The 57,198-nt window shown below is 62.0% G+C and carries 52 protein-coding genes, 1 tRNA gene and 2 pseudogenes (1 of these 55 only partly in view); 23 read left to right on the forward strand and 32 right to left on the reverse strand.

From position 1 onward, the window contains the following. Nucleotides 1-640 precede the first annotated feature (640 nt). The 9 genes from EG885_RS08310 to EG885_RS08350 all read right to left on the reverse strand — a co-directional run bounded on the left by EG885_RS08310 (nt 641) and on the right by EG885_RS08350 (nt 9,894). The gene (locus EG885_RS08310) at nt 641-1,762 is read right to left on the reverse strand and encodes a hypothetical protein (RefSeq protein ID WP_131574021.1); all 1,122 of its coding nucleotides are present in this window, start codon (nt 1,760-1,762) and stop codon (nt 641-643) included. A gap of 524 nt (nt 1,763-2,286) precedes the next feature. Further along, entirely contained in the window at nt 2,287-4,083 is a 1,797-nt protein-coding gene (locus EG885_RS08315) for a TniQ family protein (RefSeq protein WP_131574022.1), read from the reverse strand. Continuing rightward, nucleotides 4,083-5,033, reverse strand: coding sequence for an ATP-binding protein (locus EG885_RS08320; RefSeq protein WP_165571076.1), 951 nt, complete (start codon nt 5,031-5,033; stop codon nt 4,083-4,085). The genes EG885_RS08315 and EG885_RS08320 overlap by 1 nt, the downstream gene beginning before the upstream one ends. Further along, nucleotides 5,023-7,158: a DDE-type integrase/transposase/recombinase gene (locus EG885_RS08325; protein ID WP_131574024.1), complete on the reverse strand. Its 2,136-nt coding sequence runs from the start codon at nt 7,156-7,158 to the stop codon at nt 5,023-5,025. Before EG885_RS08325 ends, EG885_RS08320 begins: the two co-directional genes overlap by 11 nt. Further along, nucleotides 7,155-7,562: a hypothetical protein gene (locus EG885_RS08330; protein ID WP_242679567.1), complete on the reverse strand. Its 408-nt coding sequence runs from the start codon at nt 7,560-7,562 to the stop codon at nt 7,155-7,157. The genes EG885_RS08325 and EG885_RS08330 overlap by 4 nt, the downstream gene beginning before the upstream one ends. 312 nt (nt 7,563-7,874) lie before the next feature. Continuing rightward, nucleotides 7,875-8,108 (reverse strand): helix-turn-helix domain-containing protein, encoded by a 234-nt coding sequence (locus tag EG885_RS23560; RefSeq protein WP_131574025.1) that lies wholly within the window; start codon nt 8,106-8,108, stop codon nt 7,875-7,877. Between the two features lie 259 nt (nt 8,109-8,367). Then, nucleotides 8,368-8,967 carry a tyrosine-type recombinase/integrase gene (locus tag EG885_RS08340; RefSeq protein WP_131574026.1) on the reverse strand — a complete coding sequence of 200 codons (600 nt, stop codon included), beginning with the start codon at nt 8,965-8,967 and terminating at the stop codon, nt 8,368-8,370. A 77-nt stretch (nt 8,968-9,044) separates the two neighbouring features. Beyond that, nucleotides 9,045-9,239, reverse strand: coding sequence for a hypothetical protein (locus EG885_RS08345; protein WP_131574027.1), 195 nt, complete (start codon nt 9,237-9,239; stop codon nt 9,045-9,047). A 40-nt stretch (nt 9,240-9,279) separates the two neighbouring features. Further along, entirely contained in the window at nt 9,280-9,894 is a 615-nt protein-coding gene (locus EG885_RS08350) for a plasmid pRiA4b ORF-3 family protein (RefSeq protein ID WP_131574028.1), read from the reverse strand. 379 nt (nt 9,895-10,273) lie between these two features. Between EG885_RS08350 and EG885_RS08355 the strand changes: the two genes are divergently transcribed. From EG885_RS08355 to EG885_RS08365, 3 genes are read left to right on the forward strand one after another with little or no spacing between them, the layout of a single operon-like run. Next, the gene (locus tag EG885_RS08355) at nt 10,274-11,428 is read left to right on the forward strand and encodes an ABC-three component system protein (protein ID WP_207392229.1); all 1,155 of its coding nucleotides are present in this window, start codon (nt 10,274-10,276) and stop codon (nt 11,426-11,428) included. Next, complete coding sequence (locus EG885_RS08360) at nt 11,421-11,939, forward strand: ABC-three component system middle component 2 (protein ID WP_207392230.1); 519 nt, start codon at nt 11,421-11,423, stop codon at nt 11,937-11,939. The genes EG885_RS08355 and EG885_RS08360 overlap by 8 nt, the downstream gene beginning before the upstream one ends. Then, a complete protein-coding gene (locus EG885_RS08365) occupies nt 11,939-13,888 on the forward strand; it encodes a coiled-coil domain-containing protein (RefSeq protein WP_131574029.1) in 1,950 nt (649 codons plus the stop codon). Before EG885_RS08360 ends, EG885_RS08365 begins: the two co-directional genes overlap by 1 nt. Nucleotides 13,889-14,287: 399 nt before the next feature. On the opposite strand, the gene EG885_RS08370 is transcribed toward EG885_RS08365, so the two are convergent. The 6 genes from EG885_RS08370 to EG885_RS08395 form a co-directional block, all read right to left on the reverse strand. Beyond that, nucleotides 14,288-15,451: an alpha/beta hydrolase family protein gene (locus tag EG885_RS08370; protein ID WP_165571077.1), complete on the reverse strand. Its 1,164-nt coding sequence runs from the start codon at nt 15,449-15,451 to the stop codon at nt 14,288-14,290. Then, complete coding sequence (locus EG885_RS08375; RefSeq protein WP_242679568.1) at nt 15,448-16,194, reverse strand: SDR family oxidoreductase; 747 nt, start codon at nt 16,192-16,194, stop codon at nt 15,448-15,450. Before EG885_RS08375 ends, EG885_RS08370 begins: the two co-directional genes overlap by 4 nt. Before the next feature lie 73 nt (nt 16,195-16,267). Beyond that, the gene (locus EG885_RS08380) at nt 16,268-16,678 is read right to left on the reverse strand and encodes a cyclophilin-like fold protein (RefSeq protein WP_207392231.1); all 411 of its coding nucleotides are present in this window, start codon (nt 16,676-16,678) and stop codon (nt 16,268-16,270) included. A gap of 24 nt (nt 16,679-16,702) precedes the next feature. Then, nucleotides 16,703-17,899 (reverse strand): (R)-mandelonitrile lyase, encoded by a 1,197-nt coding sequence (locus tag EG885_RS23515; RefSeq protein WP_131574032.1) that lies wholly within the window; start codon nt 17,897-17,899, stop codon nt 16,703-16,705. A gap of 95 nt (nt 17,900-17,994) precedes the next feature. Beyond that, complete coding sequence (locus EG885_RS08390; RefSeq protein WP_131574033.1) at nt 17,995-19,053, reverse strand: alpha/beta hydrolase; 1,059 nt, start codon at nt 19,051-19,053, stop codon at nt 17,995-17,997. Nucleotides 19,054-19,131: 78 nt separating this feature from the next. Beyond that, nucleotides 19,132-20,316, reverse strand: coding sequence for an MFS transporter (locus EG885_RS08395; RefSeq protein WP_131574034.1), 1,185 nt, complete (start codon nt 20,314-20,316; stop codon nt 19,132-19,134). Between the two features lie 130 nt (nt 20,317-20,446). Between EG885_RS08395 and EG885_RS08400 the strand changes: the two genes are divergently transcribed. From EG885_RS08400 to EG885_RS08410, 3 genes are all read left to right on the forward strand, one after another. Beyond that, the gene (locus tag EG885_RS08400) at nt 20,447-21,340 is read left to right on the forward strand and encodes a LysR family transcriptional regulator (protein WP_131574035.1); all 894 of its coding nucleotides are present in this window, start codon (nt 20,447-20,449) and stop codon (nt 21,338-21,340) included. Nucleotides 21,341-22,045: 705 nt separating this feature from the next. Beyond that, complete coding sequence (locus EG885_RS08405) at nt 22,046-22,750, forward strand: helix-turn-helix domain-containing protein (protein ID WP_131574036.1); 705 nt, start codon at nt 22,046-22,048, stop codon at nt 22,748-22,750. 195 nt (nt 22,751-22,945) lie between these two features. After that, the gene (locus EG885_RS08410) at nt 22,946-23,845 is read left to right on the forward strand and encodes an HNH endonuclease (protein ID WP_131574037.1); all 900 of its coding nucleotides are present in this window, start codon (nt 22,946-22,948) and stop codon (nt 23,843-23,845) included. Between the two features lie 49 nt (nt 23,846-23,894). On the opposite strand, the gene EG885_RS08415 is transcribed toward EG885_RS08410, so the two are convergent. The 3 genes from EG885_RS08415 to EG885_RS22690 form a co-directional block, all read right to left on the reverse strand. Then, nucleotides 23,895-24,494, reverse strand: coding sequence for a tyrosine-type recombinase/integrase (locus EG885_RS08415; RefSeq protein ID WP_131574038.1), 600 nt, complete (start codon nt 24,492-24,494; stop codon nt 23,895-23,897). A gap of 77 nt (nt 24,495-24,571) precedes the next feature. Continuing rightward, nucleotides 24,572-25,609 (reverse strand): DUF429 domain-containing protein, encoded by a 1,038-nt coding sequence (locus EG885_RS08420; RefSeq protein WP_131574039.1) that lies wholly within the window; start codon nt 25,607-25,609, stop codon nt 24,572-24,574. 702 nt (nt 25,610-26,311) lie between these two features. Then, nucleotides 26,312-26,464: a hypothetical protein gene (locus tag EG885_RS22690; protein ID WP_165571078.1), complete on the reverse strand. Its 153-nt coding sequence runs from the start codon at nt 26,462-26,464 to the stop codon at nt 26,312-26,314. Between the two features lie 713 nt (nt 26,465-27,177). Here EG885_RS22690 and argC point away from each other — a divergent pair. Next, nucleotides 27,178-28,155: an N-acetyl-gamma-glutamyl-phosphate reductase gene (gene argC / locus EG885_RS08430; protein ID WP_131574041.1), complete on the forward strand. Its 978-nt coding sequence runs from the start codon at nt 27,178-27,180 to the stop codon at nt 28,153-28,155. Between the two features lie 600 nt (nt 28,156-28,755). Here argC and EG885_RS23565 read toward each other — a convergent pair. The 3 genes and pseudogenes from EG885_RS23565 to EG885_RS08445 form a co-directional block, all read right to left on the reverse strand. Further along, a pseudogene (locus EG885_RS23565) lies at nt 28,756-29,019 on the reverse strand (transposase); the annotation flags it as partial. A 57-nt stretch (nt 29,020-29,076) separates the two neighbouring features. Then, nucleotides 29,077-29,943, reverse strand: a complete 867-nt coding sequence (locus EG885_RS08440) for a hypothetical protein (protein ID WP_131574043.1) — start codon at nt 29,941-29,943, stop codon at nt 29,077-29,079. A 281-nt stretch (nt 29,944-30,224) separates the two neighbouring features. Then, nucleotides 30,225-30,812 (reverse strand): hypothetical protein, encoded by a 588-nt coding sequence (locus EG885_RS08445; protein ID WP_131574044.1) that lies wholly within the window; start codon nt 30,810-30,812, stop codon nt 30,225-30,227. Between the two features lie 207 nt (nt 30,813-31,019). On the opposite strand from EG885_RS08445, the gene EG885_RS08450 reads away from it, so the two are divergent. Together EG885_RS08450 and EG885_RS08455 are read left to right on the forward strand one after the other, a co-directional pair. Further along, on the forward strand, nt 31,020-32,054 hold the full coding sequence (locus EG885_RS08450; protein ID WP_131574045.1) for a hypothetical protein: 1,035 nt from the start codon (nt 31,020-31,022) through the stop codon (nt 32,052-32,054). Between the two features lie 88 nt (nt 32,055-32,142). Next, nucleotides 32,143-32,301, forward strand: coding sequence for an integrase core domain-containing protein (locus EG885_RS08455; protein WP_423227214.1), 159 nt, complete (start codon nt 32,143-32,145; stop codon nt 32,299-32,301). 169 nt (nt 32,302-32,470) lie between these two features. Here EG885_RS08455 and EG885_RS08460 read toward each other — a convergent pair whose 3' ends face one another. From EG885_RS08460 to leuB, 6 genes and pseudogenes are all read right to left on the reverse strand, one after another. Next, the gene (locus tag EG885_RS08460; RefSeq protein WP_165571079.1) at nt 32,471-33,793 is read right to left on the reverse strand and encodes an SNIPE associated domain-containing protein; all 1,323 of its coding nucleotides are present in this window, start codon (nt 33,791-33,793) and stop codon (nt 32,471-32,473) included. Beyond that, nucleotides 33,790-34,986 carry a hypothetical protein gene (locus EG885_RS08465; RefSeq protein ID WP_131574046.1) on the reverse strand — a complete coding sequence of 399 codons (1,197 nt, stop codon included), beginning with the start codon at nt 34,984-34,986 and terminating at the stop codon, nt 33,790-33,792. The genes EG885_RS08460 and EG885_RS08465 overlap by 4 nt, the downstream gene beginning before the upstream one ends. A gap of 343 nt (nt 34,987-35,329) precedes the next feature. Continuing rightward, nucleotides 35,330-36,769 (reverse strand): annotated as a pseudogene (locus tag EG885_RS08470) (IS1182 family transposase). 178 nt (nt 36,770-36,947) lie between these two features. Beyond that, a tRNA-Pro gene (locus EG885_RS08475) sits at nt 36,948-37,024 on the reverse strand. A 47-nt stretch (nt 37,025-37,071) separates the two neighbouring features. Beyond that, entirely contained in the window at nt 37,072-38,034 is a 963-nt protein-coding gene (locus EG885_RS08480) for a DMT family transporter (protein ID WP_341352755.1), read from the reverse strand. Beyond that, nucleotides 38,035-39,156: a 3-isopropylmalate dehydrogenase gene (gene leuB / locus EG885_RS08485; protein ID WP_131574047.1), complete on the reverse strand. Its 1,122-nt coding sequence runs from the start codon at nt 39,154-39,156 to the stop codon at nt 38,035-38,037. 192 nt (nt 39,157-39,348) lie between these two features. Between leuB and EG885_RS08490 the strand changes: the two genes are divergently transcribed. From EG885_RS08490 to EG885_RS08515, 6 genes are all read left to right on the forward strand, one after another. Then, complete coding sequence (locus tag EG885_RS08490; protein WP_207392232.1) at nt 39,349-39,891, forward strand: hypothetical protein; 543 nt, start codon at nt 39,349-39,351, stop codon at nt 39,889-39,891. 67 nt (nt 39,892-39,958) lie between these two features. After that, entirely contained in the window at nt 39,959-41,161 is a 1,203-nt protein-coding gene (locus EG885_RS08495; RefSeq protein ID WP_131574048.1) for an MFS transporter, read from the forward strand. Continuing rightward, the gene (locus EG885_RS08500) at nt 41,158-42,198 is read left to right on the forward strand and encodes a glycosyltransferase family 4 protein (protein WP_131574049.1); all 1,041 of its coding nucleotides are present in this window, start codon (nt 41,158-41,160) and stop codon (nt 42,196-42,198) included. The genes EG885_RS08495 and EG885_RS08500 overlap by 4 nt, the downstream gene beginning before the upstream one ends. Further along, nucleotides 42,195-42,833 (forward strand): glycosyltransferase family 29 protein, encoded by a 639-nt coding sequence (locus EG885_RS08505; RefSeq protein WP_131574050.1) that lies wholly within the window; start codon nt 42,195-42,197, stop codon nt 42,831-42,833. Before EG885_RS08500 ends, EG885_RS08505 begins: the two co-directional genes overlap by 4 nt. Nucleotides 42,834-42,940: 107 nt before the next feature. Then, the gene (locus EG885_RS08510) at nt 42,941-43,963 is read left to right on the forward strand and encodes an aspartate-semialdehyde dehydrogenase (RefSeq protein WP_131574051.1); all 1,023 of its coding nucleotides are present in this window, start codon (nt 42,941-42,943) and stop codon (nt 43,961-43,963) included. A 3-nt stretch (nt 43,964-43,966) separates the two neighbouring features. After that, nucleotides 43,967-44,572 (forward strand): DedA family protein, encoded by a 606-nt coding sequence (locus tag EG885_RS08515; protein WP_131574052.1) that lies wholly within the window; start codon nt 43,967-43,969, stop codon nt 44,570-44,572. A 16-nt stretch (nt 44,573-44,588) separates the two neighbouring features. On the opposite strand, the gene EG885_RS08520 is transcribed toward EG885_RS08515, so the two are convergent. Next, complete coding sequence (locus EG885_RS08520) at nt 44,589-45,236, reverse strand: carbonic anhydrase (protein WP_131574053.1); 648 nt, start codon at nt 45,234-45,236, stop codon at nt 44,589-44,591. Between the two features lie 139 nt (nt 45,237-45,375). On the opposite strand from EG885_RS08520, the gene EG885_RS08525 reads away from it, so the two are divergent. The 3 genes from EG885_RS08525 to EG885_RS08535 all read left to right on the forward strand — a co-directional run bounded on the left by EG885_RS08525 (nt 45,376) and on the right by EG885_RS08535 (nt 48,079). Beyond that, nucleotides 45,376-45,753 (forward strand): hypothetical protein, encoded by a 378-nt coding sequence (locus tag EG885_RS08525; RefSeq protein WP_131574054.1) that lies wholly within the window; start codon nt 45,376-45,378, stop codon nt 45,751-45,753. 146 nt (nt 45,754-45,899) lie between these two features. Continuing rightward, entirely contained in the window at nt 45,900-47,264 is a 1,365-nt protein-coding gene (locus tag EG885_RS08530; RefSeq protein ID WP_131574055.1) for a leucyl aminopeptidase family protein, read from the forward strand. Between the two features lie 2 nt (nt 47,265-47,266). Further along, nucleotides 47,267-48,079, forward strand: a complete 813-nt coding sequence (locus EG885_RS08535; RefSeq protein ID WP_131574056.1) for a C40 family peptidase — start codon at nt 47,267-47,269, stop codon at nt 48,077-48,079. Nucleotides 48,080-48,154: 75 nt separating this feature from the next. Here EG885_RS08535 and truB read toward each other — a convergent pair whose 3' ends face one another. Genes truB through rbfA form a run of 3 tightly spaced genes read right to left on the reverse strand, consistent with a single transcriptional unit; the run spans nt 48,155 to nt 50,291 of the window. Beyond that, entirely contained in the window at nt 48,155-49,048 is an 894-nt protein-coding gene (gene truB, locus EG885_RS08540; protein WP_131574057.1) for a tRNA pseudouridine(55) synthase TruB, read from the reverse strand. A gap of 54 nt (nt 49,049-49,102) precedes the next feature. Next, the gene (locus EG885_RS08545) at nt 49,103-49,861 is read right to left on the reverse strand and encodes a phosphodiester glycosidase family protein (protein ID WP_131574058.1); all 759 of its coding nucleotides are present in this window, start codon (nt 49,859-49,861) and stop codon (nt 49,103-49,105) included. After that, nucleotides 49,851-50,291, reverse strand: a complete 441-nt coding sequence (rbfA, locus tag EG885_RS08550; protein ID WP_131574059.1) for a 30S ribosome-binding factor RbfA — start codon at nt 50,289-50,291, stop codon at nt 49,851-49,853. The genes EG885_RS08545 and rbfA overlap by 11 nt, the downstream gene beginning before the upstream one ends. 81 nt (nt 50,292-50,372) lie before the next feature. Between rbfA and dapB the strand changes: the two genes are divergently transcribed. Next, nucleotides 50,373-51,206 carry a 4-hydroxy-tetrahydrodipicolinate reductase gene (gene dapB / locus EG885_RS08555; protein WP_131574060.1) on the forward strand — a complete coding sequence of 278 codons (834 nt, stop codon included), beginning with the start codon at nt 50,373-50,375 and terminating at the stop codon, nt 51,204-51,206. A 7-nt stretch (nt 51,207-51,213) separates the two neighbouring features. Here the strand turns inward: dapB and EG885_RS08560 are convergent, their stop codons facing one another. Continuing rightward, nucleotides 51,214-51,819, reverse strand: coding sequence for a COG3650 family protein (locus EG885_RS08560; RefSeq protein ID WP_165571081.1), 606 nt, complete (start codon nt 51,817-51,819; stop codon nt 51,214-51,216). Between the two features lie 108 nt (nt 51,820-51,927). Here EG885_RS08560 and tsaE point away from each other — a divergent pair, with 108 nt between their 5' ends. The 4 genes in view from tsaE to addA are tightly spaced (each overlapping or abutting the next) and all read left to right on the forward strand, a layout consistent with a single transcriptional unit that may run on beyond the window. Then, nucleotides 51,928-53,322: a tRNA (adenosine(37)-N6)-threonylcarbamoyltransferase complex ATPase subunit type 1 TsaE gene (tsaE, locus tag EG885_RS08565; protein WP_131574062.1), complete on the forward strand. Its 1,395-nt coding sequence runs from the start codon at nt 51,928-51,930 to the stop codon at nt 53,320-53,322. Next, nucleotides 53,310-53,984 carry a nucleotidyltransferase family protein gene (locus tag EG885_RS08570; RefSeq protein ID WP_131574063.1) on the forward strand — a complete coding sequence of 225 codons (675 nt, stop codon included), beginning with the start codon at nt 53,310-53,312 and terminating at the stop codon, nt 53,982-53,984. Before tsaE ends, EG885_RS08570 begins: the two co-directional genes overlap by 13 nt. Beyond that, entirely contained in the window at nt 53,977-56,919 is a 2,943-nt protein-coding gene (addB, locus tag EG885_RS08575; protein WP_131574064.1) for a double-strand break repair protein AddB, read from the forward strand. Before EG885_RS08570 ends, addB begins: the two co-directional genes overlap by 8 nt. Beyond that, nucleotides 56,912-57,198: the beginning of a double-strand break repair helicase AddA gene (gene addA, locus EG885_RS08580; RefSeq protein ID WP_131574065.1), read on the forward strand. It continues 3,157 nt past the right edge of the window; only the first 287 of its 3,444 coding nucleotides appear in the window; the start codon lies at nt 56,912-56,914; the stop codon falls past the right edge of the window. The genes addB and addA overlap by 8 nt, the downstream gene beginning before the upstream one ends.

The following is a 57,198-nucleotide window of genomic DNA, read 5'->3' on the forward strand; positions in this document are numbered from 1 at the left end:
AAAAAAGGGGGCCATGCGTGCCATCTGCGCGGCAGTCAGCCAGAAAAGGTCGCTCATGTCACCGCTCCGTTTCTGGGCCGTGAATCACGCCGCGAAACGGAAATCAATGCATCCTGACCCTAGCAAGCCTGAGAGGCAGACCGTCTGACAGAAGAGGCAAATCTATTTGCCGCAGAACACTGCCCATGGACAAACTTCGTGCTGGTGAGGGACAAAGTAAGGCCGCGTAGGACAAAGTCCCTGCAGCGCTACAGTAAACAATTCCTGGCAGGGATCAGATAGTCCTGCCTTTTGCGATTGAAAAGATTACGTGAAAACAGTGGGGCTTACTCCGGCTGCGAAGGCGGGCCTGCCTTTTCTGTCAGAAAGGTTTGCCTCTGATGGGCCGCAGCCCAATCTCTGCCCCGTGTTCTGATCCGATCCGACATGTCGTGGTGCTCCTTCCGGCGATTTGAATGTACCTGACCGTCGGTATTCCCTAATCCGAGCGGCGCGACAACGGCGTACTTGGTTAGCATTGTTCGATCACACTGCAAGTGCAGCGAGATGTATCCTGCCTATTGCGTCAGGATTTTTCCTCTCCAGTCGAAAAGGGCCGACGCATTGCCGACCCTCACGCTGCACTTCGAGCCCATGGATGTCAGTTGTCGCGCGTCGTTTCTGCAACTCTCCATCTTCTCCCCTTGAGGAAATCTTTGGCTTGGCTTTCTTCCAGCTTAACTTCCATCTGCAACGCAGAAGCCACAATACTAGAGATATCCAGTTCGCCGAAAACCTTTGCTATCCTCGCATTGAGTACACGCTCTTGAAGGTTGAGGCTATCGCGCCAGTATCGTGTGCGTGTGATGTCTGCGTGCGTGTCGACGTATCGAGCAAGTGGTCCACCGCTGCTTGAGACCAAAAATCCGGGGCAGGCGCTACAAAACTCGAACAGTTTTTCGTCGCTGGTTGCGATCCAAACGTCCATATTTACCGTTCCAAATGAAAAAATTTCCCGCGAGTTATCGATCATGTCTGCTGATGATATCAACTTCAAATCGTTCGCCCCGTTCAATGCGATTCTTTTGATGCGCTCGAATTCTTGAAGCCCCTTACCGGCGCCCTTCTTCAGCTTTAGGAAATTACTTCTTATCGCCGAAACCCTTTTCCTAGCGTCATCGGTGATGCCATCCTGCGGAGCGAATGCATAACGAGCTATCGAAAGCTCTTTTAAACTGACGAGGTCCAGAACATCGGCACAATAATCGATGTACAACTCGAACTTCTCGTCCGCGGTGAGATCTTCGCAAGTGTCAATAGTATTCAGCGCCAACAGTGAGGCATAGGAGATGGCTATCACCATCTGCCTTTCAAAAGAAATATCCTTGAATTTTTCATGAACCGCTTCTCCGTCCGGGAAGGGAACTTTTGTGGAATTCGGATCATCCGAAAACTTAGGAAGATAGTCTTTAGTGAACCTCTCGAAGGCGGCCTCAACGCTTTTCCGCCGAAATGGTGGTAGTTCTTGATATGCTGGCCCAGGGGATAGAAAAACCCCCGCTTTTCGGCTCGAACCAATTGCTTTAACAAAATCCAACAGTCCAGCACCCTTCAGGGCTCTATGTCTGTAGCTCGTGCGGTAAGCGCTCTCAATTGATATCATGATATTAGTGTCAATCACAATATTCGTTTGGCGCCCCGCTACATTGTTGGCTGCGATCGCATCCGCATTTAGCTCAACCAAAGTTGGCGAACCCGATGAAGACTTAAACACACGGATCAAATGAACGCTCCTCTAATATTTTTGCGTCTTAGGCAAACGTGACATATTTTAAAGACAAAACTTGCAGGAAAAAAGATAGCGAATCCCCGTTTCCTACGTTAAGAACACGCATGTCCACGAGGACAGAAGGCGGCTACGCCGCTCGATACAGAAGCTTCTCTTCTCGGAGATTGTCAACTGTATGGCCTTGCTTCCATAGAATTTGACCCAGCCATGTTGGCAGTTTGCGCCAAGCAGTAGCTACTTATTTCTTTAGTTCTTTCCGACGAAATACGGTGTTGCATCGTGCATCGAGAGCAGCTGGCTGCATACCACTATCCGTCTGTACAATGGCCTTGACGCCAAGCATGCGGCCAGATCGTGCAGCCAAATCGACAACAGTGATGTATCCATTGGCGAACTCCTTAATCGAGACGTAGCGCCGCACGCTTGCGCTGTGCTGTTCACAGAGAAACGGGGGCCAGTTCAGCCTAAAACGAGCAACTTTGAGCAGCACAAATATGCAAGTACCAGTTTGAAGTTGTTCAGAGTTCTAGGTCATGTCGTCGAAAGATAGTCGTACACCAATAATCCAAGGGAAGTGGCATGACTTGCCCACCATTGCGTGTGACACATGTCGAACCTTGAAGATGACCGACTTGAGCAGCCAATTCGGCAGACGTGATGTGATCTACCTGGAACTGTTGAAGCGAGTCAAAACAGACATAGCGCCGCAGCTGACATGTTGCAGGATCTATAACAGTCTTGGAATTTAACAGCCCCTGCTTCAACAGGATACGTACTGTACGACGGTTGACCTGCAGGATTTCGGCGGCAACGTCAAATTTGACAGCTCCGTCATGTTCACTGGCGAGTGCGTCTCGAAGGTGCCGCAGGGAGACTTCGAAATCTCGGAAACTGGCTGCTTCCGGACTTCTTGTCCTTAAAGGCACCCGCAATCGCAAGATGAGTTCTGTCACCCTTTCCATGGGGACACTGATGCGGCGCGCGGCAGTGGGTATATCTACATCGTCGGTTGAGGCTGTGGCCCGCACTGCCAATGCACGCAGCCTGTCCATGAGCCTGCACAACTCGTCGGGGTGGTAGAGGGGCGAGGAACTTACACCCTCATAATATCGAGCAATCAGACCTTGTTTCGTCATCATCGCGATGGATATGCGGTCAATGCCAAGTTGTCTTCCAGCGTCTGTGGCGTTGAGAAGAGCATTGATTTCTGTGACAATGTTTTGGACGATCTGGGCAGGAATATACTTGTCTAAGGTGTAGACTTGCCCTGAAGTGCTGCGCCTTGCGAGGCCGATTGTTTCCAGGCGTCTTCCGAGCTGCCAGCTCGAAATGCCATAGATCCTTCTCGCGGTAGCCATGGAATGTACCATCTGCTCCGGGCAAGGATGACCCAGCACTATCTGCCCTTCCGCTATCGGGAAATTCTCGAATACGAATTTTCTGACAATGTCGCGGATGACGTCGAAATCAGGATCGTCGTCGCGGTACCGCAGCCATTCAAAGAACACACGAAGCCGCGCACGGTACGAGCCGTTCTCCATTGGCTGCGCCGACTGAACGTCTTTAAGCTTGGCCGAGAAGGCGTCGGGGCCGCCCTGAAGGACCGTTAAACCCGCAGCACCGGCGGCCGCCCATTCGCCCGTAGTTATACCCTTGCGCTGTGCGTCAGGACCCACCGTGAGGAGCAGCCCAAACATTTCACATGTCTGGCTTGCGACATGAAAAGGCAACTGATCAACCCAGCTGCTTCCCCTGCCCCGCAGAACACGGTCACGCAGGTACTGCGTCAACGTCTCCACGCCCGCCGCCACCTCGACCGGCGCAGTAGCAGCATAGCCACCAATTAAGGCCGCAAAGTCGAACGTATCGTTGACCGTGCTTGGCTTTGGCAGGGCAGCAAGTAAGCACCCATGTATTGCGCAGGTTCTGATGGAGGTAAGCTGCCAAAGCCCAGGCTGCGCGACGTCGCCAGAATTTTGCGCTTCTGAAAGGCAAGCCGGGCAGCATCGAAGTGTTGTTCTGCTAAACGCGGTGAATTTGATTCGCTCGTTGGCTAACTGAAACCAGCCGGGTTCAAGAAGCTGCGGCGTCCCTTGCTGCAATAGTGCACTGTCGACCCCTCCCAAAGCCGCTAACCGCTCGACCTCAATCGCGTCTCCGTTGACCAGCGCGAAGTAGTTAATACCAAGGTCAGAGCAGAACGTAATCAGCCGCGGGACGCCGTTTCGCCGTGCGAGGCGAGATGCATATGATGTGGCGCACTCGCCTGACACCAAGTTGACCGTCAGAGGGAGGCTCCTTAGGCTCATGAACATCACCGTCTTTCCCTCGCAAAAACCTGCCGCGCATCAATGCGGTGGAAATCCGGAATGACGAAAGGATTGAACATGTCTGTGCAGGACGTGCGCAGGTGATAGGCCTGGGAGAAATGGCTACGGGTCAATCGCGATACATCAGCAAGGTAAGCTTGTTCGATGGCGGCAAGGGTTAGCTCGATGACCAACCCGAACTGATTTGCAGCCCCGTGGATCAACCGCTCCCCATGCGCAAGTTCGAGAATGTCCGGGCCAGGCTCCAGCTTAGCCTTGCTGCAGTAGTTTTCGATCAGGTCAAGGACATCATTGCCATGCGCCACCGGTGACAAGCTTTCAAAGTGGACTGTGTCCATACGACGGGCAAGCTGAGGATCATGGTTCAGAATGTCTTCCAACTCAGGCGTGCCCGAGAGAATGATGCCGACAGGCCATTCCGGGTCTGTCATGAGCGTCTTGAGCATGGAGGCAACGGAATTCAGTTCATGCCGCGTTCCGCGGGACGCCAGATCCTGAGCTTCGTCCAGATGGACGAACAGAACCTTGCGCTCCTTTAAATGGTGCCGGACGAGATCCCAGATGTACCACGCCTGGCGTTCTGAACTGATCTGGTAGCCCAACGCCCGTAACAGGGTCTGCCCGACGAACTTCAGCGTCGCCGGTGACGGTACCCGGATGCTGAAGTTTGAGAAACTCTGATGGCCAGAGCGATCAAGCCGCTGACGGCCCCGCATCATGAGCTGATCCATTGCCGACGTCTTGCCGGTGCCAGACAGGCCTGAAAGTGCCAGACCATGAGCCTCGCTTGTCCGACCCGCCTCGCAATCAGCCAGTCGTTTTTCGATCAGGAGGGAAAAACGGTTTTCTAGTGGTTCGAAGCGGTCATGGTGGATGAAGTGGTCGCGCAGGAGCGCGATCTTCTGGGCGGTCTGTTTGATCCTGTTACTGGTCATCGTCAAACCTCCAACGGTTCCGACGCACGCGACCCTGCGCCTGTTGCTCAGGCTCATCTTTGGGCATGTATGGCGGCATGGGCGTGGATGGCGTGATCTGCATGCCGTCCGCCAAGGGGTCCGCAGACGCGGCCCTGTTCCCGAGGCGCTCCGCATCGGATCGAACCGGGTAGTGCAGGGCAGCTTGGTTGCGCTCCACATCCACATCCTTCGTATGGAACGGGGTCAGTTCCTGAAGCTCGAACGCCTGACGAGTGGTGTCCGAGATGCGCTCGATACCCCTGCGAACCTTCGGTGCATCCAACTCGGCTTCCCGACGATTCTTGATGCGCAGCGTTCGGGTCGCTTCCTGCATCAGATCGTAGCTGACGCCGTCGAAGCCGCCCTGGTTTGCTAGAGCAGGGTGCCAGGTGGCACCGACCTTCACAGCAATCCAGCCGATGTCCCGCAGGTCCGCCCGGATTTCCACGCTCCGTTGCGGGGAATGCAGAAACGCCTCGCGAAGGGCCCCGCAATTATAGCTTAAACCCGAGAACAGAACGCCGTCACCGCGAAGCGTGCGTTGAAGGGGCCTGCCGAATGCACGGCGCAGGGTTAAGCCATCCGGAACTGGAGGCGTTCCATGCTTGGCGACCAACCGCGCCCAAGCCTGATTGGGGCTTTCCCCGCCTAGCGAGCCATGACCCTCATTATGGTAGATGTCGACGACATAGGTCAGCAGGATGGTGATCAGATCGGCGTCGCAAAGGCAGGCCAATTTCTCCGAGGGGTAGTCGCCCCGCTGGATCATGTCGAAGAAAGTTCTGCCGACCAGAAGTGGCATCAACTTGTGTCCGAACGTCCGGAAAAATGTTTCGATGTGCGCCCGAAGCCAAGGCTTCCCCGCGGGCGGCAGGAGGGCAGTGATGCCAAGCGACAGGACAGTCCCTTGGAAATCATCGGAAGTGAATGCTGTCCCCTGATCGGTGACAATAGCCTGCACTCCGCCGTGGTGGTGCCAAGTACTTTCGCACCCGGCCGCACGCGCCATTGGCGTTTTATCGATGAAGATCTCCCGCAGCGCCCTGACCGCATCACCAGCGTTCGGTGTCTCAGCCAAGCGCATGGACAGTATACATCTCGTGGCGCAGTCGATGGCGACATAGAGCCAGCGACGCCCGGACTCGAACCGTTCCTGCCTTTCCGGAGGAAGGTGATCCCAGATGCCACTGAGCGTCAGGAGCGAGATCACATCGAGGCGGTTCTCATCCATCTCGACCCGCTCGAGAGGCTGCTGAACATCCACGCCATTTTCATACAGCGTGAATCTGGCGTTCGCGGCTGCGGTGCCATGCCGCTTGGCATAAACATAATACGGGTCTGCCAGGCTCAGGCGCCGGTCGATACTGGAAGCTGAGGGCACGACCAGCTGTGCGGCTCCAGCTGCCAATCTCCGTTCGTTCTCGCGGAAGAACAGGCGCCGCGTCCCCGCAACAGCCAGTGCTTTGGTAGGACGCTGAGTGTCCGCATAAATCTCGATGACCTGGTTCATCAAGGCTTCGGTATGATACGACCATCGCAACGAGCGATTACCGCAGCGATGCGTTTCCGGTATCAGCGCGACGACGGAGTACCCCGCCCGCTCATATTCGCGCATCCACTCAAACGCGGTGCGGCTGCCTGGAAGCTGGCGTGTGACGACGTCCGCGCCAGGTCGGGGGAGTTTCCCCGCAGACATACCTTCGCCTACACGTCGCTCCACCTCAGCGGCCAATTGCGCGCTGCCCCTAAGATAGCCCTCATGGGTCCGGTTGATTTTCTCAGATGCCTCGAGGGAGAGAAAGGCGTCACAGACCGCCTTTCGCCAGATCACAAGGCGCCGGATCGGATCGGCAAGGATGTTGATGACATCAGACGGTTTCCGGCCGCGGAGATCTTGCACAGCGCGATCGAAATAGCCCGCCACATAGGACGTATCCGGCCGACTGAGCAGGTTCGATAGCTCCTCATGCGACAGCCTCTCGGTAATGCCGGGTTGGCCTAAGCGCTCAAACAGCCCGCCCTTGTCGTCGATTTCCAGTGGGCGCATGGCGACGCCGGCCGCGGTGATCAGGTCAGATTTCGAGAAACGGATGTTGGTGTTCATGCCGCCACCTCCGTGAGAGCAGGACGCGACCGAGCCAGCTGACGTGCAGCCTCGGCAGCAGCACGACGATCAAGATGCCGATCCGTGATCAGCATGACCCGGTCCGCAAAATGCTTCGGCGTTGCCGCGGCCACCCGCTCCAACTCAGAGACGAAATTCCGCCCGATCACACGCTCCATCGGCTTGATGGCCACCGCGATGCGCTCTCCGCATGCCTTCGTCACGAGGAAGTCGAATACATGCGACACCGGCTGCCCGCCGGCATCGATGTACGGCACGGCCGTCGGCTGCTCCCAGATGTGATGCACATCCTCGCGCACCAACATCAGGCACAAAAATGCGTACTCGAGAGCACTCTCGAACTGGATGATGCGCGGGCGCTCAAAACCTGGCAGCATCGCCATGAGCGCGCCACGCAGGCTGGCCTTTGATCGGCGCGAGATCATACGCGTCGCGTGACTCGCTTCCGGGCCACGGTAGATTAGGTTTGTTTTCATGATGTCTGGAGGGCACCACCAGCGCACCGAAGGTTCGGAGTTACGGGCGGGGCCAACTCCCCCTTGTTCTAAATGTGTTGAACGGCCCCGCCGGATTAGGATCCGGCGGGTTGACTTTTCGTTCGACTCGGGGGATGAAATAAGGGTCGGTAGCAAACGACGTCTTATTTCAAAGGCCTTCCTGTTAGCGCAGGAGGGCCTTTTCCGTTGTCGAGAGGATCAGTGCGAAATGCCCTCCCTTTCTGCATAACGTTCAGGAAAAATGTCAGCTGGCGTCGTCTGAAGCTCGGTCGCAATCGCCTCTTGTATCCGATGCGACCGCCGGTAGCCTTGACTGACAACGGTCACGCTGGACTGAAGCACGCTAAGACTTTTGGCGATCTGCGCAAACGAGCTTCCCTTCGACCGAAGCCGAAGTTTCAACAGTTGGTGGCGCTGCAGATCAACAGACATTTACGTCCCGCAAAATAGTGGTCCAACGTACTTCCTATAGACTCTGGGTGATTCGATCCGTCAATTGGATATTGGAAGATCAATGGTTTTTTTCACTTCACGTAAAACGCCCGGACAACAATAAATATATCATTCAAACAATTCATTTATGTTCACAATTGTTGAGGAATGAAATCTTTCATTTATATTATAAAAAAAGGGGTGTCGTTTCTGAGGATAATGGCTTGGCGCCTGGCTTCTTTGCCTACCCCTCTTGATGTTACCAAAGTCCTTCGAACCGCGTTGCTGCCGTTCTCGTATAGCGTGCCGTATGCCGGGGATCGCGATGGCCGAGATAATCCTGGATCAGGCGCAGGTCGCGCCCGGCATGGGCCAAGGCATGTCCGCAGGAATGTCGCAGCATGTGCGGATGGACAGCGTCGAGCCCCGCCCGCGCCGCAATGACCGTCACGAGATAGTTGATGGCCTGCCGCGTCATCGGCTGACCGCGCTCGGACAGGAACAGCCAGGACAGGCCATCCTGCCGTCCGACCAGAAGGCGCCGGATCGCGCGCAGCTCATCGCCTGCCAGGGGGTGGCTGGTGGAGAGACCACGCTTCAACCGATGAACCCAAAGATGTCCTGCTTTCAGATCAAGATCACTGCGGCGCAGCGCAATCAATTCGCTCACCCGCAGGCCATGCCGATACATGAGGAGCAGCATGGCATGATCGCGCGGGCCGTGCCGCCCGGACCGGGCCGCGACCAGCAGCCGCCTCATCTCATCCGGCGTCAGGTAATCGCGCGGGCGCTGATGGGCATCGACGGGCGCGATCCCGTCACTCTTGACAAAACGCCGGTTGGCGCGCGGCTCAGACATGCGGTCCTCCCCCTGCCACTGCTGGCTCCGTCATCCTCAACTCTTGACGAAACGCTCATTGTGTAAAGAGTCCCGCGTCACGACTTCCGACGTGCCTCCTCTAAGGCAAGCCGGTCCTTCAGCGCTTGGAGGATCAGACCCTCGATCTCGCGGACCCGCAGTCCGTGATCCTGAGCGAGGCGATCCACGTGCCAACGAATCTCGGGATCCTTCGGCCCGTACAAACCCCAGTCATCCAGTTCGTGACTGTCAGGATGATGTCGTGCTGTCATCTGGGCTCTCCTCGATCCTGCATGGGATGGCGCCACGACGCTACGGCTGTCGAAGCTGCTGGCTGCGCGCGAAGGCCTCAAGCGCAATTTTCCGCCTTGCGGCGATGACACGGACGCGCGCCGCGACCTCCGCCTTGCCGAAATCAGTCGGGTGAAACGGACCCCCGTACCAGCGTACCATCTCTTTGTGTTGCGGGTGGCGGCGGTTCGCGATCGCTTTGGTAAACTCCATAAAACCTGATGGCCCGCCGACATCTTCGGGTGGGGCGGTGCGTTCACCGGCTACAAATCGAGGATAATCGGTGGCAGGGTCGGCATCTTCGACATGTTCAACGACAATGCGGTGCTGCCAGTTGTCGCCGAAATCATAGGTGTAAAGAAGCTCGATGATACTGCGCTCGATGAGCTTACCGAGCTGCATGCCCTTGGCCTGATAAGTCTTGCGACCCCAAGCCGCATCTTCTGGATCAGGTTCGCCATAGGCCCGTTCGCCGATCGTGAACTCATACAGATGGTAACCCTCCCACGGCATGACAGCCTGGATCAGCTCGTGCAGCGACCGCAGATTGGTTTTCAGGCTGACTTCGACGCTCCGCCAGATGCACGGTTCGATGTGTAACAGCTCAAAGCGAAGGCGCGCGATCTTTTCGGTCATTCTGGGCCTGATCAGTTAGTTTGACTGCAAAGTAAGTGGCGTCGTCCGCAACGGCAATCTTGACCTCCTAACAGTCCAATGCGCCGGGCGGAGGCTGCTGTGAGGGCAGTGGGTTCGCAGGCAATAGGACAGGGTTGATCGTCACGGCGCGCCATACAGCATGCCATGCTCAGGACGCTGATCAATGGTTGTCAAGGCGCACAAGTTGCAGCCGGGGCGCCGTTCGAGAAGGTCGGCTCTGAGCCCTGAGCCGCCGAGGCTCGTTCTGCCACAAGCAGATCGCGCAACAAGCATTGGCTTTTGAGCATTTGCAAAGAAATGGTCTAGATGCGAAACAGTTCTCGGCACGGACGATGGGGGGAGGCGCAGTAGTATTCAGATGAGCAAGTATCCCTCCACGCCCAACGACGGTGCGTTGGCGACTGTCCAGCACATCGCCCCTCTCGACGCTCCGACAAGTTGGCCGGGCGCCAACGCGCGCCTTCTCGGCTTAGGTCAAGGCCTGCCGGTCAATCCCCTCGACCGGCTGCGCCTCTTCAGTGCTGACGAGTTCGAACGCTTCATCCTTGAATGGGCCGAAGGCTACCTGAAGCAGGTAGTGCCCTGCGTTGACAATGTGCAGCAGCGTGGCGGAGCTGGAGACAAGGGCCGTGATATTGTTGTGTGGTTTGGTGCTCCGGGGGCACCAGAGCGTCACTGGAAGCTGTACCAAGCGAAGCGCTACGCATCCCCGATTGGCCCCAGCATCGCGGCCGCGGAGATCGCTAAGGTTCTGTTCTACGCATATAACGGCGACTACTCCCTCCCTTCGGAATACTGGTTTGTCACCTGGAAAGGTGTCACCGGCGACCTGCAAGATCTGATCGACGAGCCAGCCAAGCTGAAGGCTCACCTCATTAAGAACTGGGACGAGCAATGCGCGAAGAAAATCACGTTGAAGAAGACGATCGCGCTGTACGGAGCGTTCCGTGACTTTGTGGAGCAGCTGGACTACTCGTTCGTGCGAGTTAAGCAGCCACTGGAATTGATCGCCGAGCACGGGCTGACACGCTATCACCCTCTTGTCTTCGGGGCCCCGTTGATCGAGCGACCCAAACCTGCTGAGCCGCCATCGCAGGTGGCGGAGAAGGAACGCCCTTACGTACGACGTCTTTTTGAAGTTATCTCTGAGATGACCGGAGAAGTTATTGACGGCGAGGCTGATTTTGCAAGCACGCTAGCGCCACGCCGTCTCTTCGAGCGTTCACGTTTGTCGTTCTACAGCGCCGAAGGTCTCAAGGAGCTCGCCCGCGATAATATGGACCGGGTGGAGTTCTTCGAGGACCTGCTAACTGAGTTTCAGGACGGCCTCTACCATCACTACACCGGTGCTGCCGCAAGCGGCTACGTCCGTCTAACTGACACAATCAAGGCTGCGCAGGCTCAGCAAATCACGGGTCATGTGCTTGAGCCTCATATGACGGCGCGTGACCGAGAAGGCGTGTGCCACCACTTGGCGAACGAGCGCGACGTGTCCTGGTGTGACGATGGCTGAGCGTGCATCACGCCCACTGCGCAACGAGCTGCCGCGTCCGTTCAACACGCCGTTGGAATGCGGCCTTCGACTTCTGTTTATCCTTTCGGTGTGCCGGCCCTCGCCATGCGACCTACAAAGACTGATCAGCTACGACTATTTGCTAGTTCATTCCGGCGACGTGGAAGGCGGACCAGCAAGCTTGCACCCGGCGGTGCCTGAACGGGGGTCGGAGTGGATTGTCAAGCGCGACCTTGTCCAAACGGGCATGGATTTGATGTACGCTCGTGAACTTGTGACGAAGAAGCTCACGAGCGATGGCATCGCTTACGTAGGCTCTGAGATGACCACCGCATTCATCGGTCTTCTGAAGACTCCCTATGCGGCCGCGATTCAGAAGAGGGCTCGGTGGATCGTTGACACCTTCGGGGCGCGGTCGGACGATGACTTGCAGGCTTTCATGGCGGAGCGGGTTGGGACGTGGGGCGCGGAGTTTGAGACTCTCGCGGCCCTCGGTGATCTGGAATTCTAATGGCGTATCTCGCAGAAATTCGACTTACAGGCGCCGGCATCGAAGACGCGCTCATCCGCTTTTTGCCCGGCCCCAACGTGGTGACAGGGGACTCGGACACCGGGAAAAGCTACCTGCTGCGCTTGGTCGACTACGTGCTCGGGGCAGACGAACTTACGAAGGTGATCAACGAAGCAGCCGATTATGAACTGGCATGGGTTGAGTTTCGCGAAGGTGACAACATTTTAACCCTTGAACGTCACCTCAGTGGCGGTGATGTCCACGCTCATTCTACGTCCATCGCCAATCTTGTTCATACCGAGGAGGGGGCTGAGAGCGCGATGGAAGCAGCGGAAGAAGGCCACCTGGTGCCTCCCGCTTCAAGCGATCCCGAGGTGCTGGTTGCTCGACGCAGAGGGCAGCAGAAAGCCCCAGATGTGACTTCCCGCGTGCTTCCATTTTTCGGAATGGGCGGTGATGTCCAGCTGAGAAAGAACAACGACGGAAGCACTCAACGGCTTTCGATTCGGACGCTCATTCCAGCCTTCCTGGTGAACGAGGACGCCATCATCGCAGAAGGCTCTCCAATCATCTCCATTGGCTACGACACGACCCCGGCGAAGCGGATGTTCTCCTATCTTCTGACGGGCAAAGATGACGCAGGGATAATTGCGCACGAGCGCGCGGAACTGACCAAAGCGAAAATTAAAGCCAAGATTGGCTTAGTCGATGAGCTGCTCGCACCCATAGAGGAGCGGCTGTACTCCCACGACGAGGCCGACGAAGCGGCGAGCGTCAAACGCCTCACCGCGACAATCAACGATTTGTCGAATACCTTAGAAATGAACGCTCAGGAACGAGCGGCCCTGCGCGACGAGCGTGCCGAACGAAACGAACAGCGTGTCCGGGCCGATACACAACTTCTTGCAATCCATGGCATGCTGGTTCGCTACCATCTACTCGACGAGCGCTATACGTCCGACCTGCAGCGCCTCGACTTTCTGTCGGAGGGGGTGCACTATTTTGGCCACCTCCAAGATACCTCATGCCCCCTTTGCGGACAAAGGTTGGGCAGCGAACCCCATAGGCACCAAGATACGGATGGCGAAGTAGCGGACGCAGCCAAAGTCCGAGAGGCCACCGTCGCCGAGGCAGGTAAAATCCGGGGCCTGCAACACGACCTTGGAGCGGCGATCGCCGATCTTGAGGCTCGCCAAAACGCGGCTCGCACAAGCCGCGCGGAAGCGGCAACTCGGCTTGACGAGATCGATACACGTTTGGATCAGGTTCTAGCCCCAGGGCGGCAGCGCACGCAGGCGACTTTAAACGATCTCGTTCGCCGCCGTCTTCACCTGCAGGCGTTAGAGGATGACAGGGGGCAATACGCGCGGCTCGTAACGATGCGGCAGGAGTTGGAGGGGCAGCTTCCCCGGTCTAAATCTACGCAGACTTGGGCTCCGCTCGATCCCGCGGCGCTCACTCGGTTCTGTCGTGAAGTGGAAGCGGTACTAAAAGCATGGTCCTGGGCCGATGATGTTCGGGTAGAGTTCGAAGAAGATCGGGACCGCTACGACATCAAGGTTAATGGCAAGCCACGGCGGTCACATGGTAAGGGACTGCGCGCAGTGTTGCATGCAGCATTCTCTGTGGCACTACTATGCTACTGCCGCGATAGGCGCACTCCGCATCCGGGCTTCCTAGTCCTCGACTCTCCCCTAACCACAGTGAAGCAGCGCCTCGGCACCCCAAGAGAAACCCCCGCGGGGGAGGACGAGATTGATGGTCGGATCGAGCCGATGTTCTGGAACGCACTTTCCAGTTTGGACCCTGGCCTGCAGATTATCGTTTTGGAGAACAAAGAACCCGCCGAAAACCTTCACGATGTGCTGAACCTGCAGCTCTTCGCAGGTGCAGATGCCGAAGCGTTCGAGCGAGCCGGATTTATTCCGGGTGTGGTAGCATCAACGTAGTGGTAATTGTAGCCACAAGCGGCCCCTTTGATTGTTGAGCGGCGCTGATGTCAGTTGTCGATCAAAGCGAACGACCGCTTTTCGCCCCTCAATGCGACTTCCGGGCTCGCGAAGGCGATGAAATTGCACCCGGAGGGAGTGACCGAAAGGTCCGCATAGCTGCCGCTCGCCTGCCGGTCTGATCCGTCTCCTATGCGGGACCAAACGGCCGTTCGCCGCACCTGCAGCTTTGCGGTTTAGGGCGGTGCGGAAACTGCCTCGATTGGCAAAGAGCGGCCTGTTGGTGCTGCAGCAATCCGCCGCCGTATGACGTTGAAGCGGCCGTTCATCCGCGGCGCAGAACCGTTGGCGCTAGGATCAACAGGTTGGACGGGGACGCTATTCGTTGTCGACCTGCCGTCAGTTGCTGTTGATCCAGTCGATCAGGGCATCCGCAATCTGAAGATTGTTTTCCTCCATCATCAGCAGGTGGCTGTTTCCGGTAAAGCCCGCCTCTGGCAGGTGCATCATTTTTGCCTGTCCGCCCGCCGCATTGACCTTGGCCACGAACGTGACGCAATCGTCATAGGCGCTTTGCCAAGTGAAGCCCGGGACCGTGCCGGCGGCGTCCAGATGGTCCGCGAACACGACAAGCAGGGGCTTGGAGGAAAAAATGCCCATCTGCTCTTCGGTCCAGTCGATCTCGTGGCAGGTGCCCGGTTCGATCAGCATCATCTTGTCGACGCCGGCCGGGTTGGCAAGGGCCGCATGCAGTGGGAAAAGGCCGCTTTCCGAATGCCCCATGATCACCGCACCGCCCAGTTGCGCGCCAAGGTCCGCAAGTGCTCCATAGGTCGGGTTGGGTTGCGAAAGGGTTGCGTTGAAGTCGGCGAGTGATTGCGCCGCAAGCTGATCCAGCGCGTCCACAGGGAACTGCGTGTCGCCGAACGGGTCGCCGTTGCGCACGCCGATGCGGAATTGCGCCAGACCATCTTCCTGCGAGATCCGGAAGGCGTTCGGCAGATCCTCGGGCGGCTGCGCCCCGGTGCGGACGTTGTTGTAGACGGAAATATCCACGCCCGACCGGGGGCGTGAGGCCTGATCGACGATATAGGTCGGAAAGCCCTGACGCACAAAATACTCATACCAGCCCATCCGACCATCCGGAGTGGTGTCATAGGTCTTGCCGCTCAGCGTCGCACCATGGGTCATGATCACCGACTGGCCGGTGGCATCCTGCGGTTCCATGAACTCGACATACATTTGGTTGACGGTGACATGCCCTGGTTCGGCAGGTGGCGTGGCGATGATGCTGGACAGCTGATCGGGGGTCTGGGGGATGCTGTCACCGCCGATGATCAGGCTGCCACGGTTCTGCAGGATCAGCGGGGCTTCGGGCGTGGCCAGATCGCCGAGCTGCTGCGCGAAGGCGGGAGATGTCCCCGCAGCGCTCAGCAGCAGGGCAGCTCTGATCATGCGTCTGATATTCGGTGACATTGCTCTCTCCGGGCTCGGGTAAGAATTAGGTCGGCACGTGCAATGCCGACGGGCGCGGCGACGAATGTCGCCGCGCGTTCGAATCACATCTGCTGGGCGGTGGGACGGAAGATGATTTCGTTCACGTCCACATCCTCGGGCTGGCTGATCACAAAGGCGGCCATGCGCGCAAAGCTGTCGGCGGGGATACCGACTTGCCCCACATAGTCGCTGTTCGCGGCCTTCACCGCCGCGTCCGAGATCTGCTCCAGCAGCTCGGTCCTGACCGCGCCGGGACACAGGATGGTGGAGCGGATGTTGTAGGGCTTCACCTCCTGGCGCAGACCCTCGCAGATGGCGCGGACCGCGTATTTGGTGCCGGAATAGACCGCCGAGGCCGGAAAGACCAAATGCCCCGCCACCGAGCAGGTGGTGATGAACTGCCCTGATTTCTGCGCCTTCATCTGCGGCAGGGCGGCGGCGATGCCGTGCAGGACGCCCCTGATGTTGACGTCGATCATCCGGTCCCATTCGTCGGTCTTCAGGCTCTCGATCGGCGACAGCGGCATGATGCCGGCATTGTTAATCATCACGTCGATGCGTCCGAACCGGGTAACGGCGGCATCGACCAGCGCCTGAACATCCTCCAGCTTGGTGACATCCGTGGCCTTGGCGAGCGCCTCGCCGCCAGCCGCCTCGATCTGCGCCACCACGGCGTCCAGCCGGTCGGTGCGGCGCGCGCCCAGAACCACTTTGGCACCCGCTTGTGCCAAGTGCAGGGCTGCAGCCTCGCCCATGCCGCTGGAGGCGCCGGTGATCACGATCACCTTGCCGTCGATATTGTTGCTCATCTTCAGTCTCCAAATCATTCTCGGACCGGCCGGAATTATCCAGCCGTCCTGTTGTCGTGCCGGTTGTTCGGGTTCAGTCCACGGCCTCGATGCGCACCGTGACGGGGTCGGCATTGTCAAAGATCGACACGTCGTCCAGCACCTGACCCAGGATCACGATCCCCGGCGCGGGCACCCGCCCGGCAGCGTAGTAGATGACGAAATCGCCCGAACTCCACAGGCCCAACGTGCCGACAGAAAAATCGCGCTGACGATCGCCCGCCGGCAGGGCCTGCGGCAGGTCGCCGGTCTTCTCCTGACGTAGGTGGTCGGTCATCGGCAGGTCCAGCGGCAGCATTGCCAGCAGCGCCTGCGCGGTGGGGGTGTCGTTCAACCCGGCCATCACTGAGCCTTCGGGGCTGGTGATGCGAATGCTGTTCTGGGCCATGGCGGGTATACTCGCGCAGAGGGTGAGGATCAGGGCAAGCGTGGTGCGGTGCAGCATCTGCGGTCCTTTCGGTGGTTGCCGTCAGCAGCCAGCGCCGGGCGGGATCTGATCGTCAGAGACAAGATCCATCCAGGTCGTGCCGACCCCGTTCAGGCTTTCCAGGATCGCAACATGCGCCATGCCCTGATCCGACGCCGCACCGTGCCAGTGCCGGACCTCGGGCGGGATTTGGACGATATCGCCCGGCCCGGCCGTCAGGATGTCCTGACCCTCGGATTGCACCAGCGCGCAGCCTTGGGTGACATACAGCGTCTGGCCAAGCGGATGGCTGTGCCATGCCGTGCGTGCGCCTGGCTCGAACGTGACCAGCGCGCCGCTGAGACGGGCATCGCCCGGCGCCTCGAATGCGGGGCCGACGGCGACGCTGCCGGTAAACCGTTCGGCGGGACCCTGGGAGGTTTCGCTATCGGCGGGCACGACGCTGATCGTGGTCGGCGTCTCTGCGGCATCATCCCCGGCCGGAATGTCGCCACGATCCTCGAAGACCTGCCGCATCGGTGTCAGCGCCGAAAAGCTGCGCGGCCAGCCAGCGTAATAGGCCAGCTGGTGAGGGATCTCACGGGCTTCCTCGAAGGTGAGTCCGTTATCCATCGCGCGGCTCAGGTGGAAGGGCAGCTGTTCGGCCTGACCATTGGCAATCAGCGCGGCGACGGTCACCAGCGACCGGTCGCGCGGTGCCAGCCCCGGCCGACGCCACAGATCGGCAAACAGCACCGCATCGGTCGCGTCGGCCAGGCCCGGAGAGACCGGGCGGGCCGTCGCATCGACGCTGGCCAGCCGCGCGGCCTCGGCGTCTTCGTCATAGGGCAGCAGCTCCGGGTCCAGCGTCACATCGGCGGTCAGTCCGCGATCGTCCAGCACAGCCGCGATCCGGTCGATTGCCGGCAGTGCAACCGACCACCCGGCATAGAAGGCCAGATGCGTGACGAGTTCCGACAGTTCCTCGGGCGTCACGCCGCTGTCCAGCGCGGTGCTGACAAACGGGTCCAGCTGATGCGTCCGACCCGTCGCGACCAGAGCCGAGACGGTCAGCAGAGAGCGGTCACGCGGCGACAGGCGATCCTGATCGGCCCAGAGACGGTCGGACAGGACATCCTGGGTGTAGCGCCCAAGCTGGGGCGCGACCTGTTCGACCGTGGCAGGGATGGTGGAGTCCTGCGCGTGCAAGGGCAGTGCATACAGTGTGGCGAGGGTCAGGGCATGAGGGAGACGGGACATATCGGTCTTTCCTTTCCATGGGCAGGGGGTGTGGCCCCGGGGATGGTGCCAGCCCCGAAGACAGGGCCGGCAGCGTCCTTTTTAGGGTTCCGGCTTTAAGCCAGATGGCTGGAGAAGAACTCGGCCAGCCGGTCAAATGGAATGATGTCGGTCTGATCGTACAGATCGACGTGATCGGCGCCGGGGATGATCATCAGCTCTTTCGGCTCGGCGGCGGCGGCGTAGGCGTCCTCGCTGAAATACAGCGAATGGGCATTCTCGCCGGCGATCAGCAGCATCGGGCGCGGCGAGATCTCCGCGATGTAGGTCAGGATCGGCATGTTCATGAAGGACAGCGGGTTCGTCACCGTCCAGCCGGTCGTCGAGTTCACCGAGCGTTCGTGAAAGCCGCGCGGCGTCTTGTAGTAATCGAAATACATCTGCGTGACGGGATCATCGATGCCGTCCAGCGTCTCGGGAAGGCCGCCTGCCAGCGCGGGTGTCCCCGCCTCGGCATCCGCCCACCGCTGGCGGCTCATATCCTCGAGGGACTGGCTACGCTCTTCTGGCGTCATCGCGTCATAATAGCCCCGCGCCATGACCCGGGTCATGTCATACATGCTGGTCGTAGCCACAGCCTTGACACGCTTGTCGGCGGCCACCGCGTTCAGGGCCATGCCGGCAAAGCCGCAGATGCCGATGATGCCGATGCGCTCGCGGTCGACCTCGGGGCGCAGGCCCAGATAATCGACGGCGGCCATGAAATCCTCGGTGTTGATGTCGGGGGAGGCGACCTGCCTGGGCGAGCCGCCGCTTTCGCCGACAAAGGACGGATCGATGGCGATGGCCGCATAGCCACGTTCGGCCATGGTCTGGGCATAAAGGCCCGCCGACTGTTCCTTGACCGCGCCGAAGGGTCCGGCAATGGCCAGCGCGGGCAAGGGTTCGGCGCGGTCGCGCGGCAGATACAGATCGCCCGACAGGGTGATGCCATAGCGGTTGATGAAGCTGACCTTTTCATGGTCGACGCTGTCGCTTTGCGGGAACACCTTGTCCCAAGCGGCGCCGGATTGGGCCGAGGCCCGCCCCGGTGCCATCGAAACCGCCGTCAGCGCGGCAAGCCCCATTCCGGTCAGTTGCATGAGAGAGCGGCGGTCTATCGAATGATTGGACATGGTGTTTCCTTTCAAAGGTGATGAATGTGATTTCGCATGCGTTGTATGACGGGGGGCCGATCCGTGCTGCCTGCGGGATCAGTGCGGCTTCAGAAGTTTGTGCCAGTCCAGGACCACCGCCAGCGCCGCGACAGCGAGCGCAATGCTTCCCGCAAGGGTGGCATAGATGGACATCCCGTCCAGCAGCAGTCCTCCCACGACTGCTCCCAGCATGATCGCGGCCTGAACTCCGGCCACCATCAGGCTGCCCCCAGCTTCTGGCGCATCATCGACATTGCGCGACATCCAGGTCATCCAGATGACCGACATGGCGGTATTCATCGTGCCCCAGACGGCCAGCAGAATGGCCGTGGCAACCACTGATCCACCGAGAAAAAGCAGCACCAGGGTGGTGCCCCCCATTACCAGCGCAGGCAGCTTGAGAAGCGGTCCGATCTTGTCGCCAATCAGTCGCCCCGAGGCCCAGGTGCCCAGGAAACCGGCTCCGCCCAAGACCAGCAGCAGGATCGACAGCGTCGTTACATCGGCGTGAGTGACTTGCTCAAGGAACGGCCGAAGGTAGGTGAACATTGTAAATGCCGATCCCCAGGACAACGTGGCGGCCAGCAGCCCGCGCCCGAAGTAGGGACGGCGCAGGACCTCCCACAGCGATCGAAAGTTTCCCCGTTTTCCAGCAGGAAGCGAAGGTAACGAGACAGCTAACCAGATCAGGTTCAGCGCGACGATGGGGACAAGGGCCCAGAAAACCTCCCGCCAACCGAACATGCCCCCCAGATAGCTGCCCAATGGAGCTGCAAAGGCCGCGGCGATCGCTTGGCCACCATACATCAGCGCCAGGCCGCGGGGCACATCCTCCTTCGGCACCAGCCGCATGATGACCGCCGTTGCCAATGCCCAGAAACCGCCGATGCACAGCCCCAACAGGGCGCGCCCGATGATCAGCACCGCAAAGTTCGGCGCCATGGCGACCACGACCAGCGAGACCAGCATCATCGCCGCGATGCCCAGCAGCACCCCCTTGCGGTTCAGCGTACCGGCCACGGTGGTGATCAACAGGCTGGCGATGACCGCGAACAGCCCGCTGATCGAGATCGCTTGACCGGTCTGGCCGGTGGTTGCGCCGAGACCTTCGGCCATCGGCGTCAGCAGGCTGACCGGCATGAACTCGGACGCGATTAGCATCGCCACGCACAGCGACATGGCCAGAACGGCGCCCCAGGCAGCACCGCTTGCGGGTCGGGTTTCGGTGAAGGGGATATCCATGGCAGCCTCGCATCGGATCGGGTTACTGCCAACCTAACACCAGCCGGTCTGCGGAATTAGTGAGGTGGTACCGAATGGACTTATCGACTGAACCGATCAATCATGCCGGCCAGCGATGATGGGAGATCCGATGCGCAAGCCCGACTTCAACGATCTGGTTTGGTTTCAGGCGGTCGCCGAACTGCGCAGCTTCACCAAGGCCGCGGCCAGGATCGGTGTGGCGCAATCCACGCTCAGCCAGACGATCCGGCAGCTGGAGGAGCGGATGGGGTTTCCCTTGCTGACGCGCAACACGCGAAATGTGGCGCTGACGGTGGCGGGGGAACGCCTGCTAAACACCATCACGCCGCGCTTGGCCCAGATCGAGGACGTGATCGCCGAGCTGTCCGCCTTGCGCGATCTCCCATCCGGCTTGCTGCGGATCACGCTGTCGGATCATGCCTTTGACAGCCTGGTCTGGCCCAAGCTAAAGCCGGTGCTCGCCGCATATCCCGAGATCAGCGTTGAGTTCAGCCTCGACAGCAGCTTCCGCAACATCGTCGAGGAGGGCTTCGATGCCGGTGTCAGGCTGGGGGAGAGCATCGAGAAGGACATGATCGCCGTGCGGATCGGTCCTGATTGGCGGCTGGTGGCGGTGGCCTCGCCGGAGTATTTCGCGCGCCGCGGAATGCCCGACCATCCGCAGGATCTTCTGCGCCACAGCTGCATCAACATGCGCCACATCACGGCCGGCGGTCTCTATGCGTGGGAGTTCGAAAAGGATGGCCAGCCCCTGCGCGTGCGGGTCGACGGTCAGCTGACCTTCAATAATTCCTACGCGATGATCGACGCTGCCATGGTTGGCCTGGGCATCGCCTACGTTCCTGAAAACATCGTAGCGTCACAGCTAAAGGCAGGGGCGCTCGTGCAGACCTTGGACGATTGGTCGCCCTTCTTCGAGGGATACTACCTCTATTATCCAAGCCGACGGCAGAACATGCCGGTGTTCAAAGCCCTAACGGATGCGCTGCGACACAAGAGATGATGTGCCCAAATCAATGCTCACCGTGGACGGGCTATTGATGCAGCTCGCTACTTATTTTGACCAACCCCATATGTTTGCCTCAGTCTAATGTAGCGTCACCCGCTGGATAATCCGACCGGTCGGACGATAGTAAGGCACGAACAAGTTGGACAGGGTGATCGCCCGATTCCGGAAACGCTGCGACGCAGTATGGATAAGCGTCGAGTGAGCGCTTAGGGCAGAACATGATGCCGCACCTGCAAAGGGAGGCTTTATGCTGCAGTCTGTCTGAATGTCGCTGATGGGCTCTTCAGGTAGCTATCGCCGCAGCTCGGTGGCGTCAGCTCTGCAGGACTTTTCAGTCATTCACGAGTGATCACTGGTCTCTGATTTGTCGTTTGAAATCATGCAAAACGCTTTGCCCCTGCAACGCAGGCCACGATGAGCAGCGTCAGCCGAAGCCGACACTTGAGAAGCTCGTGGTGTTCGAGATTGACCTTCATGGGCTGCTGCAAGTCCTTGGTCCGCGTAGTTGCTCTCTCCTCAGAGATTCGAAAAACGAATCACATGGCAACCATTTCCGTCATTCGGCTTGCACTTCATTCACTTTGGCCCGTGCGGGACCGGGCCAAAGTGAGAGGCGGGGGCCAAAGTCACGAAAAATCTTGGCGTATGGTGAGAAGCAAGACACGATTGTGGAGCTTACAAGCAAGATGGACCAACGACGTGACCGCGGAGCAATTCCCCGAAAACGCTGCACCTGATCCGGTGATGGAAGATCGGGCCGAAGGCTCCTTAGCCGCATTGCCGCGGCACTCCTCTACCGATGCAGTGATCGATGAGACACAGGCGACACGTTCGGACAAAAGCGACTGCGGCCAAGTTTCGCCGCTGCAAGACCTAAGACGATGTCGGAGAGTTCTTTCAGCCGAAGAGCTGGCCAGTATTGCATCCGATTTTGAAAATGCGTGGCAGCAGGTAAGTTTCTCCAAGAAATCGCCGTGGCTTCATAGCAGCTTAACTATGCAGCAAAGAGGCCACGTCTCACGAGAAATTCCTGAGGCAGAGGAAGTCTGCAAGCTTTACAATGATCTGGGATCACTGGTGCAATTTGCAAACCTCTTTATCCTTGACCGCAATGGGGCAATAAAGGCGCTTTCGGCTGCCGGAATCGATATTTATGAAGACGTAGGGCGTGACTGGGACGACCATCATTCATTCAGAGAACTCAGCAGACGGCACGGTGTAACGCGCGATACAATCTCTCGATGGATCAAAATAACCGGCCGGGAAGTGCCACCCCGGAATAGCAAAAAGAAATATAAAATCGATCTGATCGTCAAAGCTTACGGCGAGAAGTCAACAACCAATTATGCCGCAAAGTCAGCCGGTGTTCACTGGCAAACTGCGCAACGTGCCTTAAAGAAGTAACGGACTTGTTGAATAACCGCGCTTTGGACAAGATCCTTCCAAGGCATTGTTCTACACTAGTTGTGACGACGTTCAGTTAGGGCCACAGACAAATGGGTGTAAATAGGTCATGAGCCGTTTAGAATGTCGTAAACCATCGGCACAATCACCTGAACACCCTGATGATAGGCCCCTCGGCCGTAACTGGACATTGGCATGTCAAGCCCGCGAGCTAACTTCCTGATTGAGATTACTGGAGAGAAAATCCCGGTCAGGGAAGGCTCTCTATTGCATGAGGGCTTCATTGCTCTGCGATCGTGCCACGGGAAACGCTATCAGGAGTTTCGTGATCAAGCGGGCGGAGCCAAAGGCTCTAAATCCCGCCGATACTCCCCGTCCGCGGTACTGAACAAGGCAGAGCAAACAGGCTTCGCGCGACTTCTCTCTCACGGCGGAGCAACACGCACAGACAACCCTAACGCCTCTGCAGGTCGACTGCCCTCGGCAAGGCTGCACGAAGTGACTGCCGAGCATGTGCGCCAAGCCGTTTTTGATACCCTCGATCAGGGATGGTCGTCACCCTTTACGGACTCACGCTCGTTCGACCTGATAACGGATGACGGCGAACGCCTCCCACCTAAGGTCGTTTTCGGGCGTGCCGCGACGCTAGCGCTAGGCTTTCCAGTATTGCCGAGCCACTTCTCGGGTGGAGAAGGCACTCCCTGTTTCAGAGTTCTTCGAAGGGCCGGTTATGCCGTTGTTCCGAAGGATCAGGAACTGCCTGTTATTCTAGAATTCACGGCTGACGATCTGACGTGGTCGGAGGGAAGTCAGCAACTGGTCCATCACCTCCGCCGCGAGCGGGCACGGGGCGCGGCGCAGGCCAAACGTGACTCATTCCGACAAGAGCACGGAAGGCTCTTCTGCGAAAAATGTAACTTCGATCCGATGGACCATTATGGCGGACCGGAGGGTGAGGCTTGCATTGAGGTTCACCACAATGCCACCACCATTTCGGAAATGACAGCTGGCCATCGCACCAGACTTGCAGACCTTCAGTGCCTCTGCGCGAACTGTCATCGTGTTGTTCATAAGCTCATGAAGATGACGACCTGACCGCATCGAACCAACGGCTTATCCTCAGCATCACGATCGGACTGGAATACTACCAATGCCCTTCGAACCGCGTCGCTGCCGTTCTCGTATAGCGTGCCGTATGCCGGGGATCGCGATGGCCGAGATAATCCTGGATCAGGCGCAGGTCGCGCCCGGCATGGGCCAAGGCATGTCCGCAGGAATGGCGCAGCATGTGCGGATGGACAGCGTCGAGCCCCGCCCGCGCTGCAATGACCGTCATGAGATAGTTGATGGCCTGCCGCGTCATCGGCTGACCGCGCTCGGACAGGAACAGCCAGGACAGGCTGTCCTGCCGTCCGACCAGAAGGCGCCGGATCGCGCGCAACTCATCGCCTGCCAGCGGATGGCTGGTGGCAAGACCGCGCTTCAGGCGGTGAACCCAAAGATGTCCCGCTTTCGGATCAAGATCACTGCGGCGCAGCGCAATCAATTCGCTCACCCGCAGCCCATGCCGATACATGAGGAGCAGCATGGCATGATCGCGCGGGCCGTGCCGTCCGGACCGGGCTGCGATCAGCAGCCGCCTCATCTCATCCGGCGTCAGGTAATCGCGCGGGCGCTGATGAGCATCGACGGGTGCGATCCCGTCACTCGTGACGAAACGCCGGTTGGCACGCCGCTCAGACATGCGATCCTCCCCCTGCAACTGCTGGCTCCGTCATCCTCAACTCTTGACGAAACGCACCTTGTGTAAAGAGTCCCGCGTCACGATTTCCGACGTGCCTCTTCCAGGACAAGCCGGCCCTTCAGCGCCTGCAGGATCAGATCCTCGATCTCGCGGACCTGCAGTGCATGTTCCAGAGCGAGGCAACTGACGAGCCGGCTGATCTCGGCGTCCTTGGGGCCGTAGGTCGCCCAATCATCCAGTTCGTGACTGTCTGGATGATGAGCCACTGCAACAGCAGGCTGAAGATACTGGTGCGCAGGAGGACGATCGGAAATGTGCGGATCGGCGATCCATCCTTCCAATGGGTCTACGACATCCGGCGCGCCAAACCTCGCATCACGCTGCCGCCAAGCCCAAGCAGCCTGAACGGCGCAGAGGAGAGCGTCGAGATGGTCGGCGCCCGGATCGTCGCACAGGTTATCGGGGGCGATGATGTCGAAGCCGTATCGCGCTGGCGCCTCTTCACGAAGAGCATGCAGCAAACTATGGCGAGCCTGCCGCTGATCGGCATTTTGCTTGCTGCGCGTATCGTTCTTGTAGCTACGGCGACCGATGAATTGGCGGGCTAGAACGCCAGGATAGGCCTCCACGACGACACGCTGCGCATCACCGGCATGGAGGTGAGGGATGGTCACGCCTGAAGCAAGAAGACGGGGAGCACCCTCGAAGAACATCAGACCGACAGGCACGCCGTAAAGCTTCTGTGGACTAATCGAGCTCGCCTTCTTGTCGGTTGCACGACGATGCTCTTTATCACCCGCAGCCCGGTTTTCCTTGTACACTTCCAAGGCTTCGCGAAAGCCGTCGCGGCCAAGCTGGCCCGCGTGTCGAACATATCCCTCCCAGGTCGATGGCCAGCCGGCAGTCTCGACAAAGCGGCGGGCCTGACCGAAGGGAAAATCAATTCCCGCAATCCACGGCCCGGGCTGCGCCAATGCTGCGTTGAACGCGCCAAAGTCGGACCATTCCTCAAGGGACCGCGTGAGCAGATGATCTCCCTCCAGTGTGCACCAAAGACAAGTGATAGGCTTGCGCCGAGAGGGGCTGCTTGTGAAATCAATGCCGAGAATGTTCATGCAGAGACAGTAGCAAGGACGTGAGCCAAGATCGAACTTCCTCTATCGGGCAGACAGTCAGAATCATCCTGTAACGCGAGAAACAGCCCGTAATCTTTCGGTCTGGAATACCCCACTCTGTGTAAAAGGCTAGTTTGAATAGAGCGATGCCTGCAGGTCTCGGAATGCGCCCCGTAGACGCATTCATACTTCAGGGACCGCCAGAGGCGTTCGATGAAGATGTTGTCGATGCACCGGCCCTTGCCATCCATCGAGCTCCGGGTGCCGGCCTGCGGCCGGACGGTGATCCGCACACGGGGCCGGAGCGGTGAAATTGGGAGGGACCCACGCCTTGGCGTGGGAGGAACCGGATTTCTCCGTGGAGGCTGACGCGCAGCGGCACTAGAGCCCGTGTTCGGATCGCCAGCCGGATGGCAGGCGGAAAAACGAAATGAAAGATCGTCAGCGGTGCCAGAGCGAAACGGAGGCGCGGCTGTCCTCTGGATCAGCGATCGCGGTGCCCGCGATCACCATATCTCTAAAAGGCAGCCTCTCGGCGGCCTGGTCGCATCGACGCGAAGAGCCCAAAGCTGACGGTCAAGATTGGGTCTTATCCTTCCATCGCCTTTATCGCCTAAGGCGCGCAGGGAAGACCCCCAGAAATCAAAAAGCCCCTCGGTTTCCCAAGGGGCTTTTTGGTGGGCGGATCTCTCCGCTGAGTGCTTAGCTCGACAGTGCCGTGCTGGTGATGATGGCCGTTCCGAAATTATTCAAGTTCTCTATGACTGCCTTTTCAGTCCGTTGAAGTTTAGTTGGAGTAATAAGTTCTTGTTCCGTCTCGATATTCATCTCTGTTTCAGTAAGTTCTGCTACCATAATGGTCTCCTTCTTGTTGAGCTTCTTCTTGCGTGGCCGGTCCTTGAAGTAGGACAGGAGGCACATCAGAAAGAAGCCGACTGCGATTAGAACCATCATCGTAAAGCTCGGCACCGGTAACCCGACGACTGTCGAGCGAAGCACTCAGCTTCACCCATATCCCACATCGGCCCGCATCTGTCAAGTTAGTTAATAATTTCAAGTAATTGGAGGGTATAGGTCATCTTCGGTCCTTAGCGTTCTGTGAAGTGATGTGCCCTGTTGCGTCAGGCAGCTCTCCGTCCTCAGCGTCTGCGATGCTGCATCGGCAAAGGGTCAGAGCATGAACGGCACGAGCGGCAGCTCCGTCCCGCATAGCCGCTGCCAGGGCGGCGCTCGGGCATAGGCGCAAGGAGCCCCAAGCGGTCATTCCACCCTAAATTCAGAAAATCACTTTGCGGCATCAGCGGAACATTCAAACGGCTTGACTGTGATGGGCGATAGCGACACTTCTCTAGGCATGTTCAGGAGCCAGACCCTTTTTGATCGACGCCGACGCCGCGCCCCCTTGCGGCGGCTCTTTGGGCTGCGCGTCGATCAGCGTCCTGTGGTGTAGTAGCGGACTCGCTATATAGCCCACTCCCCCAAAGAGCAGATCCGACCCGCTTTCCTGAGCCCCCGCAGCCTTCGGCTCCGGGGGCTTTTGCTTTCTCAAGCCTGAAGAGGACACCACCATGAGCATTCGCGTCGGCATTGTCGGCATCAGCGGTTTTGGCGGCGGCGAAGCGCTGCGCTTGATCGCTAGCCACCCCTCGTTCGAGCTGGTCTACGCCGCAGGCGAGGGCAGCGCCGGTAGTCGGTTGATGGACCGCTTCCCTGGTGTGCCGGACAAGCTTGCCGATTTGGTGATCGCGAAGTGGGACCCTGCTGCCCTGCCGAAACTCGACGTGCTCTTTGCCTCGCTGCCCACGGGCACCTCGGCCGAGGCGCTGGCGCGTGTTCCTGAGCAGGTGAAGATCGTCGATATTGGCGGCGACCACCGCTATGTCGAGGGTTGGGGTTACGGCTTGGCTGACGTCTGGCCTGACCAGATCAAGGACCGGAGCCGCATTGCGAACCCTGGGTGCTTTCCCGCCGCGACACTGAATGCGCTGGCCCCGCTGCTCACCCACAAGCTCATCGAGTCTGGGAACATCATCATCGACGCCAAGACCGGCATCTCTGGGGCAGGCCGGGGCGGCGGTGACAGCAAATTTGGTTATGCAGAAAGCAACGAGAACCTACAGCCCTACGGCCTGCTGAAGCACGTCCACATGCCCGAGATTGCCAAGACCATTGAGCAACTCAGCGGCGGCAGCGCAGCCGGTCTAGTGTTCACACCGCATCTTGTGCCGATGACCCGAGGCGTTCTCGCCACCATCTACTGCCGGGGCACTGCGACCACTGAGCAGTGCATGGATGCGGCCCGGAGTTTTTATGCGGACAGGCCGTTCGTCCGAGTGACCGACAGGCCGCCACAGACCAAATGGGCCACTGGTTCAAACCTCTCTTTCGTCAGCTATGTAGCCGACCCGGAGCGAAACTTGGTCATTGCGATGGGCGTGGTCGACAACCTCGGTAAGGGAGCCGCTGGACACGCGGTGCAGAATGCGAACCTGATTTGTGGGCTTGCTGAGACGGCAGGATTGGACGGGGCACCTATCTGGCCGTGACGCTAAGGTGAGGTTGCACCTGCGTAGCCGTTCGCATCCTTGCGAGCGGCTGCTTCATCCCGCAAAGCTGACGGATACCCGTCACGTCTGTGCGTCTCCTTTGTGCGACACCTTTCGGGAAGTTTTTCCTGACAGCCCGAGTTCTTTCCGCGCCTGCGCAATGTCCCGCAAAGCAGACCGTCAATCGCCACCCTGGTTCGTCCGCTATGCGGGACAAAGCTAACATTCACGATACGAAAACTTTTCACGCGCATAATGAATGTGGAACGGCTTGGTTTCTTGCCCATCTTGAGAAGCCTGGATCGCAAGTTTGGCCACAATGTAGACAGGCCGGACATCCAGAATAATCAGCCCAATATCGCCTGCTGGAGATGAAACGCCTAAGCTTCGAAAACTCGATACCTAGCCAGATTTCCTCAAACTCGACTGTCGTAGGATTGGCCTGGTCTGCCCCCAGCACGATGGCCTGGCGGCTTACGTTGAGCTTTGCTGAAGGATCGATCATCTTTTTACGCTCGGCAACAGATCCGCCTTTCCGAACACGCCGGACATCGCAGCAGGGACCGTGGCCCCAGTGGGGCCGCGTAAGCCCTGCGGAGAATCGTTCTCCAGCGCCAACTCTCCGATCTTGGCATGCAATGTCCTTATGTCGATTATAGGGACCAGTTCAGCCTTTGGCGTGTCGCCGAAAACACCTGTCGCACCTTGCAGGAACTGGTCACGCCACTGTTTGATCTGGTTCTGGCGGGCATCAAAATCCCGTGCCAGCTCGATCAATGTTCGCACACCCTTGATCGCGGCTACCGCCACCTTCGCCTTGAAGGCCGGGCTGTGGTTCCGGCACGGTCGTCTCGTCATGGTCATCTCCTCGCATGCAGCATCATGCTGCTGGTGCGCGGAAAATCCACTTATCCCGGCTGTTCAGTTTTCCCGAGCTACCTCTGGAACCTGCTTAGTGGCTATCCTGTGCAGCTTGGCAAGGTCAGACAGGTGTCCGGGCAACTTCGTCTGGGTAAGGAGGATAGTGCGAACCGGGGCATCCCTGCGCGCATCCATCGCTGCGGCGACGGCCTGATACTTGATGCACTGGTAGAGCCCACGTTCTAGATCGGCCAAATTAGAGGTATAGGATTTTACCTCAACGCACACCGTTTCCTCGGGTCCGCGTAGGACGACATCGACACGATCACCCGACAAAAGAGGTACTTCGGTAAAGGCCTTGTAGCCCGCGTAACGTGGATCGATCGCGCCAGGGTTAGCTGTCGCCCAGAGGCGGAGCCTCTTGTGAGGTTCGCCTTCGCCGCCAGCCGATCCGTCACGCTCTTGCGGCACCACTGGTGCTGGCATTGCGCCGGGGCCGAAAACGTCGTTGATAATTTTGTCCCAGTCCTCAAAGGAATAGACTTCGGTGATTGCACGGTCGCAATACTTGCTCCAGAACTTTGGCCTATCCTTCCATACATCTTTGTTGGCAAGAGCTTCCTTGCCAAACCATTGAGCAAGGAAGCCACCGGCTCCGTTACCAGGGTAACGTGTATCCTGACGGACGAGGAGGACGTTCAGGAGCGGCACATGTGGGTAGTGCTCATGGATACGATTCATGAGATTTCCTGCAGGAACACCCATCTCTGTTGAAAAAATTTTTGTGAATGGGGCTCCGGCTTCGAGCGCCGTGGCGGCTCGTCCATAGGTTAGTGCAGATCGCTCCGCAGCTGCTTGGGCGAGTAGGCGGGCAAGCAACGATGTGCCATAGGACCTGAGATTGTCGTGAGTAGGGCTGTAGATCATAATCTCTCCATCAATCTTAAAATTATGCGGTAAATACCGGAGCCTAACGTCGAAAACGTGCACGACTGACACAAGTCATTAAAGTAGCGCAGGTTCGACATTTTAATGTATGCGCCATGAAAGGGACCTTCACTTTAGTGCAGCGAAGATCAGGTCTGTCTGCATAGAGCCGGTGGTATAAGTCACTGCTGCGACTGCTATGCAGCATGTGCTCGCGGGTAGCGAGACTGCGCCCAGTTCCTAGATCACCGGGCGAGACCGCTTGAACGATAGCTTCATGCCTAGCGCTGTGTGGTTGGCAGAACATCCCCCTTCGATATCCTTAGCAGGTCGTCGAAAGCGTCTGTGAACGCAATTCTCAAGTCGTGTGCTTCATTTGGAGGGTCGTGATCAAAGTCAGATGCGACAATGGCTTCTCTCAAGGTCGCTATCCTTGAGACAAAGCTCTCAGACAGAACTAGCCGATCTTCGTTGAGGATTCTGCGCGCTTCCCACCAATGTTTTAATGCGTCGTTACGCCAGTCCTTATAAGTATCAGTCCGATAGAAGAATTCAACATCCCGTCCAGCTTCAGAAAACCCGTCATCGATATGGCTCCAGAGGTCGCGCGCGTCGTTAAGGTTCGTAAGAACGGCAGCGTATGCTCGCCTCCGTTCTTCCCAAATACGTTGAGCAATGAAGCGCTCTCGCTCTACGTGCGACAGCTGGCTAGCAACGGATAGCGTGGCTGCTTGATTTGCCTTGGCCCCAACTTTCGTCCCGAGTATCGCACCACCAATGCCAACGGCACCACTTATGACCGCCCCAACCGCAGTGATGATTGCCGCCCATACTTCGGGGCTCCAAACCGTTGAAACAGTCTCCATCATGTTTTCATTTTTCCTTTCGCGCTCTATCGACTGAGGTTGTCTCACTGGGGTCTGTACAGCTGACGCAGGCTCACGGCCTCCGTGCATCTATTAATCATTTAAAGACGAGGCATCTTTTGAAAGAAAATCCTTAGTAGATTGAGGCTGTCGAATTATGGTCTAAACAAATTTCCTTATCATGTTCCTCTTATACTGAGCATCTTAAAAATGAACCGTTTCGAGCGCATAACTTCCGGCTACCACGCACGATCTTCCGCTGCAGCTGGCTGCACGTCGCGCGGCGCGGCGCGTCTTGGGTGGCTGGTCATCGCCGCGGCGGCCGCCCTGCTTCCCATGCAAGCGAGAGCCGCCTCTTGGGCGGAGGCTATCGCGGCGGTCGAGGCGCAGGAAGAGAAGCTCTGGCAGCTTGCCCACCGCCGCGGTCAGGAAGGCCGCCACATCGGAACGCTCTACAACGAGTTCCACGCCAACGAGCACAGCTGCTCGATCCTTGGTAGGATGCTCGGCAAGGCCGACTTTATAGTCGAACTTGAGCAATCGACGCAGATCGACATTTCAACCACCGACGGCCACGCTACTGGCGTTGCCGCTCATTCTCTCGGGAACTGGGCGGCGAGTGCACGTCGGCTGCTCGATCTCGACGAGCCTCGGCGTATTCGGGAGTGGAACTTGGACTGCGTCGGCGAATTCGGCATTCCCGGCACGGCATGGATCGGCGAAAATGGCGCGCCAACCTTCTTCGACATCGACGGCACGACGCTAAAGGTGATTGGGAACGTAGAAGAGGGCTTTTCCCAAAGACTGATCGCGGTCATCGAGGAGAACCCGCATATCACCCATGTCGCCCTCGGCAGCGCCGGCGGAAGCGTGCACGAGGCCATCATGGCCGGTGTCTTCATCCGTCAGAGGAACCTGGAGACGCTCCTCTGGAACAACTGCTTCTCTGCCTGCACGATCGTCTTTGCTGGCGGGGTCAAGCGACAGATCTGGTCGCCATATCCTGATCTCGCCTTCCATCAGGTCAGCATCGGTGGTGTGGCCGTGCCCTCCGACGATCCTGTCTATGACCGGCTCGGGTCCTACGCTAGGCTAATGGGCATTCACCCCAAGCCATTCCTCGCGCTCTTCCGGAGCGCGCCGCCGAGCGACTTCACTCGGCCAAAGTCGGATCTGCTCTGCGCTGCAAACATTGCAACTTGGGTACAGCGGGCCTGCGATGCTAAGGACTACTCCTGGAACTAATAAGCTCTTGGCTGCGGCGTGTTGGCTAGACACCGAAACGTGGCTAGCGAGCTAGATCGAACACTGTTTTGGGGCGCACACCCTTAAACTGACTTCGACACAACCCCAACTCTTCGCATCGTATGCGCAAGAAAAACTGGAGACTTGGCGTAGGCACTACAACGAGGACCGACCTCATCGTGCGATCGGATATAACGTCCCGATCGCCCTGCATTATCCCGGCGGCGCAGCCAGCCCGTCGCCATGACCGAGCCGGAAAACTCCAGCATCCGGCGGTCCAAGGTTGGGAAGCAGCGCACAAACCGAAAGACTCTCATTATGAACAAGGGACGATCGGGGGGCAGATCACCACATGTACACTATGGCCAGAGGACTGAAGTTCAGGCCGGGGAGGACCATTGGTCTGAAGCCATTACTTAACTCATTCCCTCCGGTCTGTCCGGCCAATATTTTCTAGACTGATGGTATTCAAGAGACTCTCCTAACTCCGAGAACTCAAGAAGGCTTCCGACCTTCTCCATTAGGACATCGCGAACCTCGGCAGGTTTCGCAAAGAAGAATTCCTTGCGAGCATTCACCGCGTTCAGAGCTCTGTCCCGAAAATGAGTGTGAAGCTCATTCTCCAATGACACGGCGTCTTCGGAAAAGAAAAGGGCGTGAACATCGAAACGAAAAGGAACGGATGCGCCACCTAGCTCCGTTATGCGATCATTTGGATCAAGCCGTCTCGTCAATCCAATCTTAACAACGTTCGTGCCGAACGCCCCCCGGTTTGAGATGACGTAAACATATCCCGATCTAATGTTTGCTAGGCGGAATTCGTTCTGCTTGATGGCATCCTCCAGCGCTAAAAGGTTCGCCTCCAAGTCGGGGTTTCTCTCTCCTCTCTCCCAAAGTGCCTTGATGGCGTTCTCAAGGTGGTGCTTCTCTTTCGCCAGCCGCTCACGCTCCTCAGCGAACTCCTTTTCGATGCGCTTCTCCTCGCGAATTCTCGCCCGATTTTCTCTCTCTGCTTCCTTTTCTTCCTGCTTCTTCATTAGCCAGTCGGCCGTGAGCTCGACCTCTCGCACCCGGAGATCATGGTACCGCTCGCTGATCTGCATCTCCATGATTTTGCCCAGATTCGTGATAGCCTTGCGTGACGCTTCGAGCCGCTTCTTGGCTACAGCTGGATTTCCGGTGCGAAGTGAACGGATGCAGTTATCGCATTCGGCGTTGTAGGCACGGAGCATCAGCCTCCCCAGGTCGCTCGACAGCTTTCGCCCTGCGGCCAAGGAGTTCTCGAAGGTGAATGTCGATGAAACCTCAATGGCCCCTTGCTCCCTCACGATCTTGGCCACCTCAACCTCGATACGCTCGAGTTCGGCTCTGTATCCTGCGGCATTCTCGAGTGGATGGTGGTATCGGTAAATACCGATGTCCTGTAGGATTTTCTGGTCGTCGAAGGAGATGGTTTTCTCCGCAGCTGTTGAGCTGTCGGCCAGCTGCGCCTGCAGCCTCGCCACCTCGGCCTTCAACGCGAAAAGCTCGGTGAGCGAAACCTCCGGGACCGTCGAATTGCTATCTATCTCAATCGCTGGCGCTGCTTGAGGCATGTCGCCGGCGTCCGCTACCCAGAGCTCCCACCCCTCGGGCATGGCAGGCCAGTTCGGGTCGGGCTTCCAGTCCTTAGGGGGCGTCCACCCCTTAGGTGGCTTGGGCCACCCAGGAGGCGGATTGAACGTCCGTCCTTTCGTCACGACTTGCGTACTCCTGTCACGTCGACGGCGACGAGGCCGACGGGGTCTTTGGAGATCGCGGCGCCGAGATGCTTCAACGTTGCCAGCGGCACAAGGCCGGAGAGATCAAATTCCATGAAACTATCACGCTCGGCGCTGACACCTACAAAAGGAAGGAAATCAAGCCGCCCCGTGGCAGGGTGCTGCGCCTTCGTGCCGACCTCGAGCGAGATCGTCCGGATCAGCCCGCGCCTGTCCGCTTCGAACACTTCGTGGAGCGACCTGATCGCAACTTGATGCAGGACGCTGGCATACCGTTTCTTGATCTCCATCTGGGACAGTGGGACGTCGCGTATCTCGTCGGACGTCTTTATGTATTTGTACTCCTTGGTCGCCGGAAATTTGTCTGGGGACGGGATCGTCACGCTCATCCGCAGCTCGGCTGTTTCAGGTGCGAATGAGAATTCATGCGTGACTTTGAAGTGATCGGGGTAAGTTGAATTCTCCACTATAAGCGAGATGTACTCCTGAACCGCCTCGGCGTCGCCATATGAAAGGTTTGTAATGAATTGGTCGATAGAGCGGTTGTGATCGTCCAGTTCCTGCCGGAACCGATCTTTCTCTGCGGCTAGCGTTTCAATCCTTTCGGCTTCTGCCTTATCATAGGCAGCCAATTGAATTTTATACTCTTCACTTAAAGCAGAAACACTACTGGCCCACTCCGCCTTTTGCGTCTCGTGAATTTGCCGCGCTATGGCACGCGCTTCCTCAAGCTTCCGCTTCTTACCAAAGAAACCTTTGGGCTTGTCTGGTTCGAGATATGTTGGTTCAGGTGGAAACGTTGGTCGTTTGGGAGCGACCAAGGAAATCTCCAAATCAGGCATGTCGAATGGTGTCGTATCAAACGGCTTTCGAAGAGTCTCAAGGTCTATATGGTCATCGACGTCGATCGTGGCGGCCAGTAACCCTTCGAGATCATCCAAGACCGCATCAATTTCCGAACTCATTCGTTCGACCTCGGATTGCTGGGCTGCGGCATGCGCGGCTTTTACTGCCTTCTCGTAAGCCGTCCGATCGCGCTCATCCGCGATCACTGCTTTCCGGACCTTGGCTTCATAAGCCTTCGCCTGCTGAGCTGCCTCTCTCCGCTCGGCGAGGCTACGACGTTCCGCAGCCTTTGCACGACGTACACGATCTTTTTCCGCGGCTTTCATAGCCTTCAGCGTGACGCTCAGTAAACTTTTGGCCAATGGTTACCACCCCTTATTCGACAATTTTGTTCAAGCTTATCTCACCACGTCCTATTGTCTACGACCTGGCTTGCCATAAGTTGGCACCGCAAAGCATTGGTGTGGTGTAGGAGCCGTGAGGTACGGCACTTGTCACCAAGATCCGATGTGGGGGAGCCGCTCCGCAGCGATGCCCTGTTTGATGAACGGCAGGTATGGGCTTAGGCTGTGTGGAAACGTCAGCGCATGCCGGCATCCAAGGGCATTAAGAGCGAAGATCTAGCTCGCGTTTGCTGAATTGCAGACAGACCACAAGGAGCGGCGCCTTTCAGGCCTTCAGAGCGCTCATCAGCCCTTGGACCCCGATCAGCGCTACCATTCGCTTGATATTGTAGGCGAGGACGTTCAGCGCGATCTCTGTTTTCACATTCCTCAGTCGTTGGGTCAGAAAGTGGGACGTGCCCATCCACGCCTTGATGGTGCCAAACGGGTGCTCGACCGTGCCTCGGCGGATTGTCATCGGTTCGGTCGGTCCGATCAGCCTCGCCCGCGCCGCCTCGACCAGATGCTCGTGCGCCCACCTTGTGATCCGGCGCTCCTTGCCGGTCGTGCATCGCGATTTCATCAGGCACGTGCCGCACTCGCTGGTCCAGTAGCGGCGGAGTTCCAAGCCGTCTTCCTCGGTCGTGTAGCGATACGGTAGCGCTTCCCCTGCGGGACAACGATAGATATCCGCGTTGGCCTCATAGGCGAAGTCCGCCTTTTCATACATGCCCTTGAGGCGGTTGCCCGACGTCTCGGGGCGCGGGATCGTCGTGGTGATTCCAGCTTTGTGACAGGCCAGGATCTGCCGCCCGCTGAAGTAGCCTTTGTCGGCCAGCACATGCATCTCGTCGCGGCGAAGCGCATCCTTGGCCGCTTTTGCCATCGGCACCAGAAGATCACGGTCATGACCCTGGTTGGTGACTTCATGCGCGACGATCAGGTGGGTCTCGGTGTCGACGGCGGTCTGGACATTGTAGCCGACCATTCCGCTGTTCCGGGCGCTGGTCGCCATGGCGCGGGCATCGGGGTCCGTCAGCGATATCTGCCCATCCGGCGCATCGGCCAAGGCCCGCCCCATGGCTTGCAGGTGTTGGATATGCTGCCGGACACGCCCGTAACGCTTGGCCAGATGCGCGACCTTCTCAGCCCGAACCTCGCCCTCCTCCTGTCGATCGACCCGCACCATCTCCGCGATGTAGCGCTCGACGTCCGCCTCCAGGTGGGCGATGCGGCTGGCGATCTTGCCCTTGGTAAAGTTGCGATCCCGGCTGTTGACGGCCCGGAACTTGCTCCCGTCGATGGCAACGCAGGCGCCTTTCAGCACGCCGATCCGGCGGCTCAACTCCACGAATTGGGCGCAGCTGCGGCGGATACCAGGGCCGTTGTCACGTCGGAAGTCAGCGATGGTCTTGTGGTCTGGGACAAGGCGGCCGGTCAGCCACATCAGCTCGACGTTCCGCCCGGCTTCGCGTTCCAATCTGCGGCTAGACGGGATCCGGTTCAGATAGCCGTAGATGAACAGCTTAAGCAGCACGGCAGGATGATATCCGGGTCGCCCCGTCCGCGCCGGCGCCGATCGCGCAAATCCAAGCGCAGGCAGATCGAGTTCATCGACGAACAGATCAACCACCCGAACCAGGTGATCCTCGCCAATTCAATCCTCAAGACGATCTGGAAAAAGAGCCGTCTGTCCCCGCGCAGTCCCTTCGATGAAACCCGACATGCCGATCTCCCGCCACCATGTCGAAGTCTACCATAAGGCCGAGTTTCCACACAGCCTCGGCTCTTCGCGTCGATGCTGCGCCGACCGCTGACCGTCCGATTTTGTGAAGCAGCCAAGCCCGAAAAGCAGACTGCCTGACAGAAAAAGCAGAACTATGTGCCACAGAACATTCCGATACTGGTCGGAGCGAGAGGATTCGAACCTCCGACCCCCTGCTCCCGAAGCAGGTGCGCTACCAGGCTGCGCTACGCTCCGACCGTAGGCGGGCAGGTAGCGTGAGCCCTCAGCAAATGCAAGCCCTCTCAGCGGCGAGGGGACCACAATCTTTGAAGGATCGTGGATTTGGGGGCGGTCACCACCTCAGCCCTCAGGCGGGCGGTGGTGGCGGGGCGGTTGGCCGAGACGCCGCCGCGCGCCTCGCGGGCGACGATATAGATGCCCGATCCGATGATCACCGCAGCCCCCAGCAGCGTGGCCGGATCGATCCCCTCGCCGAACAGGAACCAGCCATAGCCGGTCGCCCACAGGATCTGCGAATACTGCATGGGTGCGACGATCGTTGCCTCGCCGGTGCGATAGGCCATGATGACCAGAAAGCTGCCCATCAGGCCCAGCCCGGCGATGATGCCGGTCATCGCCAGATGGATCAGCTCCATCGGCTGATAACCCAATGACAGCGCCCCGCCGGTGGCCACGAAATTGCCCAGCATCGGCCACATCATCAAAACCATCGGACGCTCGGTCCGGCCCAGACGGCGGATGATCACGGCGGCCAGCGCGCTGGCCACGGCCCCCGCCATCGCCGCCGCATGGCCCGCCTGCAGATCCTGCCCGGCGCCCGGCCGCAGCACGATCAGCACCCCTGACAGGCCGACCACGACGGCGGCCCAGCGATGCAGCCCGACCTTTTCGCCCAGCAGCGGGATGGACAGGATGGTGATCAGCAAGGGTGTGGTGAACAGGATCGCATAGACCTGCGTCAGCGGCAGGGTGGAAAAGGCAAAGAACCCCGCCATCCCCGCCACCACGGCACAGCCGGTGCGCAGGATCACCCAGCCCATGCTGTTGGGGCGCAGCGTGCCCGGCTGCGGGTCGCGCATCAGCACGATGGACACTAGCGGGAATGACAGAAGCGAAGCAAAGAACAGGATCTGCATCGCCGGATAGGTTTCACCCAGCGCCTTGATGATCACGTCATGCGTGGCGTAAAGGCCCATCGCCGCAAGCTGCAGCAGGGCCCCCCGGACATTGGCGGTCAGCGCCAATCAGGCCTCCAGCGCGGCGATGATCTTGTCGCCCATCTCGGCGGTGCTGACCGGATGACCGCCCTCGGGGCCCATCAGATCGGCGGTGCGGACGCCGTCGGACAGCACGCGTTCGACCGCAGCCTCCAGCGCGTCGGCGGCCGCCAGTTCGCCAAAGGAATAGCGCAGCGCCATCGCAAAGGACAGGATGCAGGCGATCGGATTGGCCAGCGCCTTGCCGGCAATGTCGGGGGCCGAGCCGTGCACGGGTTCATACAGCGCCTTGGGGCGGCCATTGGCCATCGGCGCACCGAGGCTGGCCGAGGGCAGCATCCCCAAAGACCCGGTCAGCATCGCCGCCGCATCCGACAGGATGTCGCCGAACAGGTTGTCGGTGACGATCACGTCGAACTGGCGCGGGTTGCGGACCAGCTGCATGGCGCCGTTATCGGCATACATATGGGACAGTTCGACATCGGGATATTCGTTCTGGTGAACCCATGTCACCTCTTCGCGCCACAGGATGCCCGATTCCATGACATTGGCCTTTTCCATCGAACAGACCCGGTTGCCGCGCTTCCTGGCCAGTTCAAAGGCCGAACGGGCGACGCGGCGGATCTCTCCGCTGGTATAGCGTTGGGTGTTGATGCCGACGCGACCGCCCTCGTTGTCGGGGTTGTTGTCGTCGGAATGGATGCCGCGCGGTTCACCGAAATAGATGCCGCTGGTCAGTTCGCGCACGATCAGCAGGTCCAGACCGGCCACGATCTCTCGCTTGAGGCTGCTGAAATCGGCCAGCGCCTCAAAGCATTGGGCGGGGCGCAGGTTGGCGAACAGGTCCATTTCCTTGCGCAGCCGCAACAGGCCGCGTTCGGGCTTGAGGCTGAAATCCAGCGCGTCGTATTTCGGGCCGCCGACCGCCCCCAGCAGCACCGCATCCACGGCCTGCGCGCGGGCCATCGTGGCATCCGACAGGGGCGCGCCATGCGCGTCATAGGCCGCACCGCCGACCAGATCATGGCTGACGTCAAAGGCCATGCCCCGGTGCGCCTGAAACCAGTCGATGACCTTGACCACCTCGGCCATGACCTCGGGGCCGATCCCGTCGCCGGGCAGGATAAGAAGCGAATAGCGGTCGGTCATGATCCCTCCATCAGATGCCCGCGCGCCGTCTGGATGCCTGCAAGGGCGGGGCGGGCTGTGGTTTCGGGTTAGACCCCGCCTTTGCCCCGGGGTCAAGATCGGCGCTCACGACAGTTTGCCTTGCGCCCGGCTGGCGGCTGAGGGACGGTTCGCCCCGATCACGGGGACGCAAGACGACGAAAGAGGAATGCGATGAAACGCTGGATGGTCATGGTGATGTCGGCTGCGGTCACAGGGGCGCTGATGGCGCCCGCTGGCGCGCAGGGGGTGAATGGGGTGCCGGGCGACCGGCTGGTGGTGCCCCTGCCCGACGTATCGGGTCTGGATGACGCTCAGGCGCAGGATCTGATGCGCGAGCTGGCGCAGATGAACGTCATCACCTCGGAATGTCCCGATCATGACGTGTCCGATCCCGAATGGCAGCTGATGACCGACACGACGGACGCGCTGATGGCGCGCTTGGGCATCGATGCGATCACCTATGACCGCGAATATTTCCGCCCGGCCTTCAGCCTGATGGACGATCCTGCCAGCTGCGACACGCTTGGGCCTCAGGCCCCCGCCCTGATCGAGCGGCTGGAGGCGATGGGCGGCAGCGCCCAGCCGGTGACGCCCCCGCCCGAACCGCCTCTGGAGGTTCCGGCAGCGGATGCCGGGGCCGCACCTGCAGAAGCGGCGCCCGCGGAAACCCTGCCTGCCGAGACGGCACCCGCCGAGATTGTGCCCGCCGAATAAGCAATTTGCACATCTTGCAGCTTTCGTTCCCTTGGCCCAGCTTGGCCCCGGGGAATGGAGAACCTTGATGCGCATCTTTACGGCCAGTCTGGTCAGCCTTGTGCTGGCCTATATGCTGTCGCAATTCTATCGCGCCTTTCTGGCGGTTCTGTCGCCGGTGCTGCAGGATCAGATCGGCGCCTCGCCCGGCGATCTGGCGCTGTCCTCGGGGCTGTGGTTCGTGGCCTTTGCACTGATGCAGATGCCGGTGGGCGCGGCGCTGGACCGCTTTGGCCCGCGCCGCACGGTCGCCTGGCTGCTGGCCCTGGGCGGGGCCGGAGGGGCGCTGATCTTTGCCCAAGCCAGCGCGCCCTGGCATCTGCATCTGGCGATGACGGCGCTTGGGATCGGCTGTTCGCCCGCGCTGATGGGGCCGTATTACATTTTTGCACGGGACTATCCGCCCGCCTCGTTCGGGATGCTGGCGGGGCTGCTGGTCGGCTTCGGGTCTTTGGGCAATATCCTTGGCGCCTCGCCTCTGGTCTGGGTGATCGACGCGGCGGGCTGGCGCGAAACCCTCTGGGGGCTGGCGGCGGTGACGCTGATGGTCGCGGCGCTGGTGCTGGCCTGCGTGCGCGACCCGGCGCGGCTTGGGTCCGAACATCCGCAGGGTTCCGTCGGGCAGATCCTGCGGCTGCGCGCGCTGTGGTTCATCCTGCCATTGTTTGCAGTGAACTATGCGGTGACGGCGGCGATCCGGGGGCTGTGGGCGGCACCCTATCTGGAACAGGTCCACGGGGCCGATGCGACCCAGATCGGGCGGGTGACGCTGGCCATGGGTCTGGCGATGGTCGCAGGCAGCTTTGCCGTCGGCCCCGCCGCACGGCTGGCGGGCAGCGCGCGCCGGGCGGTCATCGTCTTTTCGGCCATCATGATCGCCGTGATGACCGCCATGTGGCTGAACCCCGCCTTGCCCTTGGGCGTCATCACCGCCTGTCTGGTCGTCCTGGGCTTTTTCGGCTCGGCCTATCCTCTGCTGATGGCGCATGGCCGGACCTTTTTGCCCCCGCATCTGGTAGGGAGGGGGGTCACCTTCCTCAACATGTTCTCGATCGGAGGGGTGGGGATCATGCAATTCGCCTCGCGCCCCGTCTATCGCGCGGCCGAGGCCGCCTATCCCCCGGCCGAGGCCTTCGCTATGCTATGGCTGTTCTTCCTGATCCCGCTGGCGGTCGGGTTCCTGCTGTATTTTCTGACGCCCGAGGCGCATCCGCATGAGGCCCCCGCATGACTGACACGCCGCTGGTCGTGGCCCCCAACCTGAAACGCCGCCTGTCGGGCGTGACCGCGACCGTGGTGCGGCTGATCCCGGTTCAGGCGACGATGATCGACATCGCCGCGACCGGCCCCGGCCTGCCGCCGGACATCCCCCACATTACGCTGATCCGCGCGGCCACCCTGCCCCGCGACCGCTGGCGCGTCTGGCATGCGCGGCGCAATACGGAAATGGCGCTTGGCCTGATCCTGCGCCATGTCCTGCGGCGCAAATACCGGCTGCTGTTCACCTCGGCCGCGCAGCGCCACCACAAGGCGCTGACCCGCTGGCTGATCCGCCAGCAGGACGCGCTGGTCGCGACCTCGCCGCAGGCGGCCAGCTATCTGGAACGCCCCGCCACCGTGATCCTGCATGGCGTGGACACGCAGACCTTTCGCCCCGCCGATGACCGTGCCGCGCTGCGCCGCGATCTGGGGCTGGACCCCGATGCGCTGCTGATCGGCTGCTTTGGCCGCGTGCGCGCGCAAAAGGGCGTCGATCTGCTGGTGCAGGCGGGGCTTGATCTGCTGCCCGACCGTCCCCGCGCCCAGATCCTGTTCACGGGCCGCATCACCCCCGACAACCGCGCCTTTGCCGACGATCTGCAGGCGCGGATCGGTGCCGCAGGCCTGTCCGACCGCATCCGCTTTCTGGGGGAATTGCCGTGGGATCAGGTCATCGCGCATTATCAGGCGCTGGATCTGTTCGCAGCCCCCGCCCGGTGGGAGGGGTTCGGCCTGACCCCGCTGGAGGCCGCAGCCTGCGCCGTGCCCACCGTCGCCGCCCGCGTCGGCGCCTATGAGACGCTGATCCGCGAGGGCGAGACCGGCAGCCTTGTGCCCATCGGCGATGCCCCGGCCCTGACGGCGGCGCTGGCCCGCTGGCTGGACGATGACGCGGGCCGCATCCGCGCCGGTCAGGCCGCCCGCGCCCATGTAAGCCGGAACCACGCCATCGAGGGCGAGGCACGGGCGCTGGTGCAGGTCTATAACGACCTGCTGGCCCGGACATGAGGCTGCCGGTGCTGATCCCGCCGCGCCTTGGCTTTGCCACCGCCCGGCTGCTTCGTGCCGAAAGCCCGCTGGCCGATCTGTCGGCCCCGCAGGCAGACCTATTGGGCGACCTGCGGGGCCGCCATGTCGCGCTGATCGGCAATGCCCGCGCCTTGGGGAACAGCGACCACGGCCCCCGGATCGACGCCGCCGATCTGGTCATCCGCATCAACCGCGCGCCCATGCCCGATGCGCGCAGCCACGGCACCCGCACCGATTGGCTGGCGCTGGCCGTGCGGCTTGGCGATGCCGACCGTGCCCGGCTGAACCCCACCCGCATCCTGTGGATGTCGCCCAAGCGCAAGCGGCTGGACTGGCAATCGGCGCGCAGCCCCGGCTTCTATCTGCACCCGCCGGGCGACGTGCAGGCGCTGCGCGACCGGCTGGCCGCGCCTCCCACCACCGGGGCGATGATGATCGATCTGGCGTTGCGGTCGGATCTGGCATCCCTGACGCTGTATGGGTTCGATTTCTTTGCCAGCCTCAGCCTGTCGGGCCGCCGCGCGGCAGGCGACGTGCCCCATGACTTCAACGCCGAGGCCGCATGGGTCGGGGATCTCTGCCGCAGCGATCCCCGCCTGACGCTGATCGCCTGAACCCGGCCCCGACCCCGCCCCGACCGGCCCGGATGGGCCAAGACCCTTCCCATGCGGGGCGGTTTGGGTTAGACGCCTTCGACCGCAGACATAGGAGTTCCCCCGAAATGGGTTACAAAGTCGTCGTCGCCGGCGCCACGGGCAATGTGGGCCGCGAAATGCTGAACATTCTGGCCGAGCGCCAGTTCCCCGTGGACGAGATCGCCGTTCTGGCCTCGCGCCGCAGCCAGGGGACCGAGGTCAGCTTTGGCGACAAGACTTTGAAGATCAAGGATATCGAGCAGTTCGACTGGACCGGATGGGACATGGCGCTGTTCGCCATCGGCTCGGACGCGACCAAGATCCACGCCCCCAAGGCTGCGGCGGCGGGCTGCGTGGTGATCGATAACAGCTCGCTCTATCGCTATGATCCCCAGATCCCGCTGATCGTCCCCGAGGTGAACCCCGAGGCGATCCACGACTACAAGAACAAGATGATCATCGCGAACCCCAACTGCTCGACCGCGCAGATGGTCGTGGCGCTGAAGCCCCTGCATGACCGGGCGCGGATCAAGCGCGTGGTCGTGTCGACCTATCAGTCGGTGTCCGGCGCGGGCAAGGACGGCATGGACGAGCTGTGGGACCAGACCAAGGGCATGTATGTGCCGGGTCAGGAAAAGGCCCCCAACAAGTTCCAGAAGCAGATCGCCTTCAACGTCATTCCCCAGATCGACGTCTTCATGGAAGACGGCTCGACCAAAGAGGAATGGAAGATGGTGGTCGAGACCAAGAAGATCATCGACAAATCCATCAAGGTTTCCGCAACCTGCGTGCGCGTGCCGGTCTTTGTCGGCCATTCGGAATCGATCAATATCGAGTTCGAGGATTTTCTGGACGAGGACGAAGCGCGCGAGATCCTGCGCGAGGCCCCCGGCATCCTGGTGATCGACAAGCGCGAACCCGGCGGCTACATGACGCCGATCGAATGCGTGGGCGATTACGCCACCTTCATCAGCCGCATCCGTCAGGACGGCACGGTGGAAAACGGCCTGAACCTGTGGTGCGTCAGCGACAACCTGCGCAAGGGCGCCGCCCTGAACGCGGTGCAGATCGCGGAACTGCTGGGCAATCGCTGCCTGAAAAAGGGCTGATCCTTGTTCGACTGGATCACCGGATTGCTGGAGGGCGGCGGGGCATGGGCCATCGCCGCCCTCATGCTGCTGGAAAACATCTTCCCGCCCATCCCGTCCGAACTGATCATGCCGCTGGCGGGCTTCAACGCCGCGCGGGGCGGCACGCCCCTGTGGCTGGCCATTCTGGCGGGCGGGGTCGGATCGACGCTTGGGGCGTGGTTCTGGTACGCCCTGGGCCGCGCCTATGGCCCCGCCCGCCTGCATCTGCTGGTGGCCCGCTATGGCCGCTGGCTGACCCTGACCCCGTCCGAACTGACCCGCGCAGAGGGCTGGTTCGCCCGCCACGGCGGGGCTGCGGTGTTCTTCGGGCGCTTCCTGCCCACCATCCGCACGCTGATCTCGGTCCCGGCGGGGCTGGCACAAATGCCCACCGGGCGGTTCCTGATCTATACCGCCATCGGCAGCTTCATCTGGTCGGGCGGGCTGGCGCTGGCCGGTTATGCGCTGGAAAACGGCTATGATTCCGTCAGCCACTGGATCGACCCGCTGTCGACCGCCATCGTTCTGGCGATCGTCGCGGTCTATGTGTGGCGCGTCATCCGCTGGCGCCCCGATCCGTCGGACTGATCTTACGACCCCCCCGTCAGACTGAAACCCACCGCTTGCCGCCATCCTCGGCCTGAACCAGCGTGCCCTCGGTGATGTCATGCACGATGCCGTGCAGCGACATCTCTCCGGCTTCGACCGCCGAGCGGACAAAGGGAAACGTCATCAGGTTCTCCAACGAGACCAGCACCGCCTCGCGTTCCAGCGCGGGCACCTGATCGTCCTCGGGCAGATCCTTCACCCGGTCATATCCGGGGCGCAGGATGTCCATCCAGCGGCCCACGAAGCTGGTCTTTTCCTCCAGCTCGGGCGCGGCACCCGAACACATGGCGTGACAGCCCGCGACGCCACCGCAACTGGTGTGCCCGACCACGATCAGATGCGCGACCTTCAGCGCCGCCACCGCATATTCCACCGCCGCCGAGGTGCCGTGCTGCAACCCGTCGGGCGCATAGGCGGGCACCAGATTGGCGATGTTGCGGTGAATGAAGAACTCGCCCGAATCGGCGCCAAAGATGCTGGTCACATGCACCCGACTGTCGCAGCAGGAAATGACCATGGCGCGCGGGCGCTGCCCCTCGGTCGCCAGACGCCGGAACCAGGCGCGGTTTTCGTTATAGGATGTGGCTTTCCAGCCATGATAACGCTTGATCAGATATTGCGGCAACGGAGACAGGTTATGCATCGCGAACCTCGCTTTCTGACCTGCCTGATAGGCCCTGATTGAAACAAATTCGAGCCTTTTCTTAGCCGCCCATCAAGCCTTTCTTCATCGGTTCCCGCCATCGTCGCACCGATCGGGACAGATCCCTGCGGAGGTATGAATGGCACAGATTGCGGCCTTGGCGGTGTCCGAAGTGGTGCGCGTGGACAGCCGCCGCGTGGCAGAGATCATTGCCGAACTGGGCGAAACCGCGGCCCAGCACGTCATCGGGCTGGCGCTGGAACAGCTGGCCGCGGCACTGGTCGCGGTTCAGGCGGCCTTGCAGGCCAATGATCTGACGCTGGCCGCGACCCAGTCCGAACGGCTGTCGCGGCTGGCATGGCAGATCGGGCTTTTGTCGCTGGCAGGCGTGGCGATGGATCTGGGCAGCATCGCGCTGCGCGACGACCCCGCCGCCCTGTCGGCCATCGCCGGGCGTCTGGACCGGGTCGGCAACCGCTCGCTGACCGCGATCTGGGACCGCACGGCCTTGCCCTAGCGCCGCGCGGCGCATCGCTCAGGCATTTGGGGGCCGGGCGTGTCGCGCCGGGGGCATTATCCGTCCCGCCGTGGGGCATTCGGGGCCGGGGTTGCAGGCACGGGCCGGGCGTGTAGGCTGGCCGCCGATCTGCCAAGGATACCGACATGACCCTCGAATTCGCGCCTGCCTCCGACACCGCCTTGCCGCTCTGGCTGGTCTGGGCAGGCGATCCGCTGCCGCCAGCGGCGGGCCCATGGCCGCAGGCCTGCGGCTTTGCCGGACGCGCGGGCCAGATCTGTCTGCTGCCCGATGCCTCGGGCGGGCTGTCCGGCGCGATCATGGGCCTGGGCGATCCGGCACAGGCCGGACGCGACCGCTTTGCCCTGGCCCGCGCCCAATCCCTGCCGCCCGGCGACTGGCAGCTGGCCGACCTGCCACAGGGGCTGGACGCCGACCAGCTGGCGCTTGGCTGGCTGCTGGGTCAGTACCGCTTCACCCGCTACAAGGGCGCGACCGTGCCCGGCCCGCGTCTGGTCTGCCCCGCAGGCGTGGACGCCGACCGCATGCTGGCCATCGCCGCCGGAGAGTTCCTGACCCGCGATCTGATCAACACCCCCGCCAGTGATCTGGGCCCCGACCAGATGGAGGCCGCCGCCCGCGCGCTGGCCAACAGCCTTGGCGCCCGGATCGAGGTGATCAGCGGCACGGCGCTGCTGAAACAGAACTTTCCGCTGATCCACGCCGTGGGCCGCGCCGCCGCCTCTGATCCGCGCCTGATCGATATCCGGCTTGGCGATCAGGGGCCGATGCTGACGATCGTCGGCAAGGGCGTCTGCTTCGACACCGGCGGGCTGAACCTGAAACCCGGCGCCTCGATGGGGCTGATGAAAAAGGACATGGGCGGCGCCGCCACCGCGCTTGGCCTGTTGAAGATGCTGGCCGGAACCGGGGCGGCTGCGGGGCTGCGCGTGCGGGTGCTGATCCCGGCGGTCGAAAACAGCGTCGCGGGCAATGCCTTTCGTCCCGGCGATGTCCTTTCCAGCCGCAAGGGCCCGACGGTCGAGGTCAACAACACCGATGCAGAAGGCCGGCTGGTTCTGGCCGATGCGATGACCTATGGGGCCGAGGAAAGCCCCGATCTGATGATCTCTCTGGCGACGCTGACCGGCGCGGCGCGGGTGGCGCTCGGCCCCGATCTGCCGCCGCTCTATTGCGACGACGATGCCACCGCACAGGCCCTGCAACAGGCCGCGATGCAGGTGGGCGACCCGATCTGGCGCATGCCCTTCTGGGATCCGTACGAGGCTCTGATCGAACCCGCGATCGCCGATCTGGACAACGCCCCCTCGGGCGGCATGGCGGGATCGATCACCGCCGCCCTGTTCCTGCGCCGCTTTGCCGAAGGCGCGGGGCGCTATGCGCATCTGGACATCTATGGCTGGCAGCCGGTGGCCGCGCCGGGCCGTCCCAAAGGGGGCGTGGGCCAGGGCGCCCGCGCCATTCTGGCCGCCCTGCCGCGGCTCTTCTGATCATGGACAGCCGCCTGACCCCCGCCACCGACCGCGTGGCGCTGCAATCGCTGCGCGGCCAGCTGGACCGCCCGGCCTTCACACCGGGCCGCCCGGCACGGCTGGCCGTGCCGCTGGCCGATCTGCTGAACGCACCCGACGGGCGGCGCGACCGCCAGATCAATTTCGGCGCTGATCTGACGGTGATCGAGGATCGCGGCGCGATGAGCTTCGTGCAGGCCGCGCTGGACGGCTATTGCGGCTGGCTGCCCGGCGCGGCGCTAAGCTTCGATCTGCCGCCCCTGACCCATCGGGTCACGGCGCCTGCCACGCATCTCTACCCCGGCCCCGACATGAAACTGGCCCAGACCGCCGCCCTGTCGATCGGCGCCCGCCTGTCCGTCACGGGGACCGAGGGGAACTTCGCCCGCCTCGCCTCGGGCGATTGCGTGCCCTTGCCCCATATCGGCGACACCCCCGCCCCCGATCCCGCCGCCGTGGCCGAGACGCTGCTGGGCACGCCCTATCTCTGGGGCGGAAACAGCCGGGCGGGCATAGACTGCTCGGGCCTCGTGCAGGCGGCGCTGACGGCCTCAGGCATCCCCTGCCCCGGCGACAGCGACCTGCAACGCGCGGCCTTTCCGGCTACGGAGGCAATCCGGCGCGGCGATCTCATGTTCTGGCCCGGCCATGTCGCGATGGCCCTGTCCCCGGACATCATGATCCACGCCACCGCCTGGACCATGTCCGTCATCACCGAACCGATTCCCCAAGCCCTCGCCCGGATCGACGCCGCAGGCGACGGCCCCTTCCTCGGCGCCCGCCGCCCCACCTGAGGCCCCCAGTTCATCTTGGTCCAAATATCCCGGGGGGAGTCCGTCAGGACGGGGGGCAGCGCCCCCCTTCCGGCATCACAGATTGAACACCCGTTCGGGCTGGACCATGCCACCCTGATAGCGGCCGATGCAGACCGGCCCCTGCGCATCCATGACCCAGACCAGTTCGCCCCATTCCGCCCCGCCGGTCACCTCGCCGGGATTGCCGTTCCGGATGCGGATGCCGCCCTCGGGCGTGGCGCGCAGCATGGGCAGGTCGGTCAACCCCGTCTCCAGCGGCAGGATCTGGCTGTCCAGCCACTCCTGCGCGTCCCGGTCCACCCGGTCGAAGGGCACGGCGTGCTCGACCTCGAATGGCCCGGACCAGGTGCGGCGCAGATGGGCGACATGGCCCAGACAGCCCAAAGCCCGGCCCAGATCGCGGGCGATGGACCGGACATAGCCGCCCTTGCCGCAGACCATCTCCAGCCGGGCAGACCCCTCGTTCGCCTCCAGCAGGGTCAGGCTGTCGACCCATAGTGGGCGGGCGGCCAATTCCATCTCGATCCCCTCGCGGGCCAGATCATAGGCGCGCTCGCCCTCGACCTTGACGGCGGAAAAGGCGGGGGGGATCTGCATGATGTCGCCGGTAAACGCGGCCAGCCCCGCCTGCACTTCGGCCGCCGTGGGCCGCGCCTCCGACGTCCGCACGACCGCGCCCGAGGCATCGTCGGTCGCCGTCTCGGCCCCCCATGTCACCACGAAGTCATAGCATTTCAGCGCATCGGTGACGATCGGCACGGTCTTGGTGGCCTCGCCCAGGGCGATGGCCAGAACGCCGGTCGCATCGGGGTCCAGCGTGCCCGCATGGCCCGCCTTCTTCGCGTCCAGCGCCCATCGCACCTTGGCCACGACGGTGGTCGAACCGACCCCTGCGGGCTTGTCAACGATCAGCCAGCCGCTGATGTCCCGGCCCTTCTTGCGCGCCATGCGATCACTCCTGCAAAACCAAGCGCCGGGGCATAGCCCCCGCATCCGGGGCGGTCAACCGCCCGGCTGGACCAGTCCGATGATCGGCCCCATGCTGCGCCCGAAATCCGCCCGCCGGACCGAGGGCGCATAGAGCCGCGAGATCGAGCCGTCGAAATACAGCGCATCCCGCACCCCCAGCCCGTCGCGGAAGAACCGCCCGAATTCGTGGAAGGTCACCGGACGGCTGGAGATGGCGAACCACGCCGTCTGCCCGTCGGGCGCCACACCCACGCCGTTCCGGATATAGCGGCTGTCGCTATCGACCAGAAAGCGGGGGTGCAATTCGCCATCGATCACCAGCATCGGCCCGGATTGGCTGGCCAGACGGCAATCGGGGCGGGTGTCGGCGAATTCCAGCGTCTCGATCACCGCAAAGGGCCGGGCACCGCCGGTGCAGAAGACGCCATTGGGCAGCATCCCGAAATTGTCGCGGCTGCCTCCGGTGACGATGGGCGACAGCTCGGTCCCGTCGATGATCAGCAGACCCACGGCACGGTAATCGTCATGAAACATGCCCGCATTCATGGCGAAGGACAGATCCTCGCCCGACTGCAGGCTGCGGCGGACATTGGCGAAGTTGCGCAGGGGCGCCCCATCCGGGCCGTCCTGCCACAGCCGCAGCGCCGGCTCCTGCGCGGCGGGCACCTCGCACAGGACATAGCCCTGCCCGTCATGATCCACCCGTTCGCAGGTGGCAGCGCCCGACGGCAAGGCCAGCGCCATCAGCATCCCGCAGGCCACCGCAAGGCGGCGCGGCAGGTCAGCGCGCATCGTCATCCTCGGACGCGTCATCGGGACGGTCCGGCGCCTCGACATCGCGGCGCACGCGCTCATCCTCGAACAGGCGGCGGGTGTCGTCCATCATGTCGAAGGTCTCGTCCAGCTGGAACCGCAGCTCGGGCGCGTATTTCAGCGTCAGGCCCTTGGCGACAAGATGGCGCAGCTCGGGCGCATTGCGGCGCAGGGCCAGCAGCGCCTCGTCGGCCTCGCGCCCGCCCAAAGGCAGCACGAAGGCCGTCGCCACCTTGAGGTCGGTCGAGGTGCGCACCTCGCCCACGGTGATCGAATGACGGTTCAGTTCGGGGTCGTGGACATCGCCGCGTGCAAGCACTTCGGCAAGGGTACGACGGATCAGTTCGCCCACACGCAGCTGACGCTGCGCCTTCGAGCCCTGACCATGAGAATTGCGGTTCTGTGCCATGATCCCCGATGTAGGGGGTCGCGGGCCGCGCCGCAACGGGGTAAAACGCCCCCCGACAAGCCCCGGACAGGAAGACACGCCATGAGCGATTTGCAGAACACCGACCAGCCACAGCTGCCGGGCGTGGTCGTGACCGGCGCCTCGGGGCGGATGGGGCAGATGCTGGTGCGGCTGGTGCTGGAAAACCCTGAATTGCGGCTGGTCGGCGCGTTGGTGCGCCCGGGACATGACTGGATCGGGCAGGATATCGGCATGGCGATGGGCGGCGCGGCGGTGGGCGTGATCGTCAGCGACGATGCGGTGACGGCCATCGCGCAGGCGCAGGCGGTGATCGACTTCACCACCCCCGAAGCCACGCTGGCCTTTGCCGAACTGACCGCGCAGGCCCGCGCCGTGCATGTGATCGGCACCACCGGGCTGGGCCCCGACCATCTGGCGGCGCTGGCGGCCAGCGCCCGCCACGCCCCGATCATCCGGGCCGGAAACATGTCGCTTGGGGTCAATCTGCTGGTCGGTCTGACCCGCAAGGTTGCCGCCGCTTTGGGTGAGGACTGGGATATCGAGGTGGTCGAGGCCCATCACCGCCACAAGGTCGATGCGCCCTCGGGCACCGCGCTGATGCTGGGCGAGGCCGCAGCCGAGGGGCGCGGCGCCACGCTGGACGATCTGCGCACGCCAGCACGCGACGGGATCACCGGGCCGCGCGCGCCCGGCTCGATCGGTTTTGCAGCCATCCGGGGCGGCGATGTGGTGGGCGAACATGACGTGATCTTTGCGACCAGTGGCGAACGCATCGTGCTGCGCCATCTGGCGACCGACCGGGCGATCTTTGCGCGCGGCGCGATCCGAGCGGCGATCTGGGGTCAGGACAAGGGGCCGGGCGAATACGACATGCATGACGTGCTGGGGCTGTAAGGCCCCGTCAAGGCTGGACCGAACAGCAACCGCCCAGCATCCTGGCCGGATCGTCATGGATCACCAGCAGCGCGCGCAACCCGAACAGCCGGTCCGACATCCCGTCCGAACAGTGCTGCGGCATGGCAGTCAGGGTCATCCCCTGCGCCACCACCGCGCGGGTCGGATCGCGAAAGACCCCGGTCGACAGCACGTCCTGCACCGGGGCCGCGCGGTCCGGCAGCCCGGCCTGTTCCAGCACCAGCGCGCCGTCCCTGGCGCTGACGGCCCAAAACGGCTCGGTCCCATAGCACAAGAACCCCTCGGGCAGCGCGCCCTCGTCCCAGACATCCGTGCGATAATCCAGATAGCGGGCCGACACCCAGCCCGATTCCTCGCCCGTATTGACCCTTGCCCAGCCCCGGGTCTCCTCGACCACCTCGATGCCGGTGGCATCAGAGGCCAGCGTGCCGATGATTGCCGCATTCGCGTCGGGGTCGGCGCGGATGTTCAGCACGTCGTCCGGGGCCACGCGGGCCACGTCGAACAGCGTCGGCAGGATATATTCCTGCGTGGCAAAGGCGGGACCGGCCAGGATCAGGGTCAGGGCAAGGGCAAGTGTGGTGCGCAGCATGGGGCCTCCGGGATGGGTCGCCGTCAGTTTAGCGCGTCGGGGCCGCCCGCGCATCTCACGGTTTCGCGGATGGTTCCCCCCGGCGCGGCAAGCGGCTAGAACCACCCCATGACCGTGCATCTGACCGCATCCGAAACCCTGACCGCAGCGCTGGCGCGGATGCTGGCCGCCGATCTGGCGCCGGGCGACACGGTGCTGCTGGACGGCCCGGTGGGCGCGGGCAAGACGCATTTCGCCCGCGCCTTCATCCGCGCGCGGCAGGGCGATCAGGCCGAGGATGTGCCCAGCCCGACCTTCACGCTGGTCCAGACCTATGACGATCCGATGGGCACCCAGATCTGGCATGCCGATCTGTACCGCCTGACCGATCCGTCCGAGCTGGACGAGCTGGGGCTGGACGAGGCGATGGCCAACGCGATCTGTCTGATCGAGTGGCCCGACCGGCTGGCGGCCTTTCCGCCGGGCGCGCGGATCATTGCGCTGACCCCCGATGCCGATCCCGACCTGCGCCGCATCGCCATGGATTTCCCCGGCGCCGACCGGCTGGCCGCGCGCGCGGCCTTTGTCACGCAGGCGGGCTGGGCCGAGGCGCGGGTGCGCCCCTTGGCGGGCGATGCCTCGGCCCGGCGGTATTTCCGGCTGACGGGTGACGGGGGCGGGGCGGTGCTGATGGACGACCCTTCGGGCGCGGTGGGGCCTTTCGGGACGATGACCGGCTGGCTGCGGGATCGCGGCTTTGGCGCGCCGCAAATTCTGGCACAGGATCAGGCGCAGGGTCTGTTGCTGCTGCAGGATCTGGGCGACGATCTGGTCGCGCGGGTTCTGGCGGACCAGCCCGCGCTGGCCCCCCTGATCCATGACCGCATCACCGATCTGCTGGTCGATCTGCACCGCCAGCCGCTGCCGGACTTCGTGGCGCCGCTGGACGGGGCGGCAATGGGCGATCTGGTGGGGCTGTTCACCGATTATTATCCCGGCGCGCCCGATCTTGGGCACCTGATCGCGGACCTGCATGACCGGCTGTGCACCGATCTGCCGCCCCGCATCAGCCTGCGCGATTTCCATGCCGAGAACCTGATCTGGCGCGGTGAGGTGCCCTTGGGCCTGCTGGATTATCAGGACGCGGTGGCGGCCCATCCCGCCTATGATCTGGTCTCCTGCCTGCAGGATGCGCGGCGCGATGTGGACCCGCAGACCGAACAGGCGCAGATCGCGCGCTATCTGGCCGCCACCGGGGCTGCGGCGGACCCGTTCCGCGCCGCCTATGCGCTGATCGGCGCACAGCGGGCGTTGCGGATTCTGGGGGTCTTCGTGCGGCTGGCGGTGCGGGACGGCAAGCCGCGCTATCTGGATTTCATCCCCCGGGTCTGGGGCCATCTGCAACGCAATTTGCATCACCCCGCGCTGGCGCCCCTGCGCGCGGCGCTGGCGGATGTCCCCGAACCCGACGCCGCCCTCGACGCCGCCCTGCGCGAAAGGATCACCGCCCGATGCCGCCCCTGATGATCTTTGCCGCGGGCCTTGGCACCCGGATGCGGCCCCTGACCGACCTGCGCCCCAAGCCGCTGATCGAGGTCGCGGGCCGCAGCCTGCTGGACCGCGCGCTGGATCTGGCCCGCGCGGCGGGGGCGGCCCCCATCGTGGTGAACACCCATTATCTGGGCGCGCAGATCGAACGCCACCTGCACGGGCAGGACGTCGCGATCAGCGCCGAGGCCGGGTTGATTCTGGAGACCGGCGGCGGGCTGCGCCACGCGCTGCCTGTGCTGGCTCCTCGGGGGGGGCCGGTGATGACGCTGAACCCCGATGTGGTCTGGACCGGACCGAATGTGCTGACGGCTTTGGCCGGGGCGTGGCGCGATGACATGGACGCGCTGCTGGCGCTGGTGCCTCTGGCGCAGGCAACGGGGCGGCAGGGCGGGGGGGATTTCAGCCTTGGCCCGGACAACCGCCTGATCCGGCAGGGCGATTACGTTTATGCGGGCGCGCAGATGATCCGCCCCGACCGGCTGGCCAACATTCCCGATGCCGCCTTTTCGCTGAACCGCCTGTGGGATCTGCTGATCGCCGGGGGCCGGGTTCACGGAATGATCCATCCGGGCGGCTGGTGCGATGTGGGCCGCCCCGACGCGATCCCGCTGGCCGAGGCGATGCTGGATGGCTGAGATGCGCGGCCTTTACGCCCTGCCCCCCGGCGTCGATTTCGCCGAATGCTTCGTGCAGGGCCTGCTGGCGCGGATGGCGGATCAGCCGCCCGAGGCGCTGGCCCGCGTCACCATCCTGACCAATGCCGCCCCCACGCGGGGCGCGCTGTCGCGGGCCTTCGACCGGGCCGGGCCGCTGCTGATGCCGCAGATACGTTCGATCACCGGGATCGACCCCGGCCCGCTGCTGATGCCCGACCCGCCCGAGGCGCCCTTGGCCCGCCGCCTGCAACTGGCGCGGCTGATCGCGCAGATGATGGCCCTGCGCCCCGATCTGGGGGCGGGCCATTCCATCCCGGTGCTGGCGCAATCGCTGTCCCAGCTGATGGTCGAAATGCAAACCGAGGGCCGCGACATCACCGCGCTGGAGGCGATCGACACAGGCGATCACGCCCGCCACTGGCAGAACGCGCTGGCCTTCCTGCGCATCGCCGCCGGGTTCCATCTGGACGAGCCGTGGCGCGACCGCCCCGCCCGCCAGCGCGCCGCAGCCGAGGCCGCCTTGCGGGACTGGCCGCAGGGCGTGAACCTGCCGCAGGGACCGGTGATCGTCGCAGGCTCGACCGGATCGCATGGGGCGACGCGGCTCTACATGCAGGCGGTGGCGGCGCTGCCCAATGGCTCGGTCGTGCTGCCGGGGTTCGATTTCGACCAGCCGCCCTTGGTCTGGGACGGGCTGGAACAGGCCGACGACCATCCGCAGGCCCGATTTGCACCTCTGATCGCCGCGGCAGGCTATCCCCGCCGCTGGTCGGATGCGCGGCCCCCGTCAATCGATCGCAACCGCCTGATCTCGCTGGCCCTGCGGCCCGCACCGGTCACCGATCAATGGATTGCCGAAGGGCCCGGCCTGCCCGATCTGGGCCCCGCCACCGCCGCCCTGACCCTGATCGAGGCCGACCAGTCCGGCACCGAGGCCGAGGCCATCGCCCTGATCATGCGCGACGCCGCCGAACGCCGCGAACGCATCACCCTGATCGCCGCCGATAGCGGGCTGATCCGCCGCGTCACCGCCGCGCTGGACCGCTGGCATATCCGCCCCGATGACAGCGCCGGACGGCCCTTGCCGCTGACCGCGCCGGGGTTGTTCCTGCGGCAGGTGGCGGCGCTGTTTGGTCAGGCGCTGACCATCGACCGGCTGCTGATCCTGCTGAAACACCCGCTGACCGCCACCGGGTCCGACCTGATCGGCCGCAACGAGATGCTGCGCGAAACCCGCGAGCTGGAGCTGGAGCTGCGCCGCAACGGCCCGGCCTTTCCCGATGCCGACACGCTGGCGGACTGGGCCACCAAGGGCGACGAGACCCGCAAGATCTGGGCGGAATGGCTGGCCGCGATGCTGGCCCGCATCACCGCGATCGCCCGCGACCGCGCGCCCCGCCCGCTGCCCGACCGGCTGTCGGACATGATGGATCTGGCGCAGGCCCTGGCCGCCGGGCCGGGCGGCAACTCCGAGAAATCGCGGCTGTGGCAGGACAAGGCGGGGCAGATGGCACGGGCCGTGCTGGACCATCTGGCCGAACACGCCCATCTGGGCCCCGATATCGGCCCCGCCGATTTCAGCGCCCTTCTGGTCACCGAATTGCAGGCCAAGGCCCTGCGCGAGGATGTGGCGGGCCATCCCTGCCTGCGCATCCGCGGCCCGCGAGAGGCGCGGCTTTACGGCCATGGCACCGTCATTCTGTCCGGCCTGAACGAGGGCGGCTGGCCCCAGCCCTTGTCACCCGATCCGTGGCTGTCGCGGCAGATGCGCGCGGCGGCAGGCCTGCCGCTGCCCGAACGCCAGATCGGGTTGGCCGCGCATGATTTTCAGCAGGCCATCGCCGCCGACCGGGTGTTTTTAACCCGCGCGAAACGCGATGCCGAGGCGGAAACCATCCCCTCGCGCTGGCTGAACCGGATGCTGAACCTGATGGGCGGGCTGCCCGACCGGGGTGGCCCGCAGGCGCTGGCCGACATGCGGGCGCGGGGCGCGGACTGGCTGGCGATGGCGCAGGCTTTGGCCCGCCCGCCCGCCGCCGTGGCACCGGCGCCGCGCCCCTCGCCCCTGCCGCCGAATCCGCCCTTTGCGGAACTGCCGGTCACCGATGTCTCGCTGCTGATCCGCGACCCCTATGCGGTCTATGCCAAACGGGTGCTGGGTCTGCGCCCCCTGCCACCGCTGCGGCCCCAGCCCGATGCGGCGCTGCGCGGCCAGACCCTGCATGCCATCGTCGAGGCGCTGCTGAAATCGCGCCCTCATCCCGACACACCGCCCGAGGCTCTGCGCGCCGATTTCCTGCGCCTGACCGCTCTGGTGCTGACGGACGAAGTGCCCTGGCCCGCCGCCCGCGCTTTCTGGGCGGCCCGGATTGCGGGGATCGCCGACCGCATCGTTGCGGATGAGCTGGCCCGGCTGGCCGAAGGCGCGCCCATGGTGATCGAGAACCGGGGCCGCGTCGCGCTGCAGGGGATGGACTTCACCCTGACCGCGAAACCCGACCGGATCGACCTGCTGAAGGACGGTCAGGTCGTCGTCTATGACTATAAATCCGGCACGCCGCCCACCGATGCGATGATCCGCCATTTCGACAAACAGCTGATGCTGGAGGCCGCGATGGCCCGGCGCGGCGGTTTCGACGCACTTGGGCCGGTGGATGTGGCGGGCCTGCGCTATATCCAGCTGGGTGGCGAGGGCCGGACCTTTTCGCGCGAGCATTCCGACCAGATCGAGGGCGAGACATGGGACGGTTTCGTGCGCCTGATTGCCGCCTATCTGGCCGGAGAGGCCGGGTTCACCTCCATGCGCGCGCCGCAAAAGACATCCTATGCCGGGGATTATGACCATCTGGCGCGGTTCGGCGAATGGGCGCTGACCGACAGCGCGGTGCCGCAAAAGGTGGGCGATCATGGATGAGGCGACCCGGAACCAGATCGCCGCCGCCGACCCGCTGCGATCGACATGGCTGACCGCCAATGCCGGATCGGGCAAGACGCGGGTGCTGACCGACCGCGTGGCGCGGCTGCTGCTGGCTGGCACGCCGCCCGAACGCATCCTGTGCCTGACCTATACCAAGGCCGCCGCGACCGAGATGCAGAACCGCCTGCTGGCGCGGCTTGGCCGGTGGGCGATGCTGCCCGAACCCGCCCTGCGCGCCGAGCTGGCCGAACTGGGCGAGGGGCGGGATGCAGCCCC

This window comes from Paracoccus nototheniae (genome assembly GCF_004335005.1).
GTDB lineage: Bacteria > Pseudomonadota > Alphaproteobacteria > Rhodobacterales > Rhodobacteraceae > Paracoccus > Paracoccus nototheniae.

Excerpts from the sequence above, each read along its gene's own strand:
- EG885_RS08315 (WP_131574022.1), bottom strand. The coding sequence starts at position 4,083 with ATGTTCATGAGCCTAAGGAGCCTCCCTCTGACGGTCAACTTGGTGTCA.
- EG885_RS08320 (WP_165571076.1), bottom strand. The coding sequence starts at position 5,033 with ATGACCAGTAACAGGATCAAACAGACCGCCCAGAAGATCGCGCTCCTG.
- EG885_RS08325 (WP_131574024.1), bottom strand. The coding sequence starts at position 7,158 with ATGAACACCAACATCCGTTTCTCGAAATCTGACCTGATCACCGCGGCC.
- EG885_RS08330 (WP_242679567.1), bottom strand. The coding sequence starts at position 7,562 with ATGGCGATGCTGCCAGGTTTTGAGCGCCCGCGCATCATCCAGTTCGAG.
- EG885_RS23560 (WP_131574025.1), bottom strand. The coding sequence starts at position 8,108 with ATGTCTGTTGATCTGCAGCGCCACCAACTGTTGAAACTTCGGCTTCGG.
- EG885_RS08340 (WP_131574026.1), bottom strand. The coding sequence starts at position 8,967 with ATGTCTGAGCCGCGCGCCAACCGGCGTTTTGTCAAGAGTGACGGGATC.
- EG885_RS08345 (WP_131574027.1), bottom strand. The coding sequence starts at position 9,239 with ATGACAGCACGACATCATCCTGACAGTCACGAACTGGATGACTGGGGT.
- EG885_RS08350 (WP_131574028.1), bottom strand. The coding sequence starts at position 9,894 with ATGACCGAAAAGATCGCGCGCCTTCGCTTTGAGCTGTTACACATCGAA.
- EG885_RS08355 (WP_207392229.1), top strand. The coding sequence starts at position 10,274 with ATGAGCAAGTATCCCTCCACGCCCAACGACGGTGCGTTGGCGACTGTC.
- EG885_RS08360 (WP_207392230.1), top strand. The coding sequence starts at position 11,421 with ATGGCTGAGCGTGCATCACGCCCACTGCGCAACGAGCTGCCGCGTCCG.
- EG885_RS08365 (WP_131574029.1), top strand. The coding sequence starts at position 11,939 with ATGGCGTATCTCGCAGAAATTCGACTTACAGGCGCCGGCATCGAAGAC.
- EG885_RS08375 (WP_242679568.1), bottom strand. The coding sequence starts at position 16,194 with ATGAGCAACAATATCGACGGCAAGGTGATCGTGATCACCGGCGCCTCC.
- EG885_RS08380 (WP_207392231.1), bottom strand. The coding sequence starts at position 16,678 with ATGCTGCACCGCACCACGCTTGCCCTGATCCTCACCCTCTGCGCGAGT.
- EG885_RS23515 (WP_131574032.1), bottom strand. The coding sequence starts at position 17,899 with ATGTCCCGTCTCCCTCATGCCCTGACCCTCGCCACACTGTATGCACTG.
- EG885_RS08390 (WP_131574033.1), bottom strand. The coding sequence starts at position 19,053 with ATGTCCAATCATTCGATAGACCGCCGCTCTCTCATGCAACTGACCGGA.
- EG885_RS08395 (WP_131574034.1), bottom strand. The coding sequence starts at position 20,316 with ATGGATATCCCCTTCACCGAAACCCGACCCGCAAGCGGTGCTGCCTGG.
- EG885_RS08400 (WP_131574035.1), top strand. The coding sequence starts at position 20,447 with ATGCGCAAGCCCGACTTCAACGATCTGGTTTGGTTTCAGGCGGTCGCC.
- EG885_RS08410 (WP_131574037.1), top strand. The coding sequence starts at position 22,946 with ATGTCAAGCCCGCGAGCTAACTTCCTGATTGAGATTACTGGAGAGAAA.
- EG885_RS08415 (WP_131574038.1), bottom strand. The coding sequence starts at position 24,494 with ATGTCTGAGCGGCGTGCCAACCGGCGTTTCGTCACGAGTGACGGGATC.
- EG885_RS08420 (WP_131574039.1), bottom strand. The coding sequence starts at position 25,609 with ATGAACATTCTCGGCATTGATTTCACAAGCAGCCCCTCTCGGCGCAAG.
- EG885_RS22690 (WP_165571078.1), bottom strand. The coding sequence starts at position 26,464 with ATGGTAGCAGAACTTACTGAAACAGAGATGAATATCGAGACGGAACAA.
- argC (WP_131574041.1), top strand. The coding sequence starts at position 27,178 with ATGAGCATTCGCGTCGGCATTGTCGGCATCAGCGGTTTTGGCGGCGGC.
- EG885_RS08440 (WP_131574043.1), bottom strand. The coding sequence starts at position 29,943 with ATGATCTACAGCCCTACTCACGACAATCTCAGGTCCTATGGCACATCG.
- EG885_RS08445 (WP_131574044.1), bottom strand. The coding sequence starts at position 30,812 with ATGATGGAGACTGTTTCAACGGTTTGGAGCCCCGAAGTATGGGCGGCA.
- EG885_RS08450 (WP_131574045.1), top strand. The coding sequence starts at position 31,020 with ATGAACCGTTTCGAGCGCATAACTTCCGGCTACCACGCACGATCTTCC.
- EG885_RS08465 (WP_131574046.1), bottom strand. The coding sequence starts at position 34,986 with ATGAAAGCCGCGGAAAAAGATCGTGTACGTCGTGCAAAGGCTGCGGAA.
- leuB (WP_131574047.1), bottom strand. The coding sequence starts at position 39,156 with ATGACCGACCGCTATTCGCTTCTTATCCTGCCCGGCGACGGGATCGGC.
- EG885_RS08490 (WP_207392232.1), top strand. The coding sequence starts at position 39,349 with ATGAAACGCTGGATGGTCATGGTGATGTCGGCTGCGGTCACAGGGGCG.
- EG885_RS08495 (WP_131574048.1), top strand. The coding sequence starts at position 39,959 with ATGCGCATCTTTACGGCCAGTCTGGTCAGCCTTGTGCTGGCCTATATG.
- EG885_RS08500 (WP_131574049.1), top strand. The coding sequence starts at position 41,158 with ATGACTGACACGCCGCTGGTCGTGGCCCCCAACCTGAAACGCCGCCTG.
- EG885_RS08505 (WP_131574050.1), top strand. The coding sequence starts at position 42,195 with ATGAGGCTGCCGGTGCTGATCCCGCCGCGCCTTGGCTTTGCCACCGCC.
- EG885_RS08510 (WP_131574051.1), top strand. The coding sequence starts at position 42,941 with ATGGGTTACAAAGTCGTCGTCGCCGGCGCCACGGGCAATGTGGGCCGC.
- EG885_RS08520 (WP_131574053.1), bottom strand. The coding sequence starts at position 45,236 with ATGCATAACCTGTCTCCGTTGCCGCAATATCTGATCAAGCGTTATCAT.
- EG885_RS08525 (WP_131574054.1), top strand. The coding sequence starts at position 45,376 with ATGGCACAGATTGCGGCCTTGGCGGTGTCCGAAGTGGTGCGCGTGGAC.
- EG885_RS08530 (WP_131574055.1), top strand. The coding sequence starts at position 45,900 with ATGACCCTCGAATTCGCGCCTGCCTCCGACACCGCCTTGCCGCTCTGG.
- EG885_RS08535 (WP_131574056.1), top strand. The coding sequence starts at position 47,267 with ATGGACAGCCGCCTGACCCCCGCCACCGACCGCGTGGCGCTGCAATCG.
- truB (WP_131574057.1), bottom strand. The coding sequence starts at position 49,048 with ATGGCGCGCAAGAAGGGCCGGGACATCAGCGGCTGGCTGATCGTTGAC.
- EG885_RS08545 (WP_131574058.1), bottom strand. The coding sequence starts at position 49,861 with ATGCGCGCTGACCTGCCGCGCCGCCTTGCGGTGGCCTGCGGGATGCTG.
- rbfA (WP_131574059.1), bottom strand. The coding sequence starts at position 50,291 with ATGGCACAGAACCGCAATTCTCATGGTCAGGGCTCGAAGGCGCAGCGT.
- dapB (WP_131574060.1), top strand. The coding sequence starts at position 50,373 with ATGAGCGATTTGCAGAACACCGACCAGCCACAGCTGCCGGGCGTGGTC.
- EG885_RS08560 (WP_165571081.1), bottom strand. The coding sequence starts at position 51,819 with ATGCTGCGCACCACACTTGCCCTTGCCCTGACCCTGATCCTGGCCGGT.
- tsaE (WP_131574062.1), top strand. The coding sequence starts at position 51,928 with ATGACCGTGCATCTGACCGCATCCGAAACCCTGACCGCAGCGCTGGCG.
- EG885_RS08570 (WP_131574063.1), top strand. The coding sequence starts at position 53,310 with ATGCCGCCCCTGATGATCTTTGCCGCGGGCCTTGGCACCCGGATGCGG.
- addB (WP_131574064.1), top strand. The coding sequence starts at position 53,977 with ATGGCTGAGATGCGCGGCCTTTACGCCCTGCCCCCCGGCGTCGATTTC.